Genomic DNA, 55,740 nt, shown 5'->3' on the forward strand with positions numbered 1-55,740 from the left:
CAGTTCGATAGCGGTGTAGCAGTTGGCCACCGTCTGCGCTTCCACGCCCTGCGATGCGTCCACCACCAGCAGTGCGCCTTCGCAGGCGGACAGGGACCGGCTGACTTCATACGAGAAGTCCACGTGCCCCGGGGTGTCGATCAGGTTCAGGTTGTAGATCTTGCCGTCCTGCGCCTTGTAATGCAGGGCGGCCGTCTGGGCCTTGATGGTGATGCCGCGCTCGCGCTCGATTTCCATGGAATCGAGGACCTGCGCCGACATCTCGCGATCCGCCAGTCCGCCGCAGCGCTGGATCAGGCGATCGGCCAGGGTCGACTTGCCGTGATCGATGTGGGCAATGATGGAAAAGTTGCGGATATGCTGCATGCTTGAATTTATAAGGGACGGAACAGACGGCACACGGCCGGGAGACACCGCCGCCGGAATGTGCACGGCCGACGTGTGAGGCGCTGACGGGCTAGGCCCGGACAAAACTGAGGGGGCGCCAAGCGCCCCCTCTTGCGGCAACCAGCCATTTTAGCCGGTCTTGAGCCATTTTTTTTGCCCTGGGCGCGCCCCGGGACAAAAAGCGCCCTGGGGTGGCCGCACCTGGCGGTTTCCCGCCATGCTGGCTGCCCGGTGGCGGCGCCGGGCAGGCGCCCGCCGGTCCGGGCCGTCATCACTTGGACGCAGGCACCGCTACCCATTGCGTCTGGTCGCCACGGCGCACCAGCAGGCCCGTCGCGCGGCTCTTGTCCAGCTTGGCGACCAGTTCGCCGAACTGCTTTGCGCCGGTGACATCGGTGTCGTTCAGCGCCAACACGATGTCGCCTTCCTGCAGGCCCGCCTTCGCGGCCGCGCCATCGGCAACCTTCACCTGGACGCCGCCCTTGATGCGCAGCTTCTTCTGGGTATCGGCGGGGACGTCGATGACGCCCAGGCCCAGCGCGTTGGTGACCTCAGGTTCCGGCGCAGGCTTCTTGCCGGCGGCAGCGGCCTTCTCGGTGGGGATCTCGCCCACCTTGACCGACAGCGTCATGCTCTTGCCCTTGCGCCAGATTTCCATGTCGGCGCGCGTGCCCGGCTTGGTCTCGCCGACGATGCGCGGCAGGTCGGACCAGCGCTTGATCGGTTCCTTGTTGAACTTCAGGATCACGTCGCCCGGCTGCACACCCGCCTGCTCGGCAGGGCCTTCGGCTTCAACGCTGCTGACCAGCGCGCCTTCTGCCTTGGGCAGGCCGATGGCCTCGGCCACATCCTTGCCGACTTCACCGATCTGCACGCCAACCCGGCCACGCGTGACCTTGCCGGTCGTGCGCAGTTGGTCCACCACGCGCATGGCTTCGTCGATCGGAATGGCCAGCGAGATGCCCATGAATCCGCCGCTGCGCGAGATGATCTGGGAATTGATGCCCACGACCTCGCCGTCCAGATTGATCAGCGGGCCGCCCGAATTGCCGGGATTGACCGCGACGTCGGTCTGGATAAACGGCAGGTATTCGCCGGTATCGCGGCCGATGGCGCTGACGATGCCGGAAGTGACGGTGGAATCCAGGCCGAACGGCGAGCCGATGGCGAGCACCCACTGGCCCTTCTTGAGCTTCTTGGGATCGCCGATCACCAGCGGCGTCATGTCTTTGGCTTCGATTTTGATGAGCGCCACGTCCGTGCGCTCGTCCGTGCCGATGACCTTGGCCTTGAATTCGCGTCCGTCGGTCAGGGTGACGTAGATGTCCGTCGCGTCGACGACCACGTGGTTGTTGGTCAGGATGTAGCCGTCGGCCGACACGAAGAAGCCCGAACCCACGCCGCGCGGCACGGTGCGCTCTTCAGGCGGCGTCGGTTGCGGACGCTGGCGCGGATTGGGCGATTGCGGTCCGGGCGGCTGGAATTCGGGACCGAAGAACCAGCGGAACAGTTCGTAGGGATCGCTGCCGCCAGGACCATTGCCGCCGCCGCGCACCGGAACCGTGGCGGTCGTGCGGATGTTGACGACGGCCGGATCGGCCTTTTCAACGATGGCCGTGAAGTCGGGCAATCCGACCGCGGCAGGCGCCGTCTGCGCCACCGTCACCGGCACGTAGGCGGTGGACAGCATGGCCCCCGCCGCGACAGCCGCCAGAAAGCGCCGGAAAAAAGCGTTCGAGACCGTCATTGCTTTCATATGTCACTCCGAAATTGCTGCTTGCGGAACGGCGGGAATTATTTGGCCCCGCCCTCCGCGGGTGCGGCTGCCGCGGGTGCGGGAGGCACGTACTCAGTGGCCTGCGCAAGTTGTTCCAGCGTGGCGGCGGGCACTTCGCCCACCGCGGTCAGCCAGAAATCCGCAATGCGCGCGCCATATACATTGATCGCGCCGCGCTGGGACGCGCCGTGCGCCGGCTGGTGATTGCGCTGGCTGTCATAGGGCTCGATGAAGACCGAGATTGCCGCCAGGCCGTCGGACAGCACCATCTGGCTGACCGGCGATCCGCGCTTCATGGCACGCGAGACCTGCATGATCGTCTTGAAGCCGTTGGGCGCCGGAATGCGCCAACCCTGCGCCGCCAGGTCCACGGGCTGCATGTTGGCCTCGAGCACCTTCCAGTCGCGGGTATTCCAGCGCGAGGACAGCGATTGCGGATCGACTTCGGAGCCCAATCGCAGCGAGGTGAACGACACCTGCTCGACCACGCCACGCGCGGCATTGAGCGTCTGGGCCTTCAGCAGCAGATTGGTTTCGACGTCCGCGCACAGGCGATAGCCGTAACGCAGCTTGTCCAGCGGTTCGATCGTGATCAGCCGGCATTCGCGGCCAGCAACGCGGTGCGGCGTGGGTTCCGTGCGGATCTTGTAGTGTTCCGACAGGTTGGCCGGATCGCCCAGCAACAGGCCCGGGAAGCGATCTCCGCGACGGCGCTCGACAAGCACAGTCTTGCGTTCGGGGATCAGGCACTGCACGTCGTCGTTGTGACGCAGGTATTCTCGCGGCTGGCCGTCAAGGATCTCGAGGCGTTCGCGCTCGCCGGTACCATCGAGGACGTGCACGAGGCGCGAGGACTGGATGACGTCGCCCTGCTGATACATGAAGACGCCGGCGTAGTCCTGCTTGCGGGCCGCCTGCTGGATGCGCGTGAGCAGCTGCACGACGTCTTCGGTCTGGCCGGCCGGCGTGGCGCCAGCGGCGGCCGCGGGACCGTGCGCGGCAAGGAAAGCAGTGAGGAGCGTGGCGGCGAACCAGCCGGCGCGATGAGCCTGCCACGAGGCAGCTCGTCCCAGCACCGGCCAGCGTGATGGAAGCACAAGCGCCATCAACGTCCCGCTCCGACATCGAACGACACCTGCCGGACCGCGCTGGGGCCAGCCATCTGGCGATGGGCCTCCAGGTAGTCGCGCAGGCCCGAGTCGTCGGAGGCCGAAGCCGGCGAGCTGGCGTCGGCCAGCACGCGCACATCCGTCGCCGGCGAGCCGGTGACGTACGGCTGCGCCACCCACGCGACCGTGGCCACTGCGGCGGCGACAGCCAGGCCGGACAGGCCCATGCGCAACGGCGAGCGGCGCCGAGGCGCCGCTACGATGGGCAGTTCCGCGTCCAGCGCGCGCGCCAGGCGGGCCGAGAAGGCCGCGCTGGGCGTCAGCGCCAGATCGGAATTGCGCAGGGAATCACCAATCAAATGATAGGTGTCCCAGGTCTGACGTCCCTCTTTGGACAACAGACTGGGAAGAATATCGTCGGAATCTTCTCCGTCCATCCAGGCGGAAACCGATTCCTCCCAGGAGGACTCGGCGATCTCAACGGATTTGGCTGCTGTTTGCATGACTGCCACTCCTTACCAGCGACGCTCGACATCGGTGTCGAGCAACGGACGCAACTTGGTCGCAATGGCTTCACGCGCACGAAAAATGCGGGAGCGCACCGTACCGATCGGGCAATCCATGCTCTGGGCGATGTCTTCGTAACTCATACCTTCGATTTCACGCAGGACAATTGCGGTGCGCAATTCTTCAGGTAGTTCCTCAATGGCCGCGTTCACCGTCTCGGCGATTTCGCGGCTGGCAACCATGGATTCCGGCGTGCTTATATCCGTTAGGTTGTCGGTTTCGTTAAAAGTTTCACCGTCTTCCGTTTCAATCGCGTTGGGCGCGCTGGGGCGCCGCCCCTGCGAGGCGAGCCAGTTGCGCGCCGTATTGATGGCGATGCGGTACAGCCAGGTGTAGAAGGCGCTTTCGCCGCGGAACTGGGGCAAGGCGCGGTACGCCTTGATGAAGGCCTCCTGCGCCACATCCTCGATTTCGGCGGGATCGCGGATCATCCGGGCCAGCAGACGGAGGATCTTGCGCTGGTACTTGAGCACCAGAAGATCAAATGCCTTCTTGTCGCCCCGCTGCACGCGGGCGACAAGCTCGGCGTCGACTTCGCGCTCGCTCATGAGGCCTCCCGCAAAGGACGCGTCGGGCGTGCCTGCCGCGCCGTGCCCGCGACGAGGCGCAGACGGCGCCAGGATTCGGGTCGCAGCGTGTGCTTCCAGACGGTGAGGGTGATTTTGCTAGTGGTAAAGGCCGTACTCCCGGTGGGCAAAGGCTGCAGGATAAGCGTCAGCCACGCTGGGCCCCGTTGCTGGTCCAGGAGCAGCGCGTCCTGCCAGCCTTGCGGCCGGCGTAGCTGCCAGTGGCCAGTCCCGGTCGCGGTACGTAGCGCCGTTACCGGGGACGGGGCGTTCCGAGCCGAGTGTAACAGCCCGGCCAAGAGGAATAGAAGGGCCAGGAGCGCGGCCGCAGCCCAGGCATAACCATGCCAGGCTGCCGCTGTCAGCACGCTGGCCGCCGCAGCGGCCAGCGCCAGCCCGAAGAGCGCGACGGCTCCCTTGGGCTGCGAGACAGGTAGGCGGAACGACCAACGCCCCCCGACCAAGTCGTCCAAATCAGACCCGGCGAACGGCCATCGAGCCGTTGGTGCCGCCAAAGCCGAACGAATTGGACAGACCCACGTCGATCTTCATCTGCCGCGCTTCGTTCGCGCAGTAATCCAGATCGCATTCCGGATCCTGATTGAAGATGTTGATCGTCGGAGGCGAGACCTGGTTGTACACAGCCAGCGTGGTGAACACGGCTTCGATGCCGCCGGCCGCGCCCAGCAGGTGGCCGGTCATCGACTTGGTCGAGTTGACCACCAGCTTCTTGGCGTGGTCGCCGAACGCCAGCTTGAGCGCGTCGGTTTCGTTCTTGTCGCCCAGCGGCGTGGACGTGCCATGCGCGTTGACGTACTGGACGTCTTCGGCATTCAGGCCGCCGTTGCGCAGCGCGTTAATCACGCCGCGGCGCGGGCCGTCCTTGTCCGGTGCGGTGATGTGGTGGGCATCGGAGCTCATGCCGTAGCCAGCCAGTTCACCGTAGATACGCGCGCCGCGCTTCTTGGCGTGCTCGTACTCTTCCAGCACCAGGACGCCAGCGCCCTCGCCCAGCACAAAGCCGTCGCGGTCGCGGTCCCAGGGACGCGATGCGGTCTGAGGATCATCGTTGCGGGTCGACAGCGCGCGCATGGCGGCAAAGCCGCCAATGCCCAGCGGCGACACGGTGGATTCGGCGCCGCCAGCCACCATGACGTCGGCATCGCCGTATTCGATAAGGCGTGCGGCATCGCCAATGCAATGCAGGCCGGTCGTGCAGGCCGACACCACGGCGTAGCTGGGGCCCTTCATGCCGTAGGCGATCGACAGATGCCCGGAAATCAGGTTGATCAGCGAACCCGGCACGAAGAACGGCGAAATGCGCCGAGGTCCCTTGGCAAGGTAATCGACCTGGGTTTCTTCGATGCGCGGCAGACCGCCGATGCCGGAGCCCACGATCACGCCGATACGCTCGGCGTTTTCTTCGGTGACTTCCAGGCCGCAATCGCGCCAGGCCTGCATTCCGGCAGCCAGGCCGTAATGGATGAACGTATCCATCTGGCGGGCTTCCTTGGCCGAAATATAGGTACTGATGTCGAAGTCTTTGACTTCGCCAGCAATGTGGGTGGTGATGGCCGAGGGATCGAAACGGGTGATGCGGCTGATGCCAGAACGTCCGTTGACGATATTGTCCCAAGCGGTGGTCAGATCATTTCCTACGGGGGAAACGATACCCAGGCCGGTGATGACGACACGTCGCTTCACGGATGACTCCTCAAACAGACAAAAGAAAGGCGGTTTTCGGGATGCGCTGCGCGTGTGGACCACATGAAGGCAGGTGAGGCATTACAACGCCCGACCTGCCGGTGGACCACACGGCACTCCTGAAACCGCCCTGATTCCAGGTTGGCCGACGAAATCGGGCAACCAGGACGATATAGGCTGAGCTTACTGCTTACCGTGCGAATTGATGTAGTCAATCGCTTGTTGCACGGTCGTGATCTTTTCGGCCTCTTCGTCGGGGATCTCGGTCTCGAATTCGTCTTCGAGGGCCATGACCAGTTCGACCATGTCGAGCGAATCGGCACCGAGGTCGTCAAGGAAGGAGGACTCGTTCTTGATCTCGGCTTCGTTGACGCCAAGTTGTTCAGCGACGATCTTCTTGACGCGCTGTTCGATGCTTTCCATGCAGATCTCCAATTGGGAAAAATCCCGCGAATTATAGCCAAGCGCGGAGTGATGCAACGCCTGACCGTGACAAAAATAACACCGCGCATTTGTTCTGTCGCCGAGACCGGCGCAGGTTGACCATGTGCGGCGTTTCCGGAGAATCGCGCGCCGCCTTGCCGGCTGCCCGGCGGCGGCGCGTGATTCGTGATTTATTGCATGTACATCCCGCCGTTGACGTGCAGGGTGGTGCCGGTAATGTAACCCGCCTGCGGCCCGGACAAAAAGGCCACGGCATGCGCAATGTCAGCCGGCGAGCCCAAACGGCCCAGCGGAATCTGTTGCAGCAGCGCCGCGGTCTGGTTTTCACCCAGCGCACGCGTCATGTCGGTATCGATGAAGCCAGGCGCCACGCAGTTCACGGTGATGTTGCGGCTGCCCAGTTCACGTGCCAGAGCACGCGCCATGCCCGCCACGCCCGCCTTTGCGGCTGCGTAATTGGCCTGGCCCGCGTTGCCGCTGGAGCCCACCACGGAAGTCACGTTGATGATGCGTCCCCAGCGGGCCTTCATCATGCTGCGCAACACGGCGCGCGACAGGCGGAAGACGGAAGCCAGGTTGGTGTCGATGACGGCCGACCAATCGTCGTCCTTCATGCGCATCGCCAGCGTATCACGGGTGATGCCGGCGTTATTGACGAGGATGTGCGGACCGCCGCCTTCCTTGCCCAGCGCGTCGATCAGCGCATCGCAGGCAGCGGCGTCGGTCACATCCAGCACCACGCCGCGGCCGCCGAACGGCGCCAGCGCTTCAGTGATGCCAGCCGCGCCCGATTCGGACGTGGCGGTGCCGACGACGGTTGCGCCGCGCCCGGCCAGTTCCAGGGCGATCGCCCGGCCAATGCCGCGGGTCGCGCCCGTGACGAGCGCGATCTTGCCCTGCAGTTCGGTCGAGGTGTTGTCCATTGATCAGTTTCCGTTGACGGCTGCCATCGCCGCTTCCAGCGAAGCAGGATCGGTGATGGCCAGGCCGGTGAGTTCGGGGTCGATGCGCTTGGTCAGGCCAGCAAGCACCTTGCCCGGACCGCATTCGATGACGTGCGTGACGCCTTGCGCCTTCATGGCGCGCAGGGTTTCGACCCAGCGCACAGGATGCCACGCCTGACGAACCAGCGCATCGCGGATCGCGTCGGGGTCGGTGGGCGAAGCCACATCGACGTTGTTGATGACCTGCACTTGCGGCGCGGACACAGCGGCGCCAGCGAGCGCGCCGGCCAGCACGTCGGCGGCGGGCTTGAGCAGGCTGGAGTGGAACGGCGCGGATACGGGCAGCAGCAAGGCGCGCTTGGCGCCGGCAGCCTTGGCCAGTTCGCAGGCGCGTTCGACTGCAGCCTTGTGGCCGGCGATCACGACTTGCGCGGGCGCATTGAAGTTGACGGCCTCGACCACTTCGCCTTGTGCGGCTTGCGCACACGCGGCGCGCACGGCGTCGTCGTCCAGGCCCAGGATGGCGGCCATGGCGCCGGTGCCGACCGGCACGGCGGCCTGCATGGCGTCGGCCCGCACGCGCACCAGGCGCACGGCGTCTTCCAGCGCCAGCGAACCGGCGGCGGTCAGCGCGGCGTATTCGCCCAGGCTGTGGCCGGCCACGACATCAGGCTTGGGGCCGCCCGCAGCGATCCAGGCGTTGTAAAAAGCAACGCCGGCGGTCAGCATAGCCGGCTGCGTGTTGGTGGTCAGGTTGAGCTGTTCGACGGGACCCTGCGCGATCAGCGCGCCCAGGTCCTGACCCAGCGCCTGCGAGGCCCGTGCGACGGTGTCGGTGACCGCCGCCACGCCGGACCAGGCGTCCAGCATGCCGACAGCTTGCGAACCCTGGCCAGGAAAGACAAAAGCGATTTTCATGATTGAGCGTGTGGATTGATTCAGTGTCTGTGTGGAATGCCAGGCGCGCTCTCCGGCCGCCCGCGGCACACATGCCGCCGCGGCCAGGGCACACCCTTACATGCGAGCCAGTACCGAGCCCCAGGTGAATCCGCCGCCCACGCCCTGCATCAGGATGAGCTGGCCCGGCTTGACGCGGCCGTCGCGGCGCGCGGCATCGAGCGCAAGCGGCACGCTGGCCGCGGACGTGTTGGCGTGACTGTCGACGGTGATGACGACCTTCTCGACGGGCACGTCCAGCTTGCGAGCCAGGAAATTCAGGATGCGCACGTTGGCTTGATGCGGGATCAGCCAATCGACGTCGGCAACGGTGACGCCGGCTTCGGCGCAGGTGTCGCGCGCGGAGCGGTCCAGGACGGTGACGGCCTGCTTGAAGACGGCCTGGCCGTCCATGCGCAGGAACGGATCGCCCGTGACGTCGCCGTAGGCCACGTTGCCCGCGGCGCTGAGGATCTTCATCTGGCTGCCGTCGGCATGCAGTTGGGCCGCCAGGATGCCGGGCGTGTCGGAGGCCTTCAGCACAACAGCGCCGGCGCCGTCACCGAACAGCACGCAGGTGCTGCGGTCGTTCCAGTCGAGGATGCGCGAAAACACTTCGGCGCCGATCACCAGCGCGCAGCGCGCGCGGCCCGCGCGGATGAAGCTGTCGGCGGTGGTGAGCGCGTAGACGAAGCCGCTGCACACGGCCTGCACGTCGAACGCGGCCGAACCCTTGGCGCCGAGGTTGGCCTGCACCAGGCAGGCCGTGCTGGGAAACACGAAATCGGGCGTGGACGTGGCCACGATGACGAGATCGATTTCGGAAGCATCAACGCCCGCATCGGCCAGCGCGCGGCGCGAGGCCTCGGTGGCCAGCTGGCTGGTGGTCACGCCACGCTCGGCCAGATGGCGCTGACGGATGCCCGTGCGCTCGACAATCCATTCGTCGGAGGTGGCGATATCGCGCGTCGCCAGTTCCGCAGCCAGTTCGTCATTCGAAACCACGCGTTCCGGCAGGAAGCTGCCGGTGCCCGCGATCACGGAGTATTTCATTGCGGTATCCATCAAGCGGTATCCCCAGCCACGTTGGGCGACGCCGCCGATGGGCGATCGCCGGATTGAACGCGCTTGGTAATTTGAGCGACCGTCTGCGCGGTGCGCTCCAGCAGTTTACTCACTACGGCTTCGCGCGCGCGTTGCAAGGCAAAACCGAAGGCGTAAACGTCCGCGGATCCGTGGCTCTTGATGACGACGCCACGCAAGCCGAGCAAAGCCGCGCCGTTGTAGCGGCGGTTGTCCACGCGGTTGCGCAGGCGGTTCAGCACAGGCTTGGCCACCGCGCCGGCGATCAGCGTGATCAGGTTGCGCTTGAACTCTTCGCGAATGATGCTGGACAGCATCTTCGCCAGTCCTTCCACGGACTTGAGCACGACGTTGCCGACAAAGCCGTCGCAGACGACGACGTCGACCGTGCCCTTGAAGATGTCATTGCCTTCGACGTTGCCGTAGAAGTTCAGCGGGCTGCCGCGCAGAAGCTCGGCGGCTTCCTTGACGACTTCGTTGCCCTTGATGACTTCTTCGCCAATGTTCAGCAAGCCCACGGTGGGGTTGTCGCGATGGTCCACCGCCTGCGACAGCGCGGCGCCCATGATGGCGAATTGCAGCAGGTGCTCGGCCGTGCAGTCCACATTCGCGCCCAGGTCCAGCACCGTGGTGGCGCGGCCCGTCTGGTTCGGAATGGACGTGGCGATCGCCGGGCGGTCGATGCCGTCCAGCGTCTTGAGCACATAACGTGAGATGGCCATCCAGGCGCCCGTGTTGCCCGCGGAAATGCAGGCGTCCGCCCGCCCATCCTTGACGGACTGGGCAGCGAGGCGCATGGAGGAGTCTTTTTTGCGGCGCAAGGCGACCTCGACCGGGTCGTCCATGGTGACGACTTCGGAAGCCGCCACGATCTCAAAGCGATCGCGCGCCACGTTGCGGTGCTCGGAAAGCGCCGCTTCGATAGCGTCGGGAAGCCCGACCAGCAATAGCCGGGTGTCCGGAAATTGCCGGGCGAACTCGATCGCAGCCGGAATCGTGACGGGCAGACCGAAGTCTCCGCCCATACAGTCTATGGCGATGCGTATCACGGGTGCCAGGTATCAGCGCTCAGCCGAAATGGTCCGAGTACGAGTTCGGCCCGGGGGCCTTATTCGTCGGCCTTGGTCTTCAGGACCTTGCGGCCACGGTAGAAGCCGTTGGGGCTGATGTGGTGACGCAGGTGCGTTTCACCGGTGTTCGGTTCGATGGCGGTCGACGGGGCCACCAGAAAATCGTGCGAACGGTGCATACCGCGCTTGGAGGGGGACTTCTTGTTTTGTTGAACGGCCATGATGACTCCTAGAAACGGGGCGCATTGTACGCGATGCGGCCCGATGTTGATCTCAATCTTTGTGCTTCAGTTGTTCCAGCACCGCAAACGGCGACGGACGCTTGACAGCGGGCTCCTCTTCAGGAGCTTCGCTGGCCTTGGCCTGCGCGCCCGGGCATACATCATGCTTGGGCACATACGGAATGCTCAGAATGAGCTCATCTTCGATCTGGGCCAACAGATCAAAATGATGCGAACCCACCACCTTTTCAGGTAGCTGGGCCACAGAATCCCTTCCTACGCCTTCGTCGTCCTCGTCGTCATCGTCGCCTTGATCGGCAAAGGAATGATCATCGTCGAGGTCGTCTTCGGATTTGACCAGTTGCAGCACGACTTCGCTGTCGACCGGATACGCAAACGGCGCATTGCACCGCTGGCACACAACCACCGGATTCGCCTTCACATGCAGGCGCAAAAGCGGTTGGCCCATCAGCAAGCCGGTTTTGCCTTCTTCGCCTTGCACGGACCAGGTCACGAGTCCGGCTTCGCCCAGCGGTTGCTCGGGCAGGCCATCGACCACGCGGGCAAGACGCACCAAGGCGATGCTGCCCTGCGCGCTTTTACCCAGACGGGCAAAGGCGAAGGCGTCGATGCGCTTGACGTCAGAGTCCGCCGCATTCACACCAGCACCGGCCGATCCGTCCGCGCGGCGACTCGCATCGCCAGGCTTTCCCTTCGGTGTCATGTTGATGTTCCTGCAAAAATGCCGCAAAACGTTAGATAATACTGTGACTTACGTATTACCGTCAAATGCCGCATGCCCCACAAACCTAGTTTGATCCTCGCGTCCAGCTCGCGATACCGCAAAGAACTGTTGTCGCGCCTGCGGCTGCCCTTTTCCGCGATTTCCCCCGATGTAGACGAAACGCCACAACCTGGCGAAACCCCCGAGGTGCTGGCGCTGCGCCTGTCCGTCGCGAAGGCGATGGTGGTGGCGGAAAAACATCCGGGCAGCATCGTGATCGGCTCTGACCAGGTTGCCACCGTAAACGGCGCCCCCATCGGCAAGCCGGGCGACTTCACGCGGGCCCAGGCGCAATTGCGCGCGCTGTCGGGCAGACTGGTGGAGTTTCACAGCGCGCTGGCCGTGACCGACGGCCAACGCGTGGAAAAGGCCGACATTGTGACGCGCTGCCGGTTCCGCCAACTGTCCGACCGTGCCATCGACGCCTACCTGCGCGCCGAAGAGCCTTACGATACCGCAGGCAGCGCCAAGGCGGAAAGCCTGGGCATTGCCCTGATGGAGAGCATTCAAAGCGACGATCCAACCGCCATCATAGGCCTGCCGTTGATCGAGTTGACACGCATGCTGGCAACTTTCGGACTGGATCCGCTCGACGCCCCGGGAGCATCCGCATGACCGGCGCCCTGCACCTGATTCCGGTCAGCCTGGGCGATGCGCCCCCCGAGCGCTGGCTGCCCGCCGACGTGCGCGCGCTGGCCGGCCGGCTGGACACCTACATCGCCGAGAACGCCAAGACCGCCCGGGCCTTCCTGAAGCTCATCGGCACCACCCGGCCGCTGCAGGAAATCACCATCCACACCCTCACCGACAAGGCCGACGCCGCGCAGATCAAGGCGTGGCTCGACTCCGCAAAGCGCGGCGCGGAGATCGGCCTGGTTTCCGAGGCAGGCTGCCCCGCCGTCGCGGACCCCGGCGCCAAGGTCGTGGACGCAGCGCACCGCATGGGGATCGCCGTCAAACCCTGGGTAGGCCCCTCTTCGATTCTGCTGGGCTTGATGGCCAGCGGCCTGGACGGGCAGCGTTTCGCCTTTCATGGTTATGCCCCGGTGGAACCCGGCGAACGTGCCAAGCAACTGCGCGCCTGGGAGCAGCACTCGGCCCGCCACAACCAGACGCAGTTGTTGATCGAGACCCCATACCGCAACGCCGCGATGTTTGCCACGCTGGTCGCCACCCTGAAGGGCGACACCAAGCTGTGCGTGGCGCGCTCGATGACGACGGCAGACGAATGGGTGGTCACCCATTCGGTGGCCGACTGGAAGAAGTTGCCGGCGCCCCAGCTGGACAAGCTGCCGACGCTGTTCCTGTACCTGGCGCGCTGATCATGACCCGCCTATTTTCCACGCTGCTGGCCGCGGCGGTCCTGGCCGGCTGCGCGGCGCGCGGGCCCGCCGGCCTGGATCTGGACACCTCGATCACCGCCGTCAGCCAGAGCAGCCGGGTGCGATCCGTGGTCGTGCACTACACCACGGTCGACCACGCCGAGTCGCTGCGCCTGCTTTCCAAGGGCAAGGTCAGCGCGCATTACCTGCTGGACCTGGATGGCCGCGCCTATCGGCTGGTCGACGAAAACCGCGCCGCATGGCACGCAGGGGCCAGTTCCTGGTATGGCAACATCGCAATGAACAGCACCTCGATCGGCATCGAGATCGTCAATCCGGGCTGGACCGAAGGCAGCAACGGGGAGCGCGTCTGGCACCCCTACGACGACCGCCAGGTCCGGGCGCTGACCATCCTGCTGCGCGACATCATCCGCCGGCACAACATCGTGCCGGAGAACGTCGTGGGCCACAGCGACATCGCACCGCAGCGCAAGGTGGATCCCGGCCCGCTGTTCCCCTGGAAGACGCTGGCGGACGCGGGTATCGGGCGCTGGTACAACGAGGCAGGCGCGGCCCAGCATCTGGCTCGCATGCAGATCGAGGGCGTGCCGGATGTCGCATGGTTTCAGAAGCAGCTGCAGCGGCTTGGCTACGCCAGTCCGCAGGACGGCACTTTGGACCGCGCAACGATCAACACGCTGGCCGCGTTCCAGATGCACTACCGCCCTGCCCTGCACGACGGCCAGCCTGACGCGGAAACCGCGGCCATCATGCTGGCCATGCAGTAGCTGCGGCGCCCCAGCGCGCTAGCGGACTACGCCCGCGCGCGCCACCAGGCAACGACGCGCCAACCCAGCAGCAGCGCCAGCACCGCGGCGTAGATCGCGGGCTCGGACAGGTCATTCTTGCCCGCCTTGTGCCACCAGTAGTGCAGAATCGCCAGCAGGCCGATGGCATAGATGGCACGGTGCAGCGTCTGCCAGCGCTTGCCCAACCGCCGCATCGCCCACTGCGTCGAGGTGGCAGCCAGCGCTGTCATCAGCACGAAGGCCGAAAATCCCACCATGATGAAGGGACGTTCGACGATGTCACGCACCATTTCGGCGGGATCGAAGCCACGGTCCCACCATACCCACGCCATGAAATGCAGCGCCGCGTAGAAGAACCCGAACAATCCGCACATGCGCCGAACGCGTACCAGCGCGGGCTGACCCGTGAGACGGCGCAGCGGCGTGATGGCCAGGGTGGCCAGCAGACATACCAGTGCCCAGGTGCCAGACGATCGTGTCAGGAATTCAACGGGATTGGCCGTGAGGCCGTCGTGCATCCCCAGCCATATCCAGCGCGCGAACGGCGCCAGGCCCAGCAGAAAGAGCAGCGGCTTGAAGCGCCCGATCGTCCGGGCCGAGAGCTGCGCCTTCCTGGGTGCCGCAGCCGAGGCAGCGCGAGGAGCAACGGACACGGATCAGCGCCTCAGTAATTGGCCTTCAGGTCCATGCCCTGATAAAGCGACGCCACCTGATCGCCGTAGCCGTTAAACATGAGCGTCTTGCGCTTGGGCGTGAACAGGCCGTCCTCGCCGATGCGGCGCTCGGTGGCCTGGCTCCAGCGAGGATGCGCGACGTTAGGGTTCACATTGGCGTAGAAGCCGTATTCTTGCGGGGCCGACTTGACCCAGGACGTGACGGGCGGCTTTTCCACCAGCCGGATCTTCACCAGCGATTTGCCGGACTTGAATCCATACTTCCACGGCACGGCCAACCGCAGCGGCGCGCCGTTCTGGTTGGGCAGCACGCGCCCATAGACGCCAAAGACCAGCATCGCCAGTGGATGCATGGCTTCGTCCAGGCGCAATCCCTCCACATACGGCCACTCCAGGATGGCAGCGCGCACGCCCGGCATGTTTTCCCGCTGAACGGCAGTGACAAATTCGACGTACTTGGCGTTGCCATTCGGCTCCACCTGCTTGAGCACCTCGGACAGCGAATACCCAACCCACGGAATGACCATGGACCAGCCCTCGACGCAGCGCAGGCGGTAGACGCGGTCTTCCATGGGCGCGAGCTTGAGCAACTCTTCGATGGTGAACGTGCGCGGCTTGTTGACCTCGCCCTCGACGCTCACGGCCCACGGCCGGGTCTGCAACTTGCCGGCATTTTTGGCCGGTTCGCCCTTATCTACGCCGAACTCGTAGTAATTGTTATAGGACGTGATGTCAGCCAGGGACGTCTGCTTGTCCATGATACTGAACGCAGGGTTGGACTTGCCCGGCAGCGCGCCGGCGTCCTGCGCGTGGGCGGCGCGCGCAGCCCAGCCGGGCAGCCCGACGGCGGCAGCGGCAGCGCCGGCGCGCAACATGAGTTCGCGGCGCGATCGCCACACGGCCTCGGAAGTGATCTCGGACGGCAAAAAGTCGTCGGGCTTGCGTATCAGCATCGTAATCTCCGGTATGGCGCCGCGCTCCGTGCGCGCGCCCGCGTCAACCATGGACGCTGGACGGGGCTATCTTATTCCGCGGCGGTCTTGCGAAGCACGCGCGGCGCCTTGCGGATAGACCCGCCGGACCGGCGGACGTTCCTGACGGCCTTCATCAGCCAGAGCCTACGCGCCGGCACTCACGCGCGGCATGAGCCATTCGCGCACGAGCGGAACGGTGTCCAGCACTGCTTGCGGGGCACATCCCTCAAGCTCCTTCAGGGTGTGTGCCCCGTAGGTGACCCCCAGGCCGTGCACACCCGCGTTGCAGGCCATCTGCAGATCGTGCGAGGTATCGCCCACCATGATGACCCGCGACGGATCCACGTCCAGTTCCTGCATCAGTTCGTGCAGCATGGCCGGATGCGGCTTGCTGAAGGTCTCGTCGGCGGTGCGGGTCGCGTCAAACAGAGGGCCCAGGCCGGTCGCGGCCAGCGCGCGCGTCAGGCCGACGCGGCTCTTGCCCGTGGCGACAGCGAGCCGCACGTTCTGGCTGGCCAGGTCGGTCAGCAACTCGTTGATGCCCTCGAACAGGCGCAATTCCGGGTCGCGCAGCAGGTAGTGCGTGCGGTAGCGCTCAAGGAAGCGAGGCAGCATGGCCTGCGTCAATTCGGGGACGGCACGGCGCAACGCGCTTTCGAGCGAAAGGCCTATGACCCAGCTCGCCTCGGACGCGGACGGCACCGCCAGATCCAGATCGCGGCAAGCGCCCTGAATGGCGGCCACGATGCTGTGCGTGGAATCCATCAGGGTGCCATCCCAGTCAAAGACGACCAGCGAATACGACATATCAGGCAGACTCCAGTGTTTTCAGGATGTTCCGGCAAGCTGGCGGCAGCTCGGCGGTCAGTGTCATGACCTCACCCGTCAGCGGGTGAGGCAAGGTGAGGCTGTGAGCGTGCAGGAACATGCGGTTGAAGCCCTGCCGCGCAAATTGCGCACGTACGTCGTCGTGGCCGTATTTGTCGTCCCCGACGATCGGAAAGCCGCTGGATGCCAGATGGACCCGGATCTGGTGGGTGCGTCCGGTGCGCAGCTCGGCGTCGACCAGACTGTAACCGCCAAAACGCTGTTTGAGCGTGACAATCGTGTGCGCCGTCTGCCCGTCCGGATCCACCTTGACGCGGCGCTCGCCGGACTGCGTGGTCCATTTGGTCAGGGACAGCTTGATGTGCTGGCGGTCGTTGACCCAGTCGCCCTCGACCAGCGCGAAATAATGCTTATCGCTCCGGCCCTCGCGCAGCATGGCGTGCAGCGCCAGCAGCGCGCTGCGCTTCTTGGCGACCATCAACAGCCCCGAGGTTTCGCGGTCCAGCCGGTGCACCAGTTCCAGGAACTTGGCCTGCGGGCGCGCGGCCCGCAGTTGTTCGATCACGCCGAACGAGACCCCGCTGCCGCCGTGGACGGCAACGCCTGCGGGTTTATCCACGACGAGCATGGCGTCGTCTTCGAAGACGATCGGGAATTCGGCGGCGGGCACGGGTCGGGGCTTGCCGGGGTCAGGCAGGCGCAGGGGCGGAATGCGGACGACGTCGCCTTCCTCAACCCGGTAATCCACCTGGATGCGTCCCTTGTTGACGCGGACTTCGCCGCCGCGGATCGCCTTGTAGATGTGCGTCTTGGGCACCCCCTTGCACAGCCGCATGAGGAAGTTGTCCAGACGCTGGCCGGCATGCTCGGCGCCCACTTCAACCATGCGGACGGCGGGGGCTGCTTTAGAGGCGGATACGGGGGAGGAAGTTTCTTTGCGCATTGCGGAAAGCGACATATAATCGGGACAGCCTTAAGGGGCTGAACTAGCCGCCTGGCGTAGAGATGCAACCAACACGCAACTCCGTCGAGCGCGCGGGCCGCCATTGTACTGCCTGCTCATTCAACCCCTGGGTCTCTTGGTCGCCGGCGCAACCGAGCCCTGCGGAATAGTGGTGTGGCATTCATCTTGCCCGCTGTTCCGGCAGGTCCGTTGCATGCCGCAAGCGGCTCTGAAGCACTGCAAGAATCGTCGCATATTTAAAGCACCAGCTGCGTGTGGGCAACCAATCCGACCGCAGCTGCCGTTCACAGCATTTTTTCCGTCAAACCACATTCAGTGAAGCTGACCCTCCTGCTGACAGAACCCCGTGCCCCACGGCACGACGTGCCCGCCTGACCCGCGGCGGATACGCCTGGGCGCCGCCCAGGTACGGTCCGCACCTTCTTGCCCGCTTCAGCCGCAGCCCGAGTGGCCCGAGGTCACGCGCCGATATCGGCGCGTCATGACAACGGAGAAACCCTCTCATGAAGCGCATGCTGTTCAATGCGACGCATCAGGAAGAATTACGCGTCGCTATCGTCGATGGGCAAAAACTCATCGACCTTGACATCGAGACTGCCGGCCGCGAACAGCGCAAAGGCAATATCTACAAAGGTGTCATCACCCGGATCGAACCCGGCCTCGAAGCTTGCTTCGTCAACTACGGCGAAGACCGTCACGGCTTTCTGCCCTTCAAGGAAGTTGCGCGCAGCTTCTTCAAGGAAGGCGTCGATGTCCGTACCGCCCGCATCCAGGACGCCCTGCGCGAAGGCCAGGAACTGATCGTCCAGGTCGAAAAGGAAGAACGCGGCAACAAGGGCGCAGCCCTGACCACGTTCATCTCGCTGGCTGGCCGCTACCTGGTCCTGATGCCCAACAACCCCCGCGGCGGTGGTGTTTCGCGCCGCGTCGAGGGCGAGGATCGCCAGGAACTGCGCGACACGATGGAACAGCTCGACCTGCCCCAGGGCATGAGCATCATCGCCCGCACCGCAGGCATCGGCCGCAACGTCGAAGAACTGCAATGGGACCTGTCCTATCTGCTGCAGCTCTGGACCGCCATCGACGGCGCCGCGCGCGACAACTCCGCGCCCATCCTGATCTATCTCGAATCCAGCCTGGTCATCCGCGCGATCCGCGATTACTTCTCGCCCGAAATCGGCGAGATCCTGATCGACACCGACGAGATCGCCGACCAGGCCACCGCCTTCATGAGCGTGGTGATGCCGGACAACGTCCAGCGCGTCAAACGCTACCGGGACGACATCCCCCTCTTTTCGCGCTTCCAGATCGAACACCAGATCGAAACGGCCTACTCGCGCACGGTGCAACTGCCCTCGGGCGGCGCCATCGTGATCGACCACACCGAAGCCCTGGTTTCCGTGGACGTGAACTCGGCCCGCTCGACCCGCGGCGCCGACATCGAGGAAACCGCGCTGCGCACCAACTCGGAAGCGGCCGACGAAGTGGCCCGCCAGTTGCGCCTGCGCGACCTGGGTGGCCTGATCGTCATCGACTTCATCGACATGGAAGACAGCAAGAACCAGCGCGCCGTCGAACAGCGCCTGCGTGATGCCCTCCATTTCGACCGTGCCCGCGTCCAGATGGGCAAGATCTCGCGTTTCGGCCTGATGGAACTGTCGCGCCAGCGCCTGCGTCCGGCCCTGAACGAAGGCTCGCACATCACCTGCCCGCGCTGCAACGGCACCGGCGTGATCCGCGACGCCGAATCCAGCGCCCTGCACGTCCTGCGTCTGCTGCAGGAAGAAGCCATGAAGGAAAACACCGCGGCAGTCCACGCCCAGGTGCCCGTCGACGTGGCCACGTACCTGTTGAATGAAAAGCGTGCCGACATCACCAAGATGGAAGCCCGCCTGAAGGTCAACCTGATGCTGATCCCCAACAAGCATCTGGAAACGCCGCACCATCACATCGAGCGCCTGCGCCACGATGATCCCCGCCTGGAAGAGCTGAAGACCAGTTTCGAACTGGTGGAAGCGCCGGCCACGGATGCGCCCTGGCAGCCGCGCGAAAGCGAAATCAAGTCGCGTCCGGAAGCCCTGGTCAAGGGCATCACGCCGTCGCAGCCCGCCCCCGTCTCGACGCCCGCAGCGCCGGCCGCCGCACCCGCCGCGCCCGCGGCAGGCGCCGGTCTGGGCGGCCTGTTCAAGCGTCTGGTCAGCTGGCTGACCGGCGGCTCCGAACCCGCCAAGCCCGCCCCCGTAGCCGCCGAAGAAACCGCCAAGCGCGCGGGCTCGTCGCGTGGCAAGGGCCGCAGCGGCCATGACGGCCAGGAACGCCGCGGCGAACGCCACGGCTCCGACCGCAACCGCAACCGCCGCGGCGAAGGCCGTGGCGAAGGCGCCGAGGCCACCGAAGGCGGCCGTCACCACGTCCGCGGCAACCGCCGCTCGGATGGCGAACGCGGCGAACGCAACAATCGTGGCGAAGGCCGCGGCGAGCGCGACACCCAGGCGGCCACCCAGGCAGCCCTGGCATCCGCCCGTCCGGAACAGACGCCCGAACTCAACGGTGAAGACACCGGCGCAGGCCGCAATCGCCGCCGTGGCCGTGGCCGTAACCGCCGCGAGGAAGGCCAATCCGACGCGCCGATGAGCGAACAGGAAAGCATGGTCGCCGCGCTGGCCCAGACGGTCGCCACCGCGCTGCCTGACGCCAAGTCGGATACCAAGCCCGCTGCCGAAGCCCTGGACAATGCTGACGCCGACGAACAGTCCGCCGACGCGTTCCCGGGCGCTGAAGGCGCCGAAGGCGCCGCCGATCCCGAGCGCAAGCGCCGCCGCCGCCGCAGCCGCCGTGGCCGCCGCAGCCAGGACGAAGCCGGTCTGGCCGGTAGCGACGAGCTGCAGGAAGACGGTGCCGAAGACGCCGGCGAACAGCAAGCCGAAGGCGTCGCCGCCCAGGCTGCTGAGCCGGTTCAATCGGCCGCCGAGCAAACTGCTCCTGCCGCCGCGCAGCAGGTTCAAGCCCCGGCCCAGCCCGTGCAGACCGCCGCCCAGCCCGAGCAAGCGCCGGTCGAACCGGTTCAAGCCCCCAAGGCTGAGCCCGTCCAGGCCGCTGCCGAGCCCGTGGTTGCGCCCGCCGCCGAACCCGCGGTGAAGCCCGCGGTTGAGCCGGCAGCCCAGCCCACGGCTGAGCCTGCCGCTCAACCCGTGCAGACCGCGCCGCAAGCGACCCCGCCTGTCGCCGTGCAACCCGCCAGCGAGGCTTCGGTCCCCGCTGCGCCGGTGCAGACGCCGGTGGAAGCGCCCGCCGCTGAACCCGTGGTCCAGACGCCGGCAGTGGCCGCTGCTCCCGTCGCACCGGCCCCCGCGCCGGTCGCGCCGGCCAGCGCGCAACAGCCCATCGTGGTCCCTGCCGTTGCCCCGGCCGCCAAGGCGCAAGCCTTGCACGACGTGGTCAATGCCGCCGGCCTGAAGTGGGTGGAAACCGATCCGGAACGCCACGCGCAAACGCAGCAGCGCATTGCCGCCTCGTACGCGCCGGTCCGCCTGGGCCGCGAACGCAAGCCGGTGACGCCCGTCTCGAACGAGCCGCTGGTTCAGGTCGAAACGCGCCACTAAGCCGCACGGCCGTCAGGGCCTGGCCCTGACAGGCAAAACACCCCGCACACCGGAAACGGTTTGCGGGGTGTTTTTTTGTGGCCTCAGTCTGTGCGGGCGGCGTGCCGCAACGGATGCGTCAGTCGCCCCCGGAGCGGCGCGATTGCGGATCCAGCGCCCGGCCCGCCTCCTCCACAAAGGCTTCCGCCAGCGCCGAATGCGGCATGTGGCGCGCCCACAGGATGCCCATCCGGCGCAGCGGCGCACGCCCGGGCAGAAGCACCCGCTTGACGCGGCGGCTGTCGAGCGAGTCCGGCGCCCAGTCGGGCACCAGCGACACGCCCAAGCCTTCGGAGACCATGCAGGCAATGCCCATCAGCCCATCGACCTCCAGCCGCTCGCGTGGTGCGATGCCGTGCTGACGCAGGTACTGGTCAGCCAAACGCCCGCCCCAGACGTTGCGGTCGTAGCGGATGAAGGGCTGGGTGCGCATCAGCTCGTGCGCATCGTTGCCCGGCGTATCGGGCGGCGCGAGCACCACCAGTGGCTCCTCGGTCACCAGCTTCCACGCATAGCCCTTGGACAGGTTGAACTGCGGCTTGACGATGAACGCCGCGTCCAGGTCGCCGTTGATGACGCGGTGGTACAGATGGTTGGAAGTGCCGGGTTCCATGAAGACCGCCAGCTTGGGCATCCGCCGATACAGGCGGGCCAGCACGATGGGCATGATGCCAGTCAGTGCCGAGGCCGAGACGCCCAGGCGCAGCTCGCCAAGCGGCGCATCGTCCGTGGCGCTGGCGCGCAGATCGCGCACCTCGCGCAGCACGCTGCGGGCGCGCTCCAGCACCTTCAAGCCGGCTTCGGTCGCCTTGACGCTGCGGCCGACGCGCTTGACCAGCGTGGCGCCCAGTTCTTCTTCCAGCGTGCGCACGCGCGCGGCGATGGCGGCGGGCGTCAGATCCAGCCGCCGCGCCGCCTCGGCCAGCGATCCGCTTTCGATGACAGACACAAAGCTCTGCACATATCGCGTATCCACGGTCTCCCCTTCTTTTGGACGTGTGGCGCGCTCTGCGGCAAACCACAACAATTTTATGGATTGAACCCATTAAACAGCAGATGTTCGGTGGGCGGATCGGTGCCAGAATCGGAAATCGCAGCCGCGCGGCCGCGGCGCGTCCTTTTCCCCCATCCCATAACGAGTAGAGACATGACGACCCCTGCCCGCATTCCCGGCGTCTTTTCGCCGGTCCTGACGCCGTTCGATGAACGCTACCGCCCGGCCTTGGGGCGCTACGTGAAGCACTGCCGCTGGCTGCGCGAGCAGTCCGTCGGACTGGCCATTTTCGGCACCAACTCCGAGGCGAATTCGCTGTCGCTCTCGGAAAAGCACACGCTGCTCGATGCGCTACTGGAAGCCGGCGTGGAGCCGTCTGCGCTGATGCCCGGCACGGGCGCGTGCGCGCTGCCCGACGCCATTGCGTTGACGCAGCATGCCGTGCGCAGCGGCAGCATGGGCGTGCTGGTGCTGCCGCCCTTCTACTACAAGGGCGTCAGCGACGAAGGCCTGTTCCGCTACTTTGCCGAGCTGATCGAAGGCGTGGGCGACGACAAGCTGCGCCTGTACCTGTATCACATCCCGCCCGTCAGCCAGGTGCCGCTCAGCCTGGACCTGATCGACCGCCTGCTGACCCGCTATCCCGGCATCGTGGCCGGCGTGAAGGACAGTGGCGGCGACTGGGCCAATACGGCGGCGATGATCGAGCGTTTCACGCCGCGCGGATTCCAGGTGTATGCGGGCAGCGAGGCATTCCTGCTGCAGACCCTGCGCGCAGGCGGGGTGGGCTGCATCACGGCCACGGGCAACGTCAATCCGGGTCCCATCGTGGCGCTGCAGCAGCGCTGGCAGGAGGCGGACGCCGATGAGCGCCAGGCCGGGCTGAACGCCACGCGCAGCGTGTTCCAGCAGTTCCCGATGATTCCCGCGATGAAGGCCGCCATTGCCTGGAAGTCGGGCGATGCGGCATGGGCCACGGTGCGCCCGCCTCTGGTCGAGCTGAATGCCGCGCAGACGGACGCACTGAAGACCGCATTGCAGGCCAACGGCTTCGACATGCCGGGCGCCGACTCGTTGTCGGACGTCTGAGCGTCCGATCCGGTGCGCGGACGGTCACGCATGACCGTCCGCTGGTCTTCACGCGTTGCGGAAGCGGTCAGCTCACGACGCCGATGTTCCAGGGCACGAACTCGTGATCGCCCAACCCCAGCAACTCGCTCTTGCTGCGCGCGCCCGAGGCCACGCGCAGGATCTCTTCGAAGATGCGATGCGCCACCTCCTGCAGCGTGGCGTTGCCGTCGAGGATGTCGCCGCAATTGACGTCCATGTCTTCGGTCAGCCGCTCGTACATCGGCGTGTTGGTGGCAAGCTTGATCGACGGCACCGGCTTGGCGCCGAACATCGACCCGCGGCCTGTCGTGAAGCAGATCATGTTGGCGCCGCCGGCGATCTGCCCCGTGGCCGACACCGGATCAAATCCCGGCGTGTCCATGAACACCATGCCGGGCTGCCGGACCGGCTCCGCGTAGCGATAGACCTCCATCAGCGCTGTGGTGCCGCCCTTCATCGACGAGCCCAGCGACTTCTCGAAGATGTTGGCCAGACCGCCCATCTGATTGCCGGGACTAACCTTGCCATTGATCTGCACGTCGCGGCCCGGGGAATACTCTTCCTTCCACCAGCGGATGCGCTGGACCAGCTTCTCGCCCACTTCCCGGCTGCGCGCCCGTGACGTCAGCGTATGTTCGACGCCGTAGATTTCCGGCGTCTCGGACAGGATCGCCGTGCCGCCGTGACGCACCAGGATGTCCATGGCCGCGCCCAGCGCAGGGTTGGCGGTGATCGACGAGAAGCCATCCGACCCGCCGCACTGCAGGCCGATCTTCAGGTGACGCGCGGACACCGGCTCGCGGCGCACCTCGTTGGCGGCGGGCAGCATGGACTTCACTGCGGCGACGCCGGCTTCGATCGTTTTGCGGGTGCCGCCGGTCTCCTGCATGATGAACGTCTGCAGCCGCGCACCCGCTTCCAGGCCCTGGTCCTTGAGCAGCGCATCGAGCTGATTGCGTTCACAGCCCAGGCCGACGATCAGCACGCCCGCGAAGTTCGCATGACAGGCGTACCCGCCCATCGTGCGCCGCAGGAGGTCCATGGGCTCGCCGGACATTTCCATGCCGCAGCCCATGCCGTGGCTTAGCGCGACGACGCCATCCACGTTGGGATAGGCGGCCATCACCTCGTCCGTGAAGGCGGACGCAATGCGATGCACCACCGTGGCCGAACAATTCACCGTGGCAAGGATGCCGATGTAGTTGCGCGTGCCCACCTGACCGTTCGCCCGCACGATGCCTTGAAATTGCGCCTGCTCCGATTCAGGCAGCAAAGGCGTCGGCACATAGTCACGAGCATGTGCGTAGTCGCGGTCGAACTCCTGGAAGTCCATGTTGTGCGAATGCACGTAGGTGCCGGCGGGAATGTCCGTCGCGGCAAAGCCGATGCACACGTTGTATTTCAGGATGGGTTCGCCCGCGCGCAGGTCGCGCGCCGCGATCTTGTGCCCGGCGGGCACCTGGCTGCGGCTGACCAGGTCCTCGGCAGGCACGGCGGTGCCGATGCCGATAGGCACGCGCGCCACCACGACGTTATCGGCGGAATGCAGCCGGATGACGGGGCCGGCGGCGCGTTTTTCGGTGAAGTCGATCATGTCGTTGTCTCGGATGGATGAAGGGGCGCCCGGCTAAGGGGCGCCCGGCTAGGGGCGCCCGGCTAGGGGCGCCCGGCTGAGCGGCGCCCAGGCGAAGCGTCCAGGCTATTCCGGCTTGATGCCGATATCGCGGATCAGCACCGACCACCGCGGCAGTTCGGCGCCGACGAAGCGGCTGAAGTCGGCGGAATCGCTGCCGACCACGGTGAAGCCCTGTTCGCTCAGCTTGGCCTGCATGTCGCGCTGCTCTAGCGCGGTGCGGATCGACGCGGACAGCTTGTCGACCACGGGCTTGGGCGTCTTGGCCGGCGCAAAGACGCCGTACCAGGTCGACACCTCGAAGTCCTTGAAGCCCGATTCGGCCAGCGTCGGAATCTCGGGCGCCTTCGGATCGCGTTTGAGGCTGGTGATGGCGAGCGGGCGGACCTTGCCCGACGCGATGTGCGGCAGCGCCACCGGCAGGTTCGCGAACATGTAGGGCACATGACCGCCCAACACGTCGGCAATGGCCGCGGACTCGCCCTTGTACGGCACGTGCGTGACCTTCGTGCCGACCCGGTGCGCGTACAGCTCGCCCGCGATGTGCTGCGGGCCGCCCTGCCCGGACGACGCGTAGCTCAGCGCACCGTTGCCGGCCTTCCGGATGTGCTCGGTGAGTTCACCGACGCTCTTGACGTCGATCAGCGCCGGATTGACCACAAGGATCAGCGGCATGGTCACGACCTGCGATACCGGCTCGAAATCGGTCTCGGGCTTGAACGGCAGCGTGGGGAACAGCGACGGCGCCACCACCATGGTGGATTGCGATCCCAGGAACAACGAATAGCCGTCCGCGGGGGAACGCGCGACATTGTCGGCCGCAATCGTGCCTGTGGCGCCCGCGCGGTTTTCCACCACGACCTGCTGGCCCAGGCTCTCGGCCATCTTGGCGCCGACCAGCCTGGCCACAATATCCGCGCCGCCGCCCGGCGCGAAGCCGACGACCATGCGCAAAGGCTTGTTCGGGAAGTCGTCGGCCAGGACGGCGGACGAGGCGGTGGCCAGGGCAAGGGCCAGGCCAGCGGCGCCGGCCATGCGCGCCAAGCGGCGCGCCTGCGTACAGGGGTGTTTCATCTGAGTCTCCGTGTGCCGCCTGCCGGACCTGGCCGTGCCCGCGCGCGCAGCGGCGGATCGGAAGCCCGAGCGACGGCTCGTTGTGGTTTTGGGTGCTGCCAGGGCATTCTGGCCATTGCACTCAACACCAACAAGTACGTGGACACGCAGTCAAAACATAATTTTTTTGTCGTTTCTGCGACGACGAGCGGCAGGGACACGCACACGGGCAAGGCAAAAAAAAACCACCCGGATGGGTGGTTTTCAAGATCTGCGAGCGGGGCGCGCAATCACGCGAGCACGCGCCGCTCCGGCGCCATGCGATCAGAACTGGTACGTGTAGGTGAGCTGCACCACGTCCAGGCCCGGGTTCGGGCGCTTGATGCTGGCGTTCGAGAAGTGCGAATAGCGCACACCGATACGGTTGTTAGGCGTGACCAGGAACCCCACGCCAACGTGGTCGCCGAACTGGAAGGCAGTGCTGATGTTTTCGTCGGCAAAGCGCGTGCTGGAGAACAGCGTGGCGCCGATACCCGCTTCGATGTAGAAGCGTTCGCCGGTCCACCAGCGGAACATCGGGATGGCGCTGAACTGCCAAACGTGGCCCGGCGAACGCGAGCCGTCGGCTTGCCAATACGACGCGCCGAATTCGGGCGTCAGGTCCAGACGACCCCAGTTGCCGCCGAATTGATAGGTCCAGAGCGAGGCAGTCTCGTAGTTCAGGGTCAGGCGCTTGTAGTGGTCGCCAATGCCATAGTGCAGGCTGACGCCACCTTGGGTGCCCTCGGATGACTGGGCGCTAGCAAAGGTGGCAACCCCTGCCAGGGCAAGGCCGGCAAGGCGCGTCAGCATTTTCTTCTTCGTCGACTGCATGGGATCAACTCCATCTATTTCTGGACTAACGGGGAACATTAGCAAAATCCGGACCAACACGCTGCGCGCATGTCGCAATATGGCAACAAAGCGCCGTGAAAAAGACTGTTCCGAAAATCGCGGGATTCACGCAGGTGAAATTGCGCTAGGCGGCTGGAGCAAGTCTCGTGCCCAGGGGTTCACCCTGCTGCGGAAAAACAAAATGCCGCCAGGCGCAAGAAGCGACCGGCGGCATGTCTATTGATGCCGATGCAGCCGCAAGCGGCAGCCCGGCAATGTCGGCCCGATCAGGCGGTGACCACGTCCGCCGGCTGGTTGGTCAGCAGCGCCAGCAGGCGGGCGATTTCCTCGCGCAATTGGCGGCGGTCGACAACCATGTCGATGGCGCCCTTCTGCAGCAGGAACTCGGCGCGCTGGAAGCCTTCGGGCAGCTTTTCACGCACGGTCTGTTCGATCACGCGCGGACCGGCAAAGCCGATCAGGGCCTTGGGTTCGGCGATGACCACGTCGCCCATGAAGGCAAAGCTGGCCGACACGCCTCCCATGGTGGGATCGGTGAGGACGCTGATGAACGGCAGGCCGGCGGCCGACAGGCGGGTCAGCATGGCGTTGGTCTTGGCCATCTGCATGAGCGACAGCAGGCTTTCCTGCATGCGCGCGCCGCCCGAGGCGGCTACGCAGATGAACGGGGTCTTGTTGTCGAGGGCCGCTTGGGCGCCGCGCGCAAAGCGCTCGCCCACCACCGAGCCCATCGAGCCACCCATGAATTCGAATTCGAAGCAGGCCAGCGTGGCGGGCACGCCGCGGATCGAGCCGCTCATGACGACCAGCGCGTCGCTCTCGCCCGTTGCCTTGACGGCCTCTTGCAGACGCTCGGGGTACTTGCGCGTGTCCTTGAACTTCAGGGTGTCGACCGAACGCGTGTTCTGGCCGATTTCAACGCGGCCTTCCATGTCCAGCAGCGAATCGATGCGGGCGCGAGCCCCGATCCGCATGTGGTGGTCGCACTTGGGGCAGACGTGGAGGTTGGCTGCCAGGTCTTCGCTATACAGCACCGATTCGCACGACGGGCATTTCACCCAAAGGCCTTCGGGCACGCGGCGGGCGCCGCTGTCGCTGGTTTTGTTGATGCGAGGCGGCAGGAGTTTATCGATCCAGCTCATTGAGTATTCATCCCGTTTGAGATCGCGACCCGGCCGCTCAGGCCGACGCGTTCTCTCGTTTTACTTGATCCAGCGCCTGCCGGATGGTGCGCAGCCAGCCGCTGGCGGCGGCGACTGCGGCGTCGGTTTGCTGGGCAGCCGGTGCGTTGGCGACCGCCTGCTCCATGGTTTCAATCAGTTTGCTGCCGATGACGACCGCATCGGCGGCGCGCGCCACGCGCTGGGCGCTTTCGGCGTCGCGGATGCCGAAGCCCACGCCAACCGGGATGTCGCGCACGTGGCGGCGAATCACGGCCACGCGATCGGCGACGTCGTCGGTGTTCAGCGAGCCAGCGCCCGTCACGCCCTTGAGCGACACGTAGTACACATAGCCGCGTGCCACGGCCGCGACGGCCTTGATGCGGTCTTCAGTGGAGGTGGGCGCCAAGAGGAAGATCGGCGCAATGCCGTGTTCGCCCAGGGTGGCGGCGAACTCGATGACTTCTTCGGGCGGGTAGTCCACGACCAGCACGCCGTCCACGCCGGCCTGCGCGGCACGGCTGGCGAATTCGGCCTGGCCCATGCGTTCGATGGGATTGGCGTAGCCCATCAGGACCACGGGCGTCTCGGTGTCGCGCTGGCGGAAGTCGGCCACCATCTCCAGTACGCGGGCCAGGCCCACGCCTTGTGCGATGGCGCGGTCTGCGGCGCGCTGGATGACCGGGCCGTCGGCCATGGGATCCGAGAACGGCACACCCAGTTCGATGACGTCCGCGCCGGCGTCAACCAGCGCGTGCATCAGCGGCACCGTGGCGGCGGGGGAAGGATCGCCGGCGGCGATGTAGGGAATCAGGGCCGCTGCGCGGCCGGATTCTGCGGTGCGCGCGAAAGCCGCGGCAATGCGATCGGAGCGGGTTGTCATGTTCAGAGCTCGATGCCGGCGCGTTCGGCGACGGTGTGCATGTCCTTGTCGCCGCGGCCAGACAGATTGACCAGGATGACGGCGTCGCGCGGCAGCGTGGCGGCCATCTTGACGGCCTGGGCGATGGCGTGCGACGACTCCAGCGCGGGCATGATGCCTTCGATGCGGCAGCAGTCGTGGAAGGCCTTCAGGGCTTCGTCGTCGGTGATGCCGACGTACTCGGCACGGGCCGAATCCTTGAGCCAGGCGTGTTCCGGACCGACGCCGGGGTAGTCCAGGCCGGCCGAGACGGAATGCGTTTCTTGAACCTGGCCGTCGGCGTTCTGCATGACGTAGGTGCGGTTGCCGTGCAGCACGCCCACCTGGCCCGCGGCCAGCGATGCGGCGTGCTTGCCGCTGTCCATGCCCTCGCCCGCCGCCTCGACGCCGATCAGGCGCACGTTTTCGTAGGGGATGTAGGGATGGAAGATGCCCATGGCATTGGAGCCGCCGCCCACCGCCGCCACGACGTAGTCGGGCTGGCGGCCGATGGCCTCGGGCATCTGCGTCAGGCATTCGTTGCCGATGACGGTCTGGAAGTCGCGCACCATGCGGGGATAGGGGTCGGGACCCGCCACCGTGCCGATGATGTAGAACGTGTTTTCGATGTTGGTGACCCAGTCGCGCATGGCTTCGTTCAGCGCGTCCTTCAGGGTGCGCGAACCGGAGTTCACGGGCACCACCGTGGCGCCCAGGAGCTTCATGCGGTAGACGTTGGAGGCCTGGCGGCGCACGTCTTCGCTGCCCATGTACACCACGCATTCCATGCCGTAGCGGGCCGCGACCGTGGCGGTGGCCACGCCGTGCTGGCCGGCGCCGGTTTCGGCGATGACGCGCGGCTTGCCCATGCGCTTGGCCAGGAGAGCCTGGCCGATGCAGTTATTGACCTTGTGCGCGCCGGTGTGGTTCAGGTCTTCGCGCTTGAACCAGATCTGGGCGCCGCCCACGAGTTCAGACCAGCGCCGGGCGTGGTAGACCGGGCTGGGCCGGCCCACGAAATGCTTGAGCTCGTAGTTGAACTCTTCGAGGAAGGCGGGATCGACCCGGTAACGGTCATAGGACGCGCGCAGGTCGTCAAGCGCGTGCATCAGCGTTTCCGCCACGAAAACACCGCCATAAGGCCCGAAATGGCCCTTGGCATCCGGAAAGTCGTAAGGTTTCACCACAGCATCTCCCCCGGGATCGCGGCAGGCCAATGCCAGCCGCAAATCCGGTTTGCAACCCGGCATTTTACCTGACGCGGACGGCACCGGCGTGCCGCCCGCTCCCGGGCGCCCCGCGCGTCAGAGGGACTGGCCCATGCGGCGCAGGAAGGTTTCGCACGCGGCCATCTGGTCCAGGGCCACGTATTCGTTGGGCTTGTGGGCCTGTTCGATATGGCCGGGGCCGCAGACCACCGTGGGGATGCCGATGCCCTGGAACAGGCCGGCTTCGGTGCCGTAGGCAACCTTGCGCGTGGCGCGGTCTTCGGTCAGGGCGCGCACCAGCTGGGTGATGGCGGCTTCTTCCGAGGCCTCCAGCGCGGGCGCGGCGGCGCCGGTCTCGATCTCGATGGTGGCGCCGTCGAATTCAGCCTTCATCTTCGGCAGCAGCTCTTCGCGCACGTATTTTTCGACTTCCGCCTGGATGTCGTCCGGACGCATGCCCGGCAGATTGCGGAATTCGTAGGTGAATTCGCACAGCTCGGGAATGGTGTTGACCGCGATGCCGCCCCGGATCTGGTTGGTGGTCATCGTGGAGAACGGCACGTCGTAGAACTGGTCGTAGGGGCCGTTCGCCTTGAAGCTGTCAGCCAGGTCGCGGATGCGGCAGATCAGGCGGGCGGCGTATTCGATGGCGTTGCAGCCGCGAGGCGTGAGCGACGAGTGGGCCGCCTTGCCGTGCACCTTGCAGCGAAAGAGGTTGATCCCCTTGTGGGCCACCACGACCTGCATGCCGGTGGGCTCACCCACCACGCAGCCCTCGGGGCGGATGCCGCGCTCGTGCAGGTCTGCCAGCATGTAAGGCGCGCCCGCGCAGCCGACTTCCTCGTCGTAGGAGAACGCCAGGTGGATCGGCTTCTTGCGCGGCATGGCCAGGAATTCGGGCACCAGGGCCAGCGATCCGGCGATGAAGCCTTTCATGTCGCAGGCGCCGCGGGCATAGAGGAGGCCATCTTTTTCGACGAGCTTGAACGGGTCCGTGCTCCAGTCCTGACCATCCACGGGCACCACGTCGGTGTGGCCTGACAGGACGATGCCGCCCTGCTGGTTGCCGTCTTGCGCCGGCAGCGTGGCAAAGAGGTTGGCCTTGGTGCGCTCGGGGTTGTGCGCCAGCCATGCCTCGACGCCCTGGCCCTTGAGCCAGTCACGGACGGTTTCGATCAGGGCAAGATTGGAATTGCGGCTGGTGGTGTCAAAGCCAACCAGCGTTTCCAGCCAGGTGCGCGCGTTCATGTCACTACTCTCGTGGGGAAAAGACGCAGTGTAAAGCCAGGCGGCGGCCGCGTCCCGGACGACCGCCGTCTGGATGGCCGGTTTCGGAGGCGCAAGCTTCCGATCGGCCGCTTTTCGGACGACGCGCAAGGCGGCCGGGGCGGCACCGCCTAGAATGTCGCCCGGAAATTAAAGCCCCCAAGGAGATCCCGTGCAGCACAAAGCAGTCCCCACACGCAACATCGTGGCAGCGGTAATAGGCAACGCGCTCGAATGGTATGACTTCCTGGTGTTCGCGTTCATGACGCCGATCATCGCCAAACTGTTCTTTCCCACCGACCCCAGCGTCCCCGGCAGCGAACTGAACGCCATCCTGATGACCACCGCCATCTTCGGCGTGGGCTTCTTCATGCGCCCGGTGGGCGGCATCATCCTGGGCCTGTACGGCGACCGCAAGGGCCGCAAGGCCGCCATGGTGCTGGTGACCTCGCTGATGGCCGTGTCCATCGCGCTGATCACGGTGGCCCCGACCTACCACGCGGCCGGCATCCTGGCCCCGATCTTCATCCTGATCGCGCGCCTCCTGCAAGGTTTCTCGGCCGGCGGCGAATTCGGCACGTCGACGGCGCTGCTGATCGAAATGGCGCCCAACGGCAAGCGCGGCTTCTACGGCTCGTGGCAGATGGCGGGCCAGATGCTGGCCCTGTTGATCGGCGCGGCCTGCGGCACGCTCATCACCGAGTTCTTCACCGAGCAGCAGATTGCCGACTGGGCATGGCGCCTGCCCTTCGCCTTCGGCCTGGTGATTGTGCCGATCGCCATCTATATCCGCCGCAACGTCGACGAAACCGACGCCTTCAAGCAGATGAAGGAAGCCGACCGCCAGGCCGCCGAACGCGGTGAAGTCAAGCGCCTGTCGCTGGGCCAGATGCTGCGCACCCACACCCGCGAGACGCTGATCGGCGTGGGCCTGGTGGTGACGGCCACGGTGTCGATCTACATCACGTTTACGTATCTGGTCACCTATTCGACCAAGGTGCTGATGCTGCCGCTGAACCAGACCTTCCTGGTGCAGATGGCCGGCGCGGCCCTGATGGTGGTGCTGACCCCGTTCATGGGCGCCTGGTCCGACCGCATCGGCCGCCGTCCGCTCGTGATCGGCTCGCTGATCGGCTACCTGATCGTGCTGTACCCGCTGTACTTCTGGCTGTCGGACGCGCCGTCGATCGGCCGCCTGCTGACCGTGCAGGTCGTGGTCTGCATTTTCGTGTCGGCGTTCTTCGGCGTGTTCAGCACGGTGATGGCCGAGCTGTTCCCGGCGCGTGTGCGTTCGGTGGGCCTGTCGCTGGCCTATAACGTGGCCGTGATGATCTTCGGCGGCTTCGCACAGTTCATCGTGACCTGGCTGATCAAGACCACCGGCTCGCCCATGGCGCCGGCCTACTACGTGATGTTTGGCGTGGCGCTGGGTCTGGTCGCCGCGTTCTACATGCGCGACCGCGCGCATGAAGAACTGGAACACTGAGGCCTGAACCGCCGCGTGCTGCCGCCTGGCCTTCACGCCAGCGGCGGGCATGGCGGGAAATGATCCGGCAGCGGTTCTCGCTGCCGGAAACTGCGCCTAGCGGCGCATCGCCGACGACACACCTGGCACTTCGGCCAGCGCATCCAGCGCGCGGGACAGCGATTCACCGCCGCGCACCTCCACCGTGAACACCATATGGGCAAGCGACTGCTTGCTCTGCGTGTTCACGCCCACGACGTTCAGACGCAGGCGCGCAAACACTTCGGACAGGTCGCGCAACAGGCCCGAGCGGTCATGCGCGCGCACGCTGATGTCCACCGGATAGTAGGTGTCGGCCGTTTCGCCCCACGCCACTTCGATGACGCGCTCGGGCTCGCGCGCGGCCAGCGCCAGATAGCTGTGGCAGTCGCGGCGATGGATGGACACGCCGCGCCCCCGCGTCACGAAGCCGGAGATCGCATCCGGCGGCGCCGGGCGGCAGCATCGGGCCAACTGCGTCAGCAGCGACCCCACCCCCACCACCAGCACGCCGCTCTTGCCGCTTTTCTCGGCGCTGCCGGCGCTGGCGTGCCGCAAGGCCGCCGGCGTGGGTTCGACCGCGGGCGCCGGCTGCTGGAACACCGCGTCGATCTGGCGCAGGCTGAATTCTTCCTTGGCGGCGGCGACGTAAAGGTCGTCGGCCCGCGCAAAACCCAGGTTCTGGGCCAGCTGTTCCAGATTGATGGCCGTCTTGCCCAGGCGCTGCAATTCCTTTTCGACAAGCGCCTGCCCCTGCGTGATGCGCTGCTGCAGTTCAATCGCGTTGAACCACATCCGAACCTTGGCGCGGGCGCGCGGGCTGGCCAGAAAACCAAGCTGGGGATTGAGCCAGTCGCGCGACGGGCCGCCGGACTTGGCGGAGATGATCTCCACGGTCTGGCCGGTGGACAGGTGCGTCTGCAGCGGCACCATCTGCCCATCGACGCGCGCGCCGCGGCAGCGGTGGCCCAGGTCGGTGTGCAGGTGATAGGCGAAGTCGACCGGCGTGGCGCCGGCAGGCAGTTCGATCACGCGCGCCTGGGGCGTCAGCACGTAGATGCGTTCGTCGGTATGCGCCGGCGCCGTCACCGCGCCGCGGCTCTTGCCCGCGGCGGCCCGGCCCGTGGCGGGCTTGGCGGGCTCGGGCGGCGTGTGTTCGCCACCCTCGACATCGGTGTTCCAGGCCAGCAGCTGGCGCATCCAGGCAAGCTGCCGGTCATATTCGCTGGAGGCGGCGACCTGCCCGCCCTTGGCGCCCGCTTCCTTGTAGCGCCAATGCGCGGCCATCCCGTATTCGGCGAACTGGTGCATCTCGCGCGTGCGGATCTGCACTTCGAAGGGACGGCCGTCGTCGTCGGCCACCACCGTATGCAGCGACCGGTACCCGTTGGGCTTGGGCCGCGAGATGTAGTCGTCGAACTCGTCGGACAGCGGCGTCCACATCTCGTGCACCATGCCCAGCGCCGTGTAGCAGGCCCGCACGTCGTCGACGATGACGCGCAGCGCCCGCAGGTCGTACATCTGGGAAAAATCCAGACGCTTGACGCGCATCTTGTTCCAGATGCTGTAGATGTGCTTGGGCCGGCCGCTGACCTCGGCGTCGATGCCGCTCTTGGCAAGCGCCTGCTGCAGGCGCGTGATGGCGCCCGCGATGAAGGCCTCGCGCTCGACCCGCTTTTCTTCGAGCAGGCGGGCGATGTGCTTGTACTTGTCGGGTTCGAGGAAGCGGAAGGACAGGTCTTCCATTTCCCACTTGATTTGCCAGATACCCAGCCGGTTGGCGAGCGGCGCGTACAGGTCCAGCGTTTCGCGAGCGAAGCTGGGCGAGCACGGCGCCTTGCTCTCGGCGTGCCAGCGCAGCGTGCGCAGCCGGGACGCCAGGCGCATCAGCACGATGCGCAGGTCGGCCGCCATGGCCAGCAGCATCTTGCGCTGCATTTCCTTCTGCGAACCGCTTTCGGCCGACGCATCGCTGGCCTGCCGGGCCACCACGCCCAGGCGCAGCAACGCATAGGCGCCCTGCACCAGCCGCGCGATTTCCGCGCCGAAGGCGACGGCGATGGGATCGTTGCGCAACGAGGGCGCGGGCGCCATCAGATCGGTGGGCAGCGCGGCCAGGAGGGCGGCGGCGCGCGTGGCGGCATCGGTGTGCAAGGCCGCCAGGATACGGACGACGCCGGCGGCATGGCCGGCCAGCGGCTCACCCGTCAGGGCGTTCTGGCCCTGGAAGCGAGGCTCGGCCCAGCAAGCGACCCGGTCCAGCAATGCCAGGCCCTCGGCATCCAGGCCCGCTCCGGCCTCCTGCCGCCAGGAAGCGTCAAATGGCGAAGGCGCATCGGGAACGGGCGGGGCGGACATGACGGGGCGTAGCGCAGGTATCGGGTTGAATATTTCGACACTCTACACTAGGGTTCAGTCACCCTGAACACACTGCCGCATCCCGGCATATGGAAGGAACCAAAGCTTATGTTGCGCTGGCTGAAGGGCCGCGGCGCCCGCCCGTCCGAGGTCGCCGAGATGCAGGCCCGCATCCCGCCCGAACTCTGGCGGCAGGTGCTGGACACCTACCCATTCCTGGCGGCGCTGACCGAAAGCGAAGCCGCCCAATTGCAGGCGCGCGCCGCCTGGCTGCTTGCCAGCAAGACGATCAATGGCGCGCAGGGGCTGGAGGTCTCGGACTTCATGCGGCTGTCCATCGCCGCACAGGCCTGCCTGCCCATCCTGAATCTCACGCCCGAACTGTACGAGGGCTGGGACGAGATCATCGTGTATCCCGCGAGCTTTCGCATCCCCCGGACGCGCGAGGACGAGGACGGGGTGGTCCACGAGTACATCGAGGACGCCGCGGGCGAAGCCTGGGAAGGCGGGCCGCTGGTCCTGTCGTGGGAAGACACGCAGCTGTCCGAGGGCGGCTTCAACGTGGTGATCCACGAGTTCGCCCACAAGCTGGACCTGCGCTCGGGCTTTGCGGACGGCATGCCGTCGTTGTCGGCGCATCCCGACATCAAGCCGCGCGCGTGGCGACAGGTGCTGGACGACAGCCTGGACCGCTTCATCGCGGCGGTCGACGCCGTGGAAGCGGCGATTCCGCACGACGTGGACCCCGAAAGCGAGGAAGCGGACGCCTGGTACGGTCAGTTGCCGATGGATCCCTACGCCGCCACGGACGAAGGCGAGTTCTTCGCGGTCAGTTCGGAACACTTTTTCGTGGATCCCTTTCCCATGCAGCAAGCGCTGCCCGAGTGGTATGCCATGCTGCGGGCCTATTACCGGCAGGATCCGCTGGAGCGATTCGCATGAAGCAGTTGCTGATCGTCTGGCATTCGCGCACCGGCGCGGCCGAGCAGATGGCGCAGGCCGCGGCGCGCGGCGCGGCGTCGGCGGCCGCTGCCCTGGAGCAGCCTGACGATCTGCGCATCGAACTGCGGCGCGCGCAGGACGCCGATGCCGACACCTTGCTGGCCAGCCAGGGGTTCCTCTTCTGCGCCCCCGAAAACCTTGCCAGCCTGAGCGGCGAAATGAAGGAGTTCTTCGACCGCAATTACTACGCGGTGCTGGACCGCATCCAGGGACTGCCCTATGCCGCCCTGATCAGCGCGGGCAGCGACGGCTCGGGCGCGGCCCGGCAGGTCGAACGCATCTGCACCGGCTGGCGGCTGACGGCGGTGGCGCCGGCCGTCATCGTGAACATGGGCGCGCAGACGGCGGCGCAGATCCTGGCGGCCAAGACGGTGCCGACCGCGGATCTGGTGCGCTGCGAGGAACTGGGCGGCCTGCTGGCGGGGATGATGCTGATGGGCGCGTGAGGCGGCGCTCTGCACCACCGGTGTCTGACATCAGAGCAAAAAAAGCCCTCGGCTCACGCCAGAGGGCTTTTTCACAAGACCAGCCGCAGCCGGCCCTGACCGTTCATCAAAGCGCGGCCGTCACCACGATCTCGACCTTGTAGTCGGGGTTGGCAAGGCGGGCTTCAACGGTGGCGCGGGGGGGCGAGTTGCCGTCGGCGACCCATGCGTCCCAGGCCTTGTTCATGCCGTCGAATTCCTTCATGTTGGCCACGTAGATCTGGGCCATCAGGATCTTGGTCTTGTCGGTGCCGGCTTCGGCCAGCAGGCGGTCGATCGTGGCGAGCACTTGCTCGGTCTGGCCGGTGATGTCCAGCGTGGCATCGTCCGGCACCTGGCCTGCCAGGTAGGCCACGCCGTTGTACACGGCCATGTCCGACAGGCGCTTGGTCACGTGAAAGCGCTTGATGCTGCTCATGAGAATTCCCCTAGAGTCGAGTGGTTTGGGTGGAACTGGGCAAAGCTGCCCGCGTGCGGCGCGCGGGCGTCGTCAGGCGGGCGGCAATTGGAAAACCTGGCGCAGATAGGCCAGGTAGGCGGGATCGTCGCACATCGTCTTCTCGGGCGCATCCGACACCTTGGCCACCGGCTGGCCGTTGCAGCGGACCATCTTCATGACGATCTGCAGCGGTTCGTGGCCGAGGTCGTTGGTAAGGTTGGTGCCAATGCCGAAGGACACCTTGCAGCGCCCCGAGAACTGGCGCGCCAGCTCGATGGCGCGCGGGAAGGTCAGCGAATCCGAGAACACCAGCGTCTTGGCGCGCGGATCCACGCGGTTCTTGCGGTAGTGCTCGAGCAGACGCTCGCCCCAGATGAAGGGATCGCCGGAATCGTGGCGCGCGCCGTCAAAGAGCTTGCAGAAATACATGTCGAAGTCGCGCAGGAACGCATCCATGCCGTAGACGTCGGACAACGCGATGCCGAGGTCGCCGCGGTATTCCTTGGCCCACACTTCCAGCGCGAACACCTGCGAATCGCGCAGGCGCGGACCGAGCGCCTGGCAGGCCTGCAGGTATTCGTGGCCCATGGTGCCCAGCGGCAGCACGTCGTGCTCTTTGGCAAGCAGCACGTTGCTGGACCCCGCGAAATGCGGTCCCATCTCGGCTTTCAGGGTGGTGACGATCTCTTCGTGCCAGGCCTTGGAGAAGCGGCGCCGCGTGCCGTATTCAGCCACGCGGAAATCGGCCAGCGCGGGATCATCCAGCACGAGGTGCATCTTGGACTGCAGGCGCTTGCGGCCTTCTTCCCAGTCCGGATGCTTGCGCGTGTTGCGGAAATAGACCTCGTTGACGATGGCCAGCACAGGGATCTCGAACAGGATCGTGTGCAGCCACGGGCCCTTGACCTCGATGCTGATTTCACCGGGTCCCTCGCCTTCGCTGATGTGGATGCAGCGCTCGGGCATGTGGAACAGACGAAGGAAATCAACGAAGTCGCTTTTGATAAAGCGCAAGTTGCCCAGATATTTAAGTTCGTCGTCCGTGAAGCGCAATTGGCAGAGCTGATGCACTTCCTGGCGGATTTCGTCCATATAGGGGCGCAAATCCACGCCCTTTGTACGGCATTTGTACCGGTACTCGACCTGGGCAGCGGGGAAATGATGCAGCACCACTTGCATCATGCTGAATTTATACAGGTCGGTGTCGAGCAGCGAAGTAATAATCATGATTGCGCGTTTCGTTTCGCGACACCATAGCATGAAGAACAGGGCCTTCGGCACGAAGTGCCACGCTGTCAATACGGGTATTGCCGACACATCCGCGCGGCATTGGGTAAAATCCGCCCATTAAGACACATCTGCCGCCGAGCCCCGGAGTTCCTGAATGACCCACGTAGTCACCGAAAACTGTATCAAGTGCAAGTACACCGATTGCGTCGACGTGTGCCCGGTGGACTGTTTTCGTGAGGGTCCGAACTTCCTCGTGATCGACCCGGACGAATGCATCGACTGTGCGGTCTGCATCCCCGAATGCCCCGCCAACGCGATCTACGCCGAAGAAGACGTGCCGCAGGACCAACTCAATTTCATCGCGCTGAATGCCGAACTCTCTCCGGAATTCGCCAGCATCAGCCGTGCCAAGAAGCCCCTGCCCGACGCCGACGACTGGAACGGCAAGCAGGACAAGCTGCAATACCTGGAAAAGTAATCCACGGGCGCCGGCCAGGCCGGCGCTTTCGTGCGATGTCCCGATGACCGACGACTCCAAATACACGCGCCAGACCATCACCAGCGTCCACACCTGGGTGCCGGACAAACTGTTCTCCGTGCGCGTGACGCGGGACGAAGCCTTCACGTTCCTGCCGGGCCAGTTCGCCCGGGTCGGCCTGCCCGGCGCTGAAGACCCGCACGGTCCGCCCACGATCTGGCGCGCCTACTCCATGGTGTCGGCCCCACATGAGCCGGGCCTGGAGTTCTATTCCATCGTCGTCCCCGAAGGCCTGTTCAGCCCGCGCATGGCGCGTCTGCAGCCCGGCGACGCGCTCTACGTCGAAAAAGCCCCCTACGGGTTTCTGACGCTGGAGCGCTTTGCGCCCGGCGGCGACCTGTGGCTGCTTGCCTCGGGCACCGGCCTGTCGGCCTACCTGTCCATCCTGCGCGACCCCGCCGTCTGGCGCGCCTACAACCGCATCATCCTGGTGCACGGCGTGCGCACCGCCGCCGAACTCGCCTACCGCGCCGAAATTGACGGCTGGCGCCGCGATCCGGCCCTGGCCGACGTCTTTGCCGCCGACCCCGGCAAGCTCGTCTACCTGCCCATCGCCACGCGCGAACCCGTGCCCGGCATGCCGCAAGCGCGCATCACCACGCTGATCGCCGACGGCCGCCTGGAGCAGCTGGCCGGCCAGCCGCTGGATCCCGAGACCGCCAAGGTCATGCTGTGCGGCAACCCCGCCATGCTGACGGAGGCACGCAAATTGCTGGGTGATCGTGGGTTCAAGCCCGGGCGCCGCGGCATTCCGGGCAACCTGGCGGTTGAAAACTACTGGTGATCCGCCACCGCGTGGCGTAGTCCGTAAATCCACCATTTGGTATCACCGCAAGGCATTAACGCGGCCCTAAACTGGTGCGTAACACATGACGGGTCGCTTTTTAGCAACAAAACAGGGCAGTTTGCCGGACATTCTTCAGGCTGATTGGAAATATCGTTACGCCCCGGAGCAATAATCGGGGCACACGCTCGACCCAGAAGGACTTCCCCGAAATGCTGTACCAATTGCACGAAATGCAGCGCGCTTTCCTGACTCCGTTCGCTGCATTCACGGACGCCGGTTCTCAGCTGTTCTCCAGCCCCTACAGCCCGCTCGCCTATACCCCGATCTCCCGCCAGATGGCCGCCGGGTACGAGCTGATGACCCGTATCGGCAAGGAATACCAGAAGCCCGCCTGGAATCTGCCCACCACCCAGATTGGCGGCAAGTCCGCCCGCGTGATCGAAGCCGTTGCCCTGGACAAGCCCTTCTGCCGCCTGGTGCACTTCCAGCGCGACGTACGACTGGCCGGCAAGAACGATCCGAAGGTCCTGCTGGTCGCCCCGCTCTCCGGGCACCACGCCACCCTGCTGCGCGACACCGTGCGCGCCCTGCTGCCCAATCACGACGTCTATGTGACCGACTGGGTCGACGCGCGCATGGTGCCGCTGGCAGCCGGTCCCTTCCATTTGAACGACTACGTGCGCTACGTGCAGGACTTCATCCGCCATCTGGGCCCGGACGTGCACGTCATTTCCGTCTGTCAGCCCACGGTGCCGGTGCTGGCCGCCGTGTCCCTCATGGCGTCCGCCAACGATCCCTGCCAGCCGCGCAGCATGGTGATGATGGGTGGCCCCATCGACCCGCGCCAGTCGCCCACGCAGGTCAATCGCCTGGCCACCACCAAACCCTATTCGTGGTTCGAGAACCAGGTGATCCACCCCGTGCCGCCCCGCTATCCGGGCGCCGGCCGCCGCGTGTATCCGGGGTTCCTGCAGCACGCGGGATTCATGGCCATGAATCCGGACCGCCACATGAAGTCGCATTACGACTTCTACCTGGACCTGCTGCGTGGCGACGACAGCGACGCCGAAGCGCACCGCCGCTTCTACGACGAATACAACGCCGTGCTGGACATGCCGGCCGAGTTCTACCTGGACACGATCCGCATGGTGTTCCAGGACTTCGACCTGCCCAACGGCACCTGGGAAGTCGACGGCAAGCTGGTGCGCCCGGCCGACATCAAGAGCGTCGCGCTGTTCACCATCGAAGGCGAACTGGACGACATTTCCGGCCAGGGCCAGACGCGCGCCGCGATCAAGCTGTGCAAGAACATCCCGGCCGACCGCAAGTCGCACTACACCGCGCCGAACTGCGGCCACTACGGCATTTTCTCGGGCCGCCGGTGGCGCGAAATGATCTGTCCTAAAATTGCCGAGTTCATCCGGCAATCGGCGTGACGACGGCCCCGCGCCGGCCGCCGGCAACCTGATCCGTACCCCGGGGCCCGAGTGGCCCCTTTTCATTACTGGCTTTACATGTCCTGTCGCTCATTAGCCGACCGCGTTGACGCCTTGCTGCCTCAGACGCAATGCACCAAATGCGGTTACGACGGCTGCCGGCCGTATGCCGACGCCATCGCCGAGGGCGCCGCGCCGATCAACCGCTGCCCGCCCGGCGGCGACGACGGCGTCGCCGCACTGGCCGCGCTGCTCGGCACGCCTCTCCTGCCGCTGGATCTGTCGCGCGGCGAACCCGGCCCGCTGCTGGTCGCGCGCATCGACGAATCGCATTGCATCGGCTGTACGCTGTGCATCCAGGCCTGTCCGGTCGACGCCATCGTCGGCGCGAACAAGCACATGCACACCGTGCTGGACGACTGGTGCACGGGCTGTGACCTGTGCGTGGCGCCCTGTCCGGTGGACTGCATCGAGATGGTGCCGGCCGGGCGCGCGTGGACCAGCGAAGACGCCGCAATCAGCCGCCAGCGCCATCGCAACCACCTGGCGCGCGCCGAACGCCTGGCGGCCGACAACGCGCGCCTGATGGCGCCAGACATCCCGGAGGCGCCCGCCCCCGCCGCGCCCGCTTCCGAGGACGCGCAAAAGGAGGACGCGCAAAAAGAAGACCGCAAGCGCTCCGCCATCGAATCCGCACTGGCCCGCGCGCGGGCCCGCCGCAATCCCACGCAGTCATGAACGCCGCCAAACGCCGAGAGATCTTTGCCCGCCTGCACGCGGCCAACCCCAGCCCCACCACCGAACTGGAATACGACACGCCGTTCCAGCTGCTGATTGCCGTGCTGCTGTCGGCGCAAGCCACGGACAAGTCGGTCAACATCGCCACGCGCAAGTTCTTTCCGCAGTACGGCACCCCTGAGGCGCTGGCGGCGCTGGGCGAGGAAGGGCTGGCCGACTACATCAAGACCATTGGCCTTTTCCGCACGAAGGCAAAGAACGCGATCGCCACCTGCAAGATCCTGATCGAGCAGCATGGCGGCCAGGTGCCGCAGACGCGCGAGGCGCTTGAAGCCCTGCCCGGCGTGGGCCGCAAGACCGCCAACGTGGTGCTCAACACCGCGTTCGGGCAAGCGGCGATGGCAGTGGACACGCACATATTCCGTGTCTCGAATCGCACCGGTATTGCACCCGGAAAAAACGTGCTGGAAGTCGAGCTGAAACTGATGAAGTTCGTGCCGCAGGAATATCTGCTGGACGCGCATCACTGGCTGATTCTGCACGGCCGCTACGTCTGTGTGGCGCGCAAACCGAAATGCCCCCAATGCGGCATTTCCGATCTCTGCGAATTCAAGCAGAAAACCCCTGCATAAAGCATCCGGCGCGCGCACGCGGCCGCAGATTATGCGAGTGGAAAACCGGGTTTTCCCTCGCCTATTCGCGCATAACATCTTGATGACGATCAACGCGTAATTGCTGCAATGCATTTGCATATCGGGCTCCCTTTCTCCCCCTATGCAGACAGCATTGTCGGCATGCCGACAATTGCCCTTTCCGCAGTGCAAAACCTATGACAAACCCTCATGGAATTTTGATTGCGACGTCCGCATACTCGCCGGCAACTCATAAGAAAACTACGCACGAAAACAGTTTTCGAACCCTGCGGGGGCCTGACGCAATGACGCCAGGCAGAGACCATATAAATACAACGCTGGTGCAGCGAACATGGATGACACAATCCTGGAGACAAAAGGCCTCACCAAGGAGTTCCGCGGCTTCGTCGCGGTCAACGGGGTCGATTTGCGTATCAAGCGGGGCGAGATTCATGCCTTGATCGGGCCTAACGGCGCGGGCAAGACCACATGCTTCAACCTGCTGACCAAATTCCTGGCGCCCACGTCGGGCAGCATCAAGTTCAATGGCATCGACATCACCGGCGAGCGCCCCGCGCAGATTGCCCGGCGCGGCATCATCCGGTCGTTCCAGATCTCGGCGGTGTTCCCGCACCTGACCGTGCTCGAGAACGTGCGGATCGGCCTGCAGCGCAAGACCGGCCTGTCCTATCACTTCTGGCAAAGCGACAAGCGCCTGGCTGCCCTGAACGAGCCCGCGCGTGCGCTGCTTGAACAGGTGGACCTGGGCGGCTTTGCCGACGAAACCACGGTCAACCTGCCGTACGGACGCAAGCGCGCGCTCGAGATCGCCACCACGCTGGCAATGGAGCCCGAGCTGATGCTGCTGGACGAACCCACCCAGGGCATGGGCCACGAAGACGTGGACCGCGTCACGCAACTGATCAAGCGCGTGAGCGCCGGGCGCACCATCCTCATGGTGGAACACAACATGAATGTCGTGTCCTCCATCGCCAACACCATCACCGTGCTGGCGCGCGGCTCGGTGCTGGCCGAAGGTTCCTACGCCGAAGTCTCCCGCCATCCGGCCGTGATGCAGGCTTACATGGGCACGACCGACGGCGAACTTCAAGGAGCGCACGCATGAGCACCCCCGCACTCGAAATTTCGGGCCTCAACGCCTGGTACGGGGAATCGCATATCCTGCACGGCGTGGACATGCGCGTCGGACAGGGCGAAGTCGTCACGCTGCTGGGCCGCAACGGCGCCGGCCGCACCACGACGCTGCGCGCCATCCTGGGCCTGACCGGCTCGCGCAAGGGTTCGGTGCGCATCCATGGCACCGAAGCCATCGACCTGCCTACCTACAAGATCGCCCACCTGGGCGTCGGCTATTGCCCCGAGGAACGCGGCATCTTCGCCAGCCTGTCCTGCGAAGAAAACCTGCTGCTTCCGCCCGTCGTCGGTTCGCTGGGCGGCGGCATGTCGCTGGCCGAGATCTACGACATGTTCCCCAACCTGCAGGAGCGCCGCAATTCCCCCGGCACGCGCCTGTCGGGCGGCGAACAGCAGATGCTTGCCGTCGCGCGCATCCTGCGCACCGGCGCCAACCTGCTGCTGCTGGATGAAATCTCCGAAGGCCTCGCGCCCGTCATCGTGCAGGCGCTGGCCCGCATGATCACCGCGCTCAAGCAGCGGGGCTACACCATCGTCATGGTGGAACAGAATTTCCGCTTCGCCGCGCCGCTGGCCGACCGCTTCTACGTCATGGAGCACGGCCAGATCGTCGAGCACTTCGAAGCCGCCGAACTTTCAGAAAAACAGGACACGCTCAACGAACTGCTGGGCGTCTAAAGCAACCTGTGTCATCCGCCGGAACCCCGGCAAACACCACACTGTAGGGAAGAGGAGTCATCCCATGAAGCTGCACACCATCACTGCTGCACTGGCCATGGCGGGCCTGGGATTCGCGGGGGCAACCGCCCACGCTCAAGGTATCTCCGACGATGTCATCCGCATCGGCTTCATCACCGACATGTCGGGCGTGTACTCCGACATCGACGGCAAGGCGGGCCTGGAAGCCGTACGCATGGCTGTCGAGGACTTCGGCGGCACGGTCAACGGCAAGAAGATCGAAATCGTTTCCGCGGACCACCAGAACAAGGCCGACGTCGCCTCGGCACGCGCCCGCGAATGGTTCGACCAGCAGAAGGTCGACGTCATCATCGCCGGCACGAACTCGGCCACCAGCCTGGCCATGGCAGCGGTCGCCGCGGAAAAGAAGAAGCCCTTCATCGCGGTGGGCGCCGGCTCGTCCGACCTGACCAACGCGCAATGTTCGCCCTACACCGTGCACTATGCTTACGACACCGTGGCGCTGGCGCGCGGCACCGGTTCGGCAGTGGTGAAGGACGGCGGCAAGAGCTGGTTCTTCCTGACTGCCGACTATGCCTTCGGCCACGCGCTCGAGCGCGACACGATGGCGGTCGTCAAGGCCGCGGGCGGCGAAGTGAAGGGCCAGGTGCGTGCACCGCTGGGCGCCTCGGACTTCTCGTCCTTCCTGCTGCAGGCGCAATCGTCTAAGGCGCAGATCCTGGGCATGGCCAATGCCGGCGGCGACACCATCAACACGGTCAAGGCCGCCAACGAATTCGGCGTCACGCAGACCATGAAGCTGGCCGGCCTGCTGGTGTTCATCAACGACGTGCACTCGCTCGGCCTGGATGCCACCAAGGGCATGTACCTGACCGACGGCTGGTACTGGGACCAATCCGACGCCTCGCGCGCCTGGTCCAAGAAGTTCGAATCCAAGGTCGGCCGCAAGCCGTCCATGCTGCAGGCGGGCGATTACTCGTCGGCGATGTTCTACCTGAACGCCGTCAAGGCCACCGGCTCGGATAACGGCGACGACGTGATGAAGTGGATGAAGTCGAACAAGGTGAACGACTTCTTTGCCCAAGGCGGCGTCGTGCGCGAAGACGGCCGCATGGTCCACGACATGTACCTGATGCAAGTGAAGACCCCGGCCGAATCCAAGGGCCCGTGGGACTACTACAAGGTGGTGGCGACGCTGCCTGGCGACGAGGTCTACACCAAGTTGTCCGAGTCCACCTGCAAGCTGGTCAAGAAATAAACCGGCCCCTGTGATCCCGGATGCGGTCCGGGCCGATGGCCCGGCCGCATTCCTCCTGACTAGCTCGCTTCCTTCCGTACCGCGCAGGACTTTCACAAGATGACTGACATTTTCGGCATCCCCATACAGGCCTTGTTCGGCCAGCTGTTACTGGGCCTGGTCAACGGTTCCTTCTATGCAATGCTGTCGCTCGGACTTGCCGTCATCTTCGGGCTGCTGAACGTCATCAACTTCGCCCACGGCGCCCTCTACATGCTGGGCGCCTTCGTCGCATGGATGGGGCTTTCGTACTTTGGCCTGAACTACTGGATCATGCTGATCCTGGCGCCGCTGATCGTGGGGCTGTTCGGCATCATCATTGAAAAACTGCTGCTCAAGCATCTCTACAAGCTCGACCACCTGTACGGGCTGCTGCTCACTTTCGGGCTGACGCTGCTGATCGAGGGGCTGTTCCGCAGCTTCTACGGCGTGTCGGGCCAGCCCTATCCCACGCCCGAGGCCCTGCGCGGCGCCACCAACCTGGGCTTCATGATCCTGCCGAACTATCGCGGCTGGGTCGTGGCGGCGTCCATCATCGTCTGCTTCGCCACGTGGTACGTCATTGAACGAACCCGCCTGGGCGCCCTGCTGCGCGCCGGCACCGAGAACCCGCGCCTCGTGGAATCCTTCGGCGTGAACGTGCCGCGCATGATCACGCTGACCTATGGCTTCGGCGTGGCGCTGGCGGGCTTTGCCGGCGTGCTGGCCGCGCCGGTGCTGCAGATTTCGCCGCTGATGGGCTCGAACCTCATCATCGTCGTGTTCGCGGTGGTCGTGATCGGGGGCATGGGGTCCATTTTTGGCGCCATCGTCACCGGGCTGGGCCTGGGCGTGATCGAGGGCCTGACCAAGGTGTTCTGGCCCGAAGCGTCCAGCACGGTCGTCTTCATCATCATGGCCATTGTTCTGTTGATCCGCCCGGCCGGGCTGTTCGGAAAAGAAAAATGAATCGTCAATTCCTGGGCTATGCGGTCCTGGCCATCGTGGTGGCCTTGCTTCCCTTCGCCGGCGTGTATCCGATCTTCGCCATGAAGGTCATGTGCTACGCCCTCTTCGCGTGCGCCTTCAACCTGCTGCTGGGCTTCACGGGGCTGCTGTCCTTCGGCCATGCCGCGTTCCTGGGCAGCGCGGCCTACGCGGCCGGGCACAGCATGAAGGTCTGGGGCCTGCCGACCGAGCTGGGGCTGCTGTTCGGCGTGGCCGTGGCGGCGCTGCTGGGGCTGGCCATGGGCGCGCTCGCCATCCGCCGCAGCGGCATCTACTTCTCGATGATTACGCTGGCGCTGTCGCAGATGGTGTTCTTCTTCTTCCTGCAGGCCAAGTTCACGGGCGGCGAAGACGGGCTGCAGAGCGTGCCGCGCGGCACCTTGCTGGGACTGGTCGATCTGTCCAAGGACATCAACCTGTACTACCTGGTGATGGCCATCTTCATCATTGGCTACTTCATCATCTGGCGCACGGTGAACTCGCCCTTCGGCCAAGTGCTGCAGGCGCTGCGCGAGAACGAGCCGCGCGCGATTTCGCTGGGTTACGACGTGGACCGCTTCAAGCTGGTGGCTTTCGTGCTGTCGGCCGCGCTGGCCGGCCTGGCGGGCGCCACCAAGACGCTGGTATTCGTGTCGGCCACGCTGTCGGACGCCACCTGGCAGATGTCCGGGCTGGTTATCCTGATGACGCTGATCGGCGGCCTGGGCACCCTGACCGGCCCCGTGCTGGGCGCCTTCATCGTGGTGCTGCTGGAAAACAAGGTGGGCGACTTCGGCCAGATGATGGCCAACCTGACCGGCGTCGAATGGTTCCTGCGTCTGGGCGAATCGGTCACGATCGTCAGCGGCCTGATCTTCGTGATCTGCGTTTTGGCCTTCCGGCGCGGCATCGTGGGCGAGCTGGGCGCCCTCTTCAACCGCCGCCGCACCGCCCGCGCGTGATCTGACGCTTCGGTGGATTGACCCTCGGGGCCGCGCATCGCGGCCCCGTTGCATTGGGACGCGCGCCATCGCCTCGTACAATGGCAGGCACCCCACTACACAGGTGCCGACCATGCGCATCACGCATCTCGTTCCCGGCCTCGGCGCGCTCGCGCTGGCCGCCGCCCTGCTGTCCCCCGCCGCGGCCCAGGCCGCCCCCGCCGCCCCGGCTTGCGAAGTCGACCGGCCCATCCGTTTCAGCGGCCTGAACTGGGAATCCAACCTGGTGCTTGCCGGCATCGAGCGCTACGTGCTCGAACACGGCTACGGCTGCAAGACATCTGTCGAAATCGGCGAAACCCTGCCCATGCTGGCCGCCTTGCAGCGCGGCGACGTCGACATCACGCCCGAGGTCTGGCCCGGCCAGATCGAAGGCGCCTGGAAGAAGGCGCTGGCCAGCGGCAAGGTGCTGGGCGTGGGCCACGTCTATGACGCAGGTGAAGGCTGGTATGTGCCCCGCTACACCGTGGAGCGCCACCCCGAGCTCAAGTCCGCCGCCGACTTGGCGCGCTTCAAGGAAGTGTTTGCCGACCCCGAAGACCCGGGCCGCGGCCGCATCTATGGCTGCCCGGCGGGCTGGGCCTGCGGCACGCTGAACGACAACCTGCTGCGCGCCCTGAAGCTGGACAAGGATTACTCCCTGTTCGCGCCCGGCTCGGGCGCGGCACAAAAGGCGGCGATCGTGTCGGCCTACAAGCGCAAGCGCGATATCGTCTTCTACTACTGGACGCCCACGTCGCTGGTTGGCGCGCTGGATCTGGTCAAGCTGGAACTGCCCGCCTTCGATCAGGCGGCCTACACATGCATGACCGACCCCAAGTGCGCCAATCCCGTGGCCACGCAGTTCAAGCCCAACCCGGTCGTCACGGGCATGAATGCTGAATTCGCCAAACAGGCGCCGCGCGTGACCGAGTTCCTGACCAAGCTGACGGTGCCGGACGACGCCATCGATGCCACGCTGGGCTGGCTGGAAAACGAAGGCAAGGAACCCGAGGACGCGGCGCGTTACTTCCTCAAGCAGTACGCGCCTGTCTGGCGGCAGTGGGTGCCTGCGGATGTCGCCGACCGCGTGCAGGCAGCGCTGGCCAAGGAATAACAGTCCCGCTCATGTATTCTGGCGATTCGGCGTTCCGGACCCGCTCCGCGCCCGATCGCCAACCCGATTCAAGCCAAGGAAAACAATCATGGATGCCTTGTTCTGGCACAACGGTCACTGGACCACTGAAAACCCCAAACTGCTCGGCCCGGCCGACCACGCCTTCTGGATGGCCAGCATGGTCTTCGACGGCGCGCGTGCCTTCCGCGGCCTGACGCCCGATCTGGACCTGCACTGCCAGCGCGTCGTGCGCTCGGCGGAAAAGATGCTGATGAAGCCGCAACTGGCCTGGGAAGAAATCCAGGACCTGTGCCTGCAGGCCGTGGCGCGCTTCCCCGAGGGCTCCGAGCTCTACATCAAGCCGATGTTCTTCTGCGCCGATGGCTTCCTGCTGCCCGACGCCGAAAAGACGCAATTCGTACTGCACGTGTTCAAGGTGCCGATGCCGGGCGACCAGGGCTTTTCCGCCTGCTTCTCCAGCTTTGCGCGCTCGTGGCCCAATATGGCGCCCACCGACGCCAAGGCATCGTGCCTGTACCCCAACGGCCAACGCGCCATCCGCGAAGCCGCCGAAAAGGGCTTTGACAACGCCATCATGCTGGACGGCGCAGGCAACCTGGCCGAATTCGCCACCAGCAACCTGTGGCTGGCCAAGGACGGCGTCGTCTCCACGCCCGTGGACAACGGCACCTTCCTGAACGGCATCACGCGCCGCCGCGTGCTGGCGCTGCTGAAGGCCGACGGCATTGAAGTGCAGGAACGCAGCCTGACGCGCGCCGACGTCGAAGCGGCCGACGAAGTGTTTTCGTCGGGCAACTACGGCAAGGTGGTGCACGTGAACCGCGTCGAGGACCGCCCGCTGGAGTACGGTCCGATCGCGCGCCGTGCGCATCAGCTGTACATGGAGTACGCGGAAAGCAGGCGTCGTTGATCTGCCTGAACTGGCCAGCTTGCGTCAGCAGCCGCGCCAACGCAAAACGCCGGGGCCTAATCGGCCGCCGGCGTTTTTTGGTCCCATCGGGTGGGTAATTCAGGCCGCCTCGGCGCCCTTGCCCAGACCCAGATAGCTCTCAATCACCTTCGGATCGCCAGCCAATTCGCGCGCCGGGCCGTGCAGGATGACCTCGCCGGTTTCCAGCACATAGCCGTAATCGGCCACCTGCAAGGCCGCGCGGGCGTTCTGCTCGACCAGCAGGATCGCCACGCCGGTCTCGCGCAGGCGCGCAATGATGTGGAAGATCTCGCGCACGATGCGCGGCGCCAGACCCAGGCTGGGCTCGTCCAGCATCAGCAGCGTCGGCTTGGCCATGAGCGCGCGGCCCACGGCCAGCATCTGGCGCTCGCCGCCGGACAAGGTGCCGGCCTGCTGGACGCGGCGCTCGCGCAGCCGCGGGAACAGATCGAACACTTCATTCAGCGTGTCGCGCCAGCCGCTTTCGCGGGCACGATACCGCCGGAAGCCGCCCAGCAGCAGGTTGTCTTCGACGGACATGGTGCCGAACAGCTCGCGGCGCTCGGGCACCAGCGACATGCCCGCCGCCACGCGACGTTCGACCATCCAGCCCGACACGTCCGACCCGGCGTAATGCACGGTGCCGGCGGCGTGGCCGGTCTGCGGCAGCGAACCCATGATGGCGTTGAGCATCGTGGACTTGCCGGCGCCGTTGGCGCCGATCACGGTGACGATGCTGCCGGCCGGCACGCTGAGCGTGGCGCCGGCAAGTGCGCCGACCTTGCCGTAGCGGGCCGACAGGTTGCTGACTTCAAGAACGGGGGAATTCGTTGTGCTCATCAAACGCCCCCCGCCGACACGGGCTTGGCCTGGTCCGCTTCGGGCAGGTCGTCGTCGATGCCGCCCAGATAGGCTTCGAGCACCGCCGGGTTCTTTTGCACGTCGGCCGGCACGCCTTCGGCCAGCTTCGTGCCGAAATCCATCACCACGAGGTGGTTGGTCAGGCGCATCACAAAATCCATGTCGTGTTCAACGAGCAGAATGCTCATGCCTTCCGCGCGCAGCTGTTCCAGCACGCGCGCCAGGTCCTGCTTTTCCTTGTAGCGCAGGCCGGCGGCCGGTTCGTCCAGCAGCAGCAGCACGGGATCGCACGCCAGCGCGCGGGCGATTTCCAGGATGCGCTGCTGGCCCAGGGCCAGGTTGCCTGCCTGTTCGTACAGGTATTCGCCAAGGCCCACGCGCTTGAGCTGCTCGGCCGCTTCATGCAGGAGCTGCGCTTCGCGGGCGCGGTCCGAATGCAGCGCGCCCGACAGCACGCCCACGTCCGAACGCAGATGCGCGCCCAGCGCCACGTTTTCCAGCACGGTCATGCCCGGCAGCAGTTGCACGTGCTGGAACGTGCGGCCCACGCCCATCTTGGCGATCTCGCGCGCCGAGCGGTTGTCGATGCGCTGGCCCATGAACGTGACCTGGCCGCGCGTCACCGGCAGCACGCCGCTGATCAGGTTGAAGGTCGTGCTCTTGCCCGCGCCGTTGGGACCGATGAGGCCCATGATCTCGCCCGAGCTGACCTTGAAGGTGATGTCGTTCACCGCCACCAGGCCGCCGAATTCCTTGCGGATGGCATCCACTTCCAGCACGACCTGGCCAGGCTGCGGACGCTCGCGCGTCGGTAGGGCCGGGGCCGCGGCAGGCGGCGCCAGGTTGCGGCGCGAACCATTGGCGCCCGTGATGTTGCCCCACCAGCCCGCCAGGATCGGCCACAGGCCGTTGCGCGCGTATTGCAGCATCAGGATCAGCAGCACGCCGAAGACGATCATCTCGAAGTTGGCGTTGGTGTCCAGCAGCTTGGGCAGCAGGTTCTGCAACTGATCCTTCAGCACCAGGATGACGCTGGAGCCCAGCAAGGCGCCCCACACGTAACCCGCGCCGCCGACGACCGCCATGAACAGGTACTCGATGCCGTAGTTCAGGCCAAACGGGCTGGGGCTGACGGCGCGCTGCATGTGCGCATACAGCCAGCCCGACACGCAGGCCAGCAACGCCGCCCACACGAAGATGACGATCTTGTAGGCAGCGGTGTTGACGCCCATGGACTCGGCCATGCCCGCCCCGCTCTTGAGCGCGCGGATGGCGCGGCCGGGACGCGAGTTGAGCAGGTTGCGCGTAGCCCACAGCGCCAAGAGGACGCAGACCCAGATCAGGTAATAGATGTGGCGGCCGTTGGCCAGCGAGATACCGAAGATGCTGATGGGCTCGATGCCGGCGATGCCGTCATGCTTGCCCAGCCAGTCGATATTGCCGAACAGGTAATACAGCGACAGGCCCCAGGCGATGGTGCCCAGCGGCAGGTAGTGGCCCGACAGGCGCAGCGTGATCGCGCCCAGCAGATAGGCGACGACGGCGGTCAGGATCAGACCCGCAGGCAGCGCCAGCCAGGGCGACACGTCGTACTGCGTCGTCAGGTAGGCGGTGGTGTAGGCGCCCAGGCCGACGAACGCCGCCTGGCCGAAGGACGTCAGGCCGCCGACGCCGGTCAGCAGCACGAGGCCCAGCACGACCAGGCTGGCCAGGCCGATGTAGTTCAGTTGCGTCACCCAGAACTCGGGCGTGGCCGACACCATCGGCAGGCCCGCCAGGACGACGAGAAAAACGGCAAGCAGAATGCGGTTCATGGCTTATTCCTCTTCGTCCGCGTGATGGGTGCTGAACGAACGCCAGACCAGAACCGGGATGATCAGGGTGAAGACGATCACTTCCTTGTATGCGCTGGCCCAGAACGACGAGAAGGATTCCAGCACGCCGACCAGCAGCGAGCCGGCCGCGGCGATGGGATAGCTGGCCAGGCCGCCGATGATGGCGCCGACGAAGCCCTTCAGGCCGATCAAAAAGCCCGTGTCGTAATAGACCGTGGTGATGGGCGCGATCAGCATGCCGGACATGGCGCCGATGCCCACGGCCAGCGTGAACGTCAGCGAGCCCGACATGTTGGTGCTGATGCCCACCAGGCGCGCGCCACGGCGGTTGACGGCGGTGGCGCGCAGCGCGCGGCCATACAGCGTCTTGCCGAAGAAAACCCACAAGGCAATGATGAGCAGCGCGCACGTGGCGACCACGAACAGGCTCTGCGCGGACCACGTCATGAAGCCCAGGTCGACCTGCCCGCTCACGAATGCCGGGGTGCGCCAGCCTTCGGCGCCAAAGAACACGAGCGCCAGGCCCATGAGCGCAAAGTGCACGGCGACCGATACGATCAGCAGCACCAGCACGGTGGCTTCGGCGAGCGGCTGGTAGACGATGCGATAGACCATCGGACCCATCGGAATCACCAGGAACAGCGTCAGCAGCATGTTCAGCCACAGCGAATTCTCGGGACCGGTGTAGCTCTTGGTCAGCCAGAACAGCGCCAGCGGCAGCACGACGCACGTGGCGATGGTCTTGGGCAGGGCCGCGGCGCTGCGCGTGCGCACGGCGCGCACCAGCTCAAGCGCCAGGCACACCAGGCCCAGCAACGGCAGCAGATAGGCGGTGCCCGGCACTTTGCCGTCCACCAGCATGGCCAGGGTCAGGGCGCCGAACGCCACAAACTCGCCCTGGGGAATGAAAATGACGCGCGTGACGGCGAAAACCAGCACCAGAGCCATGCCCAGGAGGGCATAGATGGCGCCGTTGACGACACCGTCTTGCAGCAGGATCAGCGCAATTGAGGAATCCATCTAACAACTACCTTGTGGTTTCTTGGTGTCCCGACCCCATCCGGAACACTGATACGACACACCGGCCGGAAAGGCCGGTGCGAAGTCCTGCCGGGCGCGGCGCGGCGGGCGGAGAGCCGCCCCCCGCGCGATCGGGCGCCCGTCATCGGGCGGCCCGCGCTCGGGCGATCCAGGGGATTTACAGATCGGGCTGGTAGACCCACTTGCCGTTTTCCACCTTGACGATGACGCGCGAGCGCTCGTCAAAGCCGGCGTGGTCCGTGGGCGACATGTTGAACACGCCTTGCGACACGGCCAGGTCCTTCACGCCTTCCAGCGCGTCGCGCATCGCGACACGGAACTCAGGCGTGCCGGGCTTGGCGCCCGACTTCAGCGCCACGGGCAGCGCGGCGACGACCAGTTGGCCGGCATCCCACATGTGGCCGCCGAACGTGTTGGTCGAACCGGCGCCGTTGGCCTTCTCGTAGGTTTCCACGTAGGCCAGCGCCGACTTCTTGACCGGATTGCTGTCGGGCAGTTGCGCCGCGACCAGCAGCGGGCCGGCCGGCAGGTACATGCCGTTGCAGTCCTTGCCGCACACGCGCAGCACGTCGTTGTTGGCGGCGCCATGGGTTTGATAGATGGTTCCGCCGTAGTTGCGGGCCTTCAGTTCCTTTTGCGGCAGCGCGGACGGAGTGCCGGCGCCGGCGATCAGGATGGCGTCGGGCTTGGCGCCGACCAGCTTGAGCACCTGGCCCGTCACGCTGGTGTCGGTGCGGCCATACTTTTCGATGGCGACGATCTCGATGCCCTTGGCCTTGGCGGCCTTCTGCATCACGTCGAGCCAGCCGTCGCCGTAGGCGTCGGCAAAGCCGATGAAGCCCAGCGTCTTGACCTTGGACTTGGCCATCGCGTCGGCCAGGGCGCCAGCCATCAGCGCGTCGTTCTGCGGGGTCTTGAAGACCCAGCGGCGCTTGTCGTCCACGGGTTCGACGATCTTGGCGCTCGCGGCCACGCTGATCATCGGCACCTTGGCTTCGGCAGCCACGTCGACCATTGCCAGCGAGCCCGGCGTGATGGACGTGCCGATCAGCACGTCGACCTTGTCGTCGGAAGCCAGCTTGCGCGAGTTCTTGACGGCCTGCGTGGTGTCCGTGGCGTCGTCCAGCACGATCCATTCGATCTTCTGGCCGGCAACTTCCTTGGGCAGCAAGGCCACGGTGTTGCGCTCGGGGATGCCCAGCGAGGCGGCGGGGCCGGTGCTGGACACCGTCACGCCAACCTTGACCTGTGCGCTCGCCAGAAGCGGCAGAGTCAGGGCTACAGCGGCGGCGGCCGCGGACAAGCCGAAGTGCTTGCGCATGTTTTTGTCTCCTGTGGTTGGCTCTTATGTGCCTCGAACGAGGCGAAGCGAGCCTGTTTAAAGTTATACAGAAAAAAATATTATATGGTTAAAACAGTATCAGATGACGTAGCGCAACTACGGTAATTCCCTGATGTGCTACGTAAATCGTGATTTGGCGAACGCATTTGTTAATGGCGAACTTGTACTTGAAAGGGTCGCAGGCGTCATGTTGGGGGATTCCCTTGGGGCGATTGGGGTCTTTCGCCGTACGGTCTGCGGCCCGCCGTGATCAACGGCCAAGCATGGGCCACACCCGCTCGACGCGCGAAGCGACCCACGCCGCCACCACGGCCTTGACGAGGTCACCCGGCAGGAACACCACGACCGCGCCGGCGGCCTTCGCCATGCCCATCTTCGTCACCGCCGACAGCCAGGGCACACCGAAGGCATACACCACCGCAACGCCGCCAACGACGCAGGCCGCCACATACCCCGCCAGCCCCACCCACGTGCCGGTTCCGCGCGCGGCCAGGCGGCGCGCCAACCAGCCCGTCACGAATGCGCCTGCCACCATGCCGATGAGAAACCCGCCGGTCGGGCCAAAAAACGCCCCCAGCCCGCCGCGCCCGCCCGGCAGCACCGGCAGGCCGATCGCCGCGAGCGCCAGATACAGCAGGCACGCCAGCGCGCCGCGCACGGGGCCAAGCATGGCGCCGGCCAGCATGACGCCGAGCGTCTGCAAGGTGATGGGCACCGGAATGCCGGGCATCGGAATGGGCGGCATCAGGCTGAGCACGACGATCAGCGCCGCAAACAGCGCCACCAGCACCGTATTGTTCGATTTCATGGTCTCCCCTTTTGAATGAGTTCAGGGCGCGCGGCCTTCAGACGCTGCGCGCGTCGATCGCTTCAGAGACTTCCTGGGCCCGCTTCAACGTCAGCACGATCAGCGGCACGATCAGCGCGACCGGATTCGCCCCCAGCCCGCGCGCGGCCTGCGCCTCGCGGATCTCCTGGAAATTGCGCCAGATCTCGGGCACGAAGCGCAGCGTCAGCGCGAGCGCCAGCGCCACCTTCTCGGCATCGACCAGCCCGGTGCGTTCCAGCGGCCGCAATGTCCGCTCGCAGACGGCAATCAGGTCCGACGTGCGGGTCGCCAGCGTGACGGCCAGGGCCAGACCCACCATCGCCGCCACGCGCAGCACGACCGCCAGCGCCTCAAGCGGCCCCTGAAACCAGCCGGTAAAGAGCGCGACGGCCAGCAGCACCCAGAGCAGTCCGCGCACCTGACGCCAGACGGCCGCGGCGGCGACGCCCGTGGACCAGACCAGCGCCACCGAAAAGCCAAAGGCGAACGCCAGC

The 55,740-nt window shown here is 65.6% G+C and carries 54 protein-coding genes (2 of these 54 only partly in view); 20 read left to right on the forward strand and 34 right to left on the reverse strand.

Annotated features, from left to right (window positions below):
• From lepA to MHZ91_RS06835, 13 genes are all read right to left on the reverse strand, one after another.
• Positions 1–366, reverse strand: partial view of a translation elongation factor 4 gene (gene lepA, locus MHZ91_RS06775; RefSeq protein ID WP_175122949.1) — the beginning only. It extends 1,428 nt beyond the left edge of the window; 366 of the gene's 1,794 nt are visible here — the first part of the coding sequence; its start codon is at positions 364–366; the stop codon falls past the left edge of the window.
• 292 nt (positions 367–658) lie between these two features.
• The gene (locus MHZ91_RS06780) at positions 659–2,143 is read right to left on the reverse strand and encodes a DegQ family serine endoprotease (RefSeq protein ID WP_175122950.1); all 1,485 of its coding nucleotides are present in this window, start codon (positions 2,141–2,143) and stop codon (positions 659–661) included.
• Between the two features lie 38 nt (positions 2,144–2,181).
• Positions 2,182–3,270 (reverse strand): MucB/RseB C-terminal domain-containing protein, encoded by a 1,089-nt coding sequence (locus MHZ91_RS06785; protein WP_175122951.1) that lies wholly within the window; start codon positions 3,268–3,270, stop codon positions 2,182–2,184.
• Positions 3,270–3,776: a sigma-E factor negative regulatory protein gene (locus MHZ91_RS06790; RefSeq protein ID WP_105237797.1), complete on the reverse strand. Its 507-nt coding sequence runs from the start codon at positions 3,774–3,776 to the stop codon at positions 3,270–3,272. The genes MHZ91_RS06785 and MHZ91_RS06790 overlap by 1 nt, the downstream gene beginning before the upstream one ends.
• Positions 3,777–3,788: 12 nt before the next feature.
• Positions 3,789–4,388 carry an RNA polymerase sigma factor RpoE gene (gene rpoE, locus MHZ91_RS06795; protein WP_008161984.1) on the reverse strand — a complete coding sequence of 200 codons (600 nt, stop codon included), beginning with the start codon at positions 4,386–4,388 and terminating at the stop codon, positions 3,789–3,791.
• A 492-nt stretch (positions 4,389–4,880) separates the two neighbouring features.
• On the reverse strand, positions 4,881–6,110 hold the full coding sequence (gene fabF / locus MHZ91_RS06800) for a beta-ketoacyl-ACP synthase II (protein ID WP_175122952.1): 1,230 nt from the start codon (positions 6,108–6,110) through the stop codon (positions 4,881–4,883).
• 183 nt (positions 6,111–6,293) lie between these two features.
• Positions 6,294–6,533: an acyl carrier protein gene (acpP, locus tag MHZ91_RS06805; protein ID WP_003813816.1), complete on the reverse strand. Its 240-nt coding sequence runs from the start codon at positions 6,531–6,533 to the stop codon at positions 6,294–6,296.
• A gap of 191 nt (positions 6,534–6,724) precedes the next feature.
• Positions 6,725–7,477 carry a 3-oxoacyl-ACP reductase FabG gene (fabG, locus tag MHZ91_RS06810; RefSeq protein WP_175122953.1) on the reverse strand — a complete coding sequence of 251 codons (753 nt, stop codon included), beginning with the start codon at positions 7,475–7,477 and terminating at the stop codon, positions 6,725–6,727.
• 3 nt (positions 7,478–7,480) lie between these two features.
• Positions 7,481–8,416 (reverse strand): ACP S-malonyltransferase, encoded by a 936-nt coding sequence (fabD, locus tag MHZ91_RS06815; protein WP_239213035.1) that lies wholly within the window; start codon positions 8,414–8,416, stop codon positions 7,481–7,483.
• Between the two features lie 96 nt (positions 8,417–8,512).
• On the reverse strand, positions 8,513–9,499 hold the full coding sequence (locus MHZ91_RS06820) for a beta-ketoacyl-ACP synthase III (RefSeq protein WP_175122955.1): 987 nt from the start codon (positions 9,497–9,499) through the stop codon (positions 8,513–8,515).
• Positions 9,499–10,566: a phosphate acyltransferase PlsX gene (gene plsX / locus MHZ91_RS06825; protein ID WP_175137337.1), complete on the reverse strand. Its 1,068-nt coding sequence runs from the start codon at positions 10,564–10,566 to the stop codon at positions 9,499–9,501. The genes MHZ91_RS06820 and plsX overlap by 1 nt, the downstream gene beginning before the upstream one ends.
• A gap of 59 nt (positions 10,567–10,625) precedes the next feature.
• Positions 10,626–10,808 (reverse strand): 50S ribosomal protein L32, encoded by a 183-nt coding sequence (gene rpmF / locus MHZ91_RS06830; protein WP_006218037.1) that lies wholly within the window; start codon positions 10,806–10,808, stop codon positions 10,626–10,628.
• 52 nt (positions 10,809–10,860) lie between these two features.
• On the reverse strand, positions 10,861–11,532 hold the full coding sequence (locus MHZ91_RS06835; RefSeq protein ID WP_239213132.1) for a DUF177 domain-containing protein: 672 nt from the start codon (positions 11,530–11,532) through the stop codon (positions 10,861–10,863).
• A gap of 72 nt (positions 11,533–11,604) precedes the next feature.
• Between MHZ91_RS06835 and MHZ91_RS06840 the strand changes: the two genes are divergently transcribed.
• The 3 genes from MHZ91_RS06840 to MHZ91_RS06850 are packed head-to-tail and all read left to right on the forward strand — an operon-like array spanning position 11,605 to position 13,702.
• Complete coding sequence (locus tag MHZ91_RS06840; protein WP_239213036.1) at positions 11,605–12,207, forward strand: Maf-like protein; 603 nt, start codon at positions 11,605–11,607, stop codon at positions 12,205–12,207.
• A complete protein-coding gene (locus MHZ91_RS06845; RefSeq protein WP_239213037.1) occupies positions 12,204–12,914 on the forward strand; it encodes an SAM-dependent methyltransferase in 711 nt (236 codons plus the stop codon). Before MHZ91_RS06840 ends, MHZ91_RS06845 begins: the two co-directional genes overlap by 4 nt.
• 2 nt (positions 12,915–12,916) lie before the next feature.
• Positions 12,917–13,702, forward strand: a complete 786-nt coding sequence (locus tag MHZ91_RS06850; protein WP_239213038.1) for an N-acetylmuramoyl-L-alanine amidase — start codon at positions 12,917–12,919, stop codon at positions 13,700–13,702.
• Between the two features lie 26 nt (positions 13,703–13,728).
• Here the strand turns inward: MHZ91_RS06850 and msrQ are convergent, their stop codons facing one another.
• From msrQ to MHZ91_RS06870, 4 genes are all read right to left on the reverse strand, one after another.
• Positions 13,729–14,376 carry a protein-methionine-sulfoxide reductase heme-binding subunit MsrQ gene (msrQ, locus tag MHZ91_RS06855; protein ID WP_239213039.1) on the reverse strand — a complete coding sequence of 216 codons (648 nt, stop codon included), beginning with the start codon at positions 14,374–14,376 and terminating at the stop codon, positions 13,729–13,731.
• A gap of 11 nt (positions 14,377–14,387) precedes the next feature.
• Positions 14,388–15,350: a protein-methionine-sulfoxide reductase catalytic subunit MsrP gene (msrP, locus tag MHZ91_RS06860; protein ID WP_239213040.1), complete on the reverse strand. Its 963-nt coding sequence runs from the start codon at positions 15,348–15,350 to the stop codon at positions 14,388–14,390.
• A gap of 165 nt (positions 15,351–15,515) precedes the next feature.
• Entirely contained in the window at positions 15,516–16,178 is a 663-nt protein-coding gene (locus tag MHZ91_RS06865; RefSeq protein WP_175122962.1) for an HAD family hydrolase, read from the reverse strand.
• Between the two features lies 1 nt (position 16,179).
• On the reverse strand, positions 16,180–17,142 hold the full coding sequence (locus MHZ91_RS06870; RefSeq protein ID WP_370647791.1) for an RluA family pseudouridine synthase: 963 nt from the start codon (positions 17,140–17,142) through the stop codon (positions 16,180–16,182).
• A 524-nt stretch (positions 17,143–17,666) separates the two neighbouring features.
• Here MHZ91_RS06870 and MHZ91_RS06875 point away from each other — a divergent pair.
• A complete protein-coding gene (locus tag MHZ91_RS06875) occupies positions 17,667–20,765 on the forward strand; it encodes an Rne/Rng family ribonuclease (RefSeq protein WP_239213041.1) in 3,099 nt (1,032 codons plus the stop codon).
• 118 nt (positions 20,766–20,883) lie between these two features.
• Here the strand turns inward: MHZ91_RS06875 and MHZ91_RS06880 are convergent, their stop codons facing one another.
• Positions 20,884–21,780, reverse strand: coding sequence for a LysR family transcriptional regulator (locus tag MHZ91_RS06880; RefSeq protein ID WP_239213042.1), 897 nt, complete (start codon positions 21,778–21,780; stop codon positions 20,884–20,886).
• Between the two features lie 171 nt (positions 21,781–21,951).
• Here MHZ91_RS06880 and MHZ91_RS06885 point away from each other — a divergent pair, with 171 nt between their 5' ends.
• A complete protein-coding gene (locus MHZ91_RS06885) occupies positions 21,952–22,887 on the forward strand; it encodes a dihydrodipicolinate synthase family protein (protein ID WP_239213043.1) in 936 nt (311 codons plus the stop codon).
• Between the two features lie 67 nt (positions 22,888–22,954).
• On the opposite strand, the gene MHZ91_RS06890 is transcribed toward MHZ91_RS06885, so the two are convergent.
• The 7 genes from MHZ91_RS06890 to argE form a co-directional block, all read right to left on the reverse strand.
• Positions 22,955–24,502, reverse strand: a complete 1,548-nt coding sequence (locus tag MHZ91_RS06890; RefSeq protein ID WP_239213045.1) for a UxaA family hydrolase — start codon at positions 24,500–24,502, stop codon at positions 22,955–22,957.
• Positions 24,503–24,607: 105 nt separating this feature from the next.
• Complete coding sequence (locus tag MHZ91_RS06895) at positions 24,608–25,615, reverse strand: tripartite tricarboxylate transporter substrate binding protein (RefSeq protein WP_175122968.1); 1,008 nt, start codon at positions 25,613–25,615, stop codon at positions 24,608–24,610.
• Positions 25,616–25,918: 303 nt separating this feature from the next.
• On the reverse strand, positions 25,919–26,467 hold the full coding sequence (locus MHZ91_RS06900) for an acyloxyacyl hydrolase (RefSeq protein WP_063956455.1): 549 nt from the start codon (positions 26,465–26,467) through the stop codon (positions 25,919–25,921).
• Positions 26,468–26,754: 287 nt separating this feature from the next.
• Positions 26,755–27,630, reverse strand: a complete 876-nt coding sequence (gene accD, locus MHZ91_RS06905; protein WP_175122969.1) for an acetyl-CoA carboxylase, carboxyltransferase subunit beta — start codon at positions 27,628–27,630, stop codon at positions 26,755–26,757.
• A 37-nt stretch (positions 27,631–27,667) separates the two neighbouring features.
• Positions 27,668–28,531, reverse strand: a complete 864-nt coding sequence (trpA, locus tag MHZ91_RS06910) for a tryptophan synthase subunit alpha (RefSeq protein WP_239213046.1) — start codon at positions 28,529–28,531, stop codon at positions 27,668–27,670.
• Between the two features lie 2 nt (positions 28,532–28,533).
• Positions 28,534–29,733 (reverse strand): tryptophan synthase subunit beta, encoded by a 1,200-nt coding sequence (trpB, locus tag MHZ91_RS06915; RefSeq protein WP_175122971.1) that lies wholly within the window; start codon positions 29,731–29,733, stop codon positions 28,534–28,536.
• A 120-nt stretch (positions 29,734–29,853) separates the two neighbouring features.
• The gene (argE, locus tag MHZ91_RS06920; protein WP_239213047.1) at positions 29,854–31,005 is read right to left on the reverse strand and encodes an acetylornithine deacetylase; all 1,152 of its coding nucleotides are present in this window, start codon (positions 31,003–31,005) and stop codon (positions 29,854–29,856) included.
• A 190-nt stretch (positions 31,006–31,195) separates the two neighbouring features.
• Here argE and MHZ91_RS06925 point away from each other — a divergent pair, with 190 nt between their 5' ends.
• Complete coding sequence (locus MHZ91_RS06925) at positions 31,196–32,509, forward strand: MFS transporter (protein ID WP_175122973.1); 1,314 nt, start codon at positions 31,196–31,198, stop codon at positions 32,507–32,509.
• A 96-nt stretch (positions 32,510–32,605) separates the two neighbouring features.
• Here the strand turns inward: MHZ91_RS06925 and MHZ91_RS06930 are convergent, their stop codons facing one another.
• Positions 32,606–34,885 (reverse strand): bifunctional (p)ppGpp synthetase/guanosine-3',5'-bis(diphosphate) 3'-pyrophosphohydrolase, encoded by a 2,280-nt coding sequence (locus tag MHZ91_RS06930; RefSeq protein ID WP_239213049.1) that lies wholly within the window; start codon positions 34,883–34,885, stop codon positions 32,606–32,608.
• A gap of 108 nt (positions 34,886–34,993) precedes the next feature.
• Here MHZ91_RS06930 and MHZ91_RS06935 point away from each other — a divergent pair, with 108 nt between their 5' ends.
• A complete protein-coding gene (locus MHZ91_RS06935; protein WP_218345240.1) occupies positions 34,994–35,827 on the forward strand; it encodes a zinc-dependent peptidase in 834 nt (277 codons plus the stop codon).
• Positions 35,824–36,333, forward strand: a complete 510-nt coding sequence (locus MHZ91_RS06940; RefSeq protein ID WP_218345241.1) for an NAD(P)H-dependent oxidoreductase — start codon at positions 35,824–35,826, stop codon at positions 36,331–36,333. The genes MHZ91_RS06935 and MHZ91_RS06940 overlap by 4 nt, the downstream gene beginning before the upstream one ends.
• 106 nt (positions 36,334–36,439) lie before the next feature.
• On the opposite strand, the gene MHZ91_RS06945 is transcribed toward MHZ91_RS06940, so the two are convergent.
• Both MHZ91_RS06945 and pncB read right to left on the reverse strand, forming a co-directional pair.
• Positions 36,440–36,790, reverse strand: coding sequence for a RidA family protein (locus MHZ91_RS06945; RefSeq protein ID WP_056321843.1), 351 nt, complete (start codon positions 36,788–36,790; stop codon positions 36,440–36,442).
• 72 nt (positions 36,791–36,862) lie between these two features.
• A complete protein-coding gene (pncB, locus tag MHZ91_RS06950; RefSeq protein WP_175122977.1) occupies positions 36,863–38,038 on the reverse strand; it encodes a nicotinate phosphoribosyltransferase in 1,176 nt (391 codons plus the stop codon).
• A gap of 157 nt (positions 38,039–38,195) precedes the next feature.
• Here pncB and fdxA point away from each other — a divergent pair, with 157 nt between their 5' ends.
• From fdxA to MHZ91_RS07010, 12 genes are all read left to right on the forward strand, one after another.
• A complete protein-coding gene (gene fdxA, locus MHZ91_RS06955) occupies positions 38,196–38,519 on the forward strand; it encodes a ferredoxin FdxA (RefSeq protein WP_006218015.1) in 324 nt (107 codons plus the stop codon).
• Between the two features lie 43 nt (positions 38,520–38,562).
• Positions 38,563–39,363, forward strand: coding sequence for a ferredoxin--NADP reductase (locus MHZ91_RS06960; protein WP_239213051.1), 801 nt, complete (start codon positions 38,563–38,565; stop codon positions 39,361–39,363).
• A 212-nt stretch (positions 39,364–39,575) separates the two neighbouring features.
• Positions 39,576–40,802 (forward strand): polyhydroxyalkanoate depolymerase, encoded by a 1,227-nt coding sequence (locus tag MHZ91_RS06965; RefSeq protein ID WP_191576767.1) that lies wholly within the window; start codon positions 39,576–39,578, stop codon positions 40,800–40,802.
• A gap of 78 nt (positions 40,803–40,880) precedes the next feature.
• On the forward strand, positions 40,881–41,540 hold the full coding sequence (rsxB, locus tag MHZ91_RS06970; RefSeq protein WP_218345244.1) for an electron transport complex subunit RsxB: 660 nt from the start codon (positions 40,881–40,883) through the stop codon (positions 41,538–41,540).
• Positions 41,537–42,172, forward strand: coding sequence for an endonuclease III (gene nth, locus MHZ91_RS06975; protein ID WP_175122981.1), 636 nt, complete (start codon positions 41,537–41,539; stop codon positions 42,170–42,172). The genes rsxB and nth overlap by 4 nt, the downstream gene beginning before the upstream one ends.
• 352 nt (positions 42,173–42,524) lie before the next feature.
• Complete coding sequence (locus tag MHZ91_RS06980; RefSeq protein WP_175122982.1) at positions 42,525–43,298, forward strand: ABC transporter ATP-binding protein; 774 nt, start codon at positions 42,525–42,527, stop codon at positions 43,296–43,298.
• A complete protein-coding gene (locus MHZ91_RS06985; protein WP_062840538.1) occupies positions 43,295–44,005 on the forward strand; it encodes an ABC transporter ATP-binding protein in 711 nt (236 codons plus the stop codon). The genes MHZ91_RS06980 and MHZ91_RS06985 overlap by 4 nt, the downstream gene beginning before the upstream one ends.
• A 64-nt stretch (positions 44,006–44,069) precedes the next feature.
• Positions 44,070–45,284 (forward strand): ABC transporter substrate-binding protein, encoded by a 1,215-nt coding sequence (locus MHZ91_RS06990; RefSeq protein ID WP_056568137.1) that lies wholly within the window; start codon positions 44,070–44,072, stop codon positions 45,282–45,284.
• 99 nt (positions 45,285–45,383) lie between these two features.
• On the forward strand, positions 45,384–46,271 hold the full coding sequence (locus MHZ91_RS06995; RefSeq protein WP_175122983.1) for a branched-chain amino acid ABC transporter permease: 888 nt from the start codon (positions 45,384–45,386) through the stop codon (positions 46,269–46,271).
• A complete protein-coding gene (locus tag MHZ91_RS07000; protein WP_175122984.1) occupies positions 46,268–47,251 on the forward strand; it encodes a branched-chain amino acid ABC transporter permease in 984 nt (327 codons plus the stop codon). Before MHZ91_RS06995 ends, MHZ91_RS07000 begins: the two co-directional genes overlap by 4 nt.
• 112 nt (positions 47,252–47,363) lie before the next feature.
• Positions 47,364–48,386 carry an ABC transporter substrate-binding protein gene (locus MHZ91_RS07005; protein WP_175184235.1) on the forward strand — a complete coding sequence of 341 codons (1,023 nt, stop codon included), beginning with the start codon at positions 47,364–47,366 and terminating at the stop codon, positions 48,384–48,386.
• 88 nt (positions 48,387–48,474) lie between these two features.
• Positions 48,475–49,317: a branched-chain amino acid aminotransferase gene (locus tag MHZ91_RS07010; protein ID WP_239213053.1), complete on the forward strand. Its 843-nt coding sequence runs from the start codon at positions 48,475–48,477 to the stop codon at positions 49,315–49,317.
• Positions 49,318–49,416: 99 nt separating this feature from the next.
• Here the strand turns inward: MHZ91_RS07010 and MHZ91_RS07015 are convergent, their stop codons facing one another.
• From MHZ91_RS07015 to MHZ91_RS07040, 6 genes are all read right to left on the reverse strand, one after another.
• The gene (locus MHZ91_RS07015; RefSeq protein ID WP_239213055.1) at positions 49,417–50,178 is read right to left on the reverse strand and encodes an ABC transporter ATP-binding protein; all 762 of its coding nucleotides are present in this window, start codon (positions 50,176–50,178) and stop codon (positions 49,417–49,419) included.
• Positions 50,178–52,013 (reverse strand): ATP-binding cassette domain-containing protein, encoded by a 1,836-nt coding sequence (locus tag MHZ91_RS07020; RefSeq protein ID WP_175122988.1) that lies wholly within the window; start codon positions 52,011–52,013, stop codon positions 50,178–50,180. Before MHZ91_RS07020 ends, MHZ91_RS07015 begins: the two co-directional genes overlap by 1 nt.
• A 3-nt stretch (positions 52,014–52,016) precedes the next feature.
• Positions 52,017–53,054, reverse strand: a complete 1,038-nt coding sequence (locus MHZ91_RS07025) for a branched-chain amino acid ABC transporter permease (RefSeq protein WP_105237747.1) — start codon at positions 53,052–53,054, stop codon at positions 52,017–52,019.
• Between the two features lie 178 nt (positions 53,055–53,232).
• Positions 53,233–54,396 (reverse strand): ABC transporter substrate-binding protein, encoded by a 1,164-nt coding sequence (locus MHZ91_RS07030; RefSeq protein ID WP_218345246.1) that lies wholly within the window; start codon positions 54,394–54,396, stop codon positions 53,233–53,235.
• A 271-nt stretch (positions 54,397–54,667) separates the two neighbouring features.
• Entirely contained in the window at positions 54,668–55,225 is a 558-nt protein-coding gene (locus MHZ91_RS07035; RefSeq protein ID WP_175122990.1) for a biotin transporter BioY, read from the reverse strand.
• A 37-nt stretch (positions 55,226–55,262) separates the two neighbouring features.
• Positions 55,263–55,740, reverse strand: partial view of an energy-coupling factor transporter transmembrane protein EcfT gene (locus MHZ91_RS07040; protein ID WP_175122991.1) — the 3' portion only. Its footprint extends 119 nt past the window's final position; the window shows 478 of its 597 coding nt (coding positions 120–597); its start codon lies off the right edge, out of view; the stop codon is at positions 55,263–55,265.

It is taken from the genome of Achromobacter sp. ACRQX, from assembly GCF_022346505.1.
Lineage (GTDB): Bacteria > Pseudomonadota > Gammaproteobacteria > Burkholderiales > Burkholderiaceae_B > Achromobacter > Achromobacter animicus.

Bases quoted from the DNA above. Each gene is read 5' to 3' on its own strand.
- MHZ91_RS06780 (WP_175122950.1), bottom strand. From the start codon at position 2,143: ATGAAAGCAATGACGGTCTCGAACGCTTTTTTCCGGCGCTTTCTGGCG.
- MHZ91_RS06785 (WP_175122951.1), bottom strand. From the start codon at position 3,270: ATGGCGCTTGTGCTTCCATCACGCTGGCCGGTGCTGGGACGAGCTGCC.
- MHZ91_RS06790 (WP_105237797.1), bottom strand. From the start codon at position 3,776: ATGCAAACAGCAGCCAAATCCGTTGAGATCGCCGAGTCCTCCTGGGAG.
- rpoE (WP_008161984.1), bottom strand. From the start codon at position 4,388: ATGAGCGAGCGCGAAGTCGACGCCGAGCTTGTCGCCCGCGTGCAGCGG.
- acpP (WP_003813816.1), bottom strand. From the start codon at position 6,533: ATGGAAAGCATCGAACAGCGCGTCAAGAAGATCGTCGCTGAACAACTT.
- fabG (WP_175122953.1), bottom strand. From the start codon at position 7,477: ATGGACAACACCTCGACCGAACTGCAGGGCAAGATCGCGCTCGTCACG.
- fabD (WP_239213035.1), bottom strand. From the start codon at position 8,416: ATGAAAATCGCTTTTGTCTTTCCTGGCCAGGGTTCGCAAGCTGTCGGC.
- MHZ91_RS06820 (WP_175122955.1), bottom strand. From the start codon at position 9,499: ATGGATACCGCAATGAAATACTCCGTGATCGCGGGCACCGGCAGCTTC.
- rpmF (WP_006218037.1), bottom strand. From the start codon at position 10,808: ATGGCCGTTCAACAAAACAAGAAGTCCCCCTCCAAGCGCGGTATGCAC.
- MHZ91_RS06835 (WP_239213132.1), bottom strand. From the start codon at position 11,532: ATGACACCGAAGGGAAAGCCTGGCGATGCGAGTCGCCGCGCGGACGGA.
- MHZ91_RS06840 (WP_239213036.1), top strand. From the start codon at position 11,605: ATGCCCCACAAACCTAGTTTGATCCTCGCGTCCAGCTCGCGATACCGC.
- MHZ91_RS06845 (WP_239213037.1), top strand. From the start codon at position 12,204: ATGACCGGCGCCCTGCACCTGATTCCGGTCAGCCTGGGCGATGCGCCC.
- MHZ91_RS06850 (WP_239213038.1), top strand. From the start codon at position 12,917: ATGACCCGCCTATTTTCCACGCTGCTGGCCGCGGCGGTCCTGGCCGGC.
- msrP (WP_239213040.1), bottom strand. From the start codon at position 15,350: ATGCTGATACGCAAGCCCGACGACTTTTTGCCGTCCGAGATCACTTCC.
- MHZ91_RS06865 (WP_175122962.1), bottom strand. From the start codon at position 16,178: ATGTCGTATTCGCTGGTCGTCTTTGACTGGGATGGCACCCTGATGGAT.
- MHZ91_RS06870 (WP_370647791.1), bottom strand. From the start codon at position 17,142: ATGCGCAAAGAAACTTCCTCCCCCGTATCCGCCTCTAAAGCAGCCCCC.
- MHZ91_RS06875 (WP_239213041.1), top strand. From the start codon at position 17,667: ATGAAGCGCATGCTGTTCAATGCGACGCATCAGGAAGAATTACGCGTC.
- MHZ91_RS06885 (WP_239213043.1), top strand. From the start codon at position 21,952: ATGACGACCCCTGCCCGCATTCCCGGCGTCTTTTCGCCGGTCCTGACG.
- MHZ91_RS06890 (WP_239213045.1), bottom strand. From the start codon at position 24,502: ATGATCGACTTCACCGAAAAACGCGCCGCCGGCCCCGTCATCCGGCTG.
- MHZ91_RS06895 (WP_175122968.1), bottom strand. From the start codon at position 25,615: ATGAAACACCCCTGTACGCAGGCGCGCCGCTTGGCGCGCATGGCCGGC.
- MHZ91_RS06900 (WP_063956455.1), bottom strand. From the start codon at position 26,467: ATGCAGTCGACGAAGAAGAAAATGCTGACGCGCCTTGCCGGCCTTGCC.
- accD (WP_175122969.1), bottom strand. From the start codon at position 27,630: ATGAGCTGGATCGATAAACTCCTGCCGCCTCGCATCAACAAAACCAGC.
- trpA (WP_239213046.1), bottom strand. From the start codon at position 28,531: ATGACAACCCGCTCCGATCGCATTGCCGCGGCTTTCGCGCGCACCGCA.
- argE (WP_239213047.1), bottom strand. From the start codon at position 31,005: ATGAACGCGCGCACCTGGCTGGAAACGCTGGTTGGCTTTGACACCACC.
- MHZ91_RS06930 (WP_239213049.1), bottom strand. From the start codon at position 34,885: ATGTCCGCCCCGCCCGTTCCCGATGCGCCTTCGCCATTTGACGCTTCC.
- MHZ91_RS06935 (WP_218345240.1), top strand. From the start codon at position 34,994: ATGTTGCGCTGGCTGAAGGGCCGCGGCGCCCGCCCGTCCGAGGTCGCC.
- MHZ91_RS06940 (WP_218345241.1), top strand. From the start codon at position 35,824: ATGAAGCAGTTGCTGATCGTCTGGCATTCGCGCACCGGCGCGGCCGAG.
- MHZ91_RS06945 (WP_056321843.1), bottom strand. From the start codon at position 36,790: ATGAGCAGCATCAAGCGCTTTCACGTGACCAAGCGCCTGTCGGACATG.
- pncB (WP_175122977.1), bottom strand. From the start codon at position 38,038: ATGATTATTACTTCGCTGCTCGACACCGACCTGTATAAATTCAGCATG.
- fdxA (WP_006218015.1), top strand. From the start codon at position 38,196: ATGACCCACGTAGTCACCGAAAACTGTATCAAGTGCAAGTACACCGAT.
- MHZ91_RS06960 (WP_239213051.1), top strand. From the start codon at position 38,563: ATGACCGACGACTCCAAATACACGCGCCAGACCATCACCAGCGTCCAC.
- MHZ91_RS06965 (WP_191576767.1), top strand. From the start codon at position 39,576: ATGCTGTACCAATTGCACGAAATGCAGCGCGCTTTCCTGACTCCGTTC.
- rsxB (WP_218345244.1), top strand. From the start codon at position 40,881: ATGTCCTGTCGCTCATTAGCCGACCGCGTTGACGCCTTGCTGCCTCAG.
- nth (WP_175122981.1), top strand. From the start codon at position 41,537: ATGAACGCCGCCAAACGCCGAGAGATCTTTGCCCGCCTGCACGCGGCC.
- MHZ91_RS06980 (WP_175122982.1), top strand. From the start codon at position 42,525: ATGGATGACACAATCCTGGAGACAAAAGGCCTCACCAAGGAGTTCCGC.
- MHZ91_RS06985 (WP_062840538.1), top strand. From the start codon at position 43,295: ATGAGCACCCCCGCACTCGAAATTTCGGGCCTCAACGCCTGGTACGGG.
- MHZ91_RS06990 (WP_056568137.1), top strand. From the start codon at position 44,070: ATGAAGCTGCACACCATCACTGCTGCACTGGCCATGGCGGGCCTGGGA.
- MHZ91_RS06995 (WP_175122983.1), top strand. From the start codon at position 45,384: ATGACTGACATTTTCGGCATCCCCATACAGGCCTTGTTCGGCCAGCTG.
- MHZ91_RS07000 (WP_175122984.1), top strand. From the start codon at position 46,268: ATGAATCGTCAATTCCTGGGCTATGCGGTCCTGGCCATCGTGGTGGCC.
- MHZ91_RS07005 (WP_175184235.1), top strand. From the start codon at position 47,364: ATGCGCATCACGCATCTCGTTCCCGGCCTCGGCGCGCTCGCGCTGGCC.
- MHZ91_RS07010 (WP_239213053.1), top strand. From the start codon at position 48,475: ATGGATGCCTTGTTCTGGCACAACGGTCACTGGACCACTGAAAACCCC.
- MHZ91_RS07015 (WP_239213055.1), bottom strand. From the start codon at position 50,178: ATGAGCACAACGAATTCCCCCGTTCTTGAAGTCAGCAACCTGTCGGCC.
- MHZ91_RS07020 (WP_175122988.1), bottom strand. From the start codon at position 52,013: ATGAACCGCATTCTGCTTGCCGTTTTTCTCGTCGTCCTGGCGGGCCTG.
- MHZ91_RS07025 (WP_105237747.1), bottom strand. From the start codon at position 53,054: ATGGATTCCTCAATTGCGCTGATCCTGCTGCAAGACGGTGTCGTCAAC.
- MHZ91_RS07030 (WP_218345246.1), bottom strand. From the start codon at position 54,396: ATGCGCAAGCACTTCGGCTTGTCCGCGGCCGCCGCCGCTGTAGCCCTG.
- MHZ91_RS07035 (WP_175122990.1), bottom strand. From the start codon at position 55,225: ATGAAATCGAACAATACGGTGCTGGTGGCGCTGTTTGCGGCGCTGATC.